Annotated in this window: 34 protein-coding genes, 1 tRNA gene, 1 pseudogene and 1 riboswitch (2 of these 37 only partly in view); of the genes and pseudogenes, 14 read left to right on the forward strand and 22 right to left on the reverse strand. The window is 69.5% G+C overall.

The window, feature by feature from the left end; all coding sequences use genetic code 11:
• Positions 1-1,080 carry the 5' portion of an acyltransferase gene (locus AB0K37_RS00995; RefSeq protein WP_363972801.1) on the reverse strand. It extends 192 nt beyond the left edge of the window, so the window shows 1,080 of its 1,272 coding nt (coding positions 1-1,080); it begins with the start codon at positions 1,078-1,080; its stop codon lies off the left edge, out of view.
• Between the two features lie 131 nt (positions 1,081-1,211).
• On the opposite strand from AB0K37_RS00995, the gene AB0K37_RS01000 reads away from it, so the two are divergent.
• Both AB0K37_RS01000 and AB0K37_RS01005 read left to right on the forward strand, forming a co-directional pair.
• Complete coding sequence (locus AB0K37_RS01000; RefSeq protein WP_363972804.1) at positions 1,212-1,739, forward strand: VOC family protein; 528 nt, start codon at positions 1,212-1,214, stop codon at positions 1,737-1,739.
• A 47-nt stretch (positions 1,740-1,786) separates the two neighbouring features.
• The gene (locus AB0K37_RS01005; RefSeq protein ID WP_363972807.1) at positions 1,787-2,455 is read left to right on the forward strand and encodes a nitroreductase family protein; all 669 of its coding nucleotides are present in this window, start codon (positions 1,787-1,789) and stop codon (positions 2,453-2,455) included.
• Between the two features lie 235 nt (positions 2,456-2,690).
• Here the strand turns inward: AB0K37_RS01005 and AB0K37_RS01010 are convergent, their stop codons facing one another.
• From AB0K37_RS01010 to AB0K37_RS01030, 5 genes are all read right to left on the reverse strand, one after another.
• Positions 2,691-5,252: a glycosyl hydrolase family 18 protein gene (locus AB0K37_RS01010; protein ID WP_363972810.1), complete on the reverse strand. Its 2,562-nt coding sequence runs from the start codon at positions 5,250-5,252 to the stop codon at positions 2,691-2,693.
• A 10-nt stretch (positions 5,253-5,262) separates the two neighbouring features.
• Positions 5,263-5,883: a DUF305 domain-containing protein gene (locus tag AB0K37_RS01015; RefSeq protein WP_363972813.1), complete on the reverse strand. Its 621-nt coding sequence runs from the start codon at positions 5,881-5,883 to the stop codon at positions 5,263-5,265.
• A gap of 13 nt (positions 5,884-5,896) precedes the next feature.
• Positions 5,897-6,778 (reverse strand): lytic polysaccharide monooxygenase, encoded by an 882-nt coding sequence (locus tag AB0K37_RS01020; RefSeq protein ID WP_363972816.1) that lies wholly within the window; start codon positions 6,776-6,778, stop codon positions 5,897-5,899.
• 91 nt (positions 6,779-6,869) lie between these two features.
• Positions 6,870-8,633, reverse strand: coding sequence for a glycoside hydrolase family 18 protein (locus tag AB0K37_RS01025; RefSeq protein ID WP_363972819.1), 1,764 nt, complete (start codon positions 8,631-8,633; stop codon positions 6,870-6,872).
• A 10-nt stretch (positions 8,634-8,643) separates the two neighbouring features.
• Complete coding sequence (locus AB0K37_RS01030) at positions 8,644-10,212, reverse strand: cellulose binding domain-containing protein (protein ID WP_363972822.1); 1,569 nt, start codon at positions 10,210-10,212, stop codon at positions 8,644-8,646.
• Between the two features lie 397 nt (positions 10,213-10,609).
• Between AB0K37_RS01030 and AB0K37_RS01035 the strand changes: the two genes are divergently transcribed.
• Positions 10,610-11,041 (forward strand): Fur family transcriptional regulator, encoded by a 432-nt coding sequence (locus tag AB0K37_RS01035; protein WP_363972825.1) that lies wholly within the window; start codon positions 10,610-10,612, stop codon positions 11,039-11,041.
• Between the two features lie 30 nt (positions 11,042-11,071).
• Complete coding sequence (gene katG / locus AB0K37_RS01040) at positions 11,072-13,288, forward strand: catalase/peroxidase HPI (protein ID WP_363972828.1); 2,217 nt, start codon at positions 11,072-11,074, stop codon at positions 13,286-13,288.
• Positions 13,289-13,375: 87 nt separating this feature from the next.
• Here katG and AB0K37_RS01045 read toward each other — a convergent pair whose 3' ends face one another.
• The 3 genes from AB0K37_RS01045 to AB0K37_RS01055 form a co-directional block, all read right to left on the reverse strand.
• Positions 13,376-13,810: a Fur family transcriptional regulator gene (locus AB0K37_RS01045; protein ID WP_363972831.1), complete on the reverse strand. Its 435-nt coding sequence runs from the start codon at positions 13,808-13,810 to the stop codon at positions 13,376-13,378.
• A 127-nt stretch (positions 13,811-13,937) separates the two neighbouring features.
• Entirely contained in the window at positions 13,938-15,506 is a 1,569-nt protein-coding gene (locus AB0K37_RS01050) for a cellulose binding domain-containing protein (protein WP_363972834.1), read from the reverse strand.
• A 496-nt stretch (positions 15,507-16,002) separates the two neighbouring features.
• Positions 16,003-16,575 carry an isochorismatase family cysteine hydrolase gene (locus AB0K37_RS01055; RefSeq protein WP_363972837.1) on the reverse strand — a complete coding sequence of 191 codons (573 nt, stop codon included), beginning with the start codon at positions 16,573-16,575 and terminating at the stop codon, positions 16,003-16,005.
• Positions 16,576-16,691: 116 nt separating this feature from the next.
• Between AB0K37_RS01055 and AB0K37_RS01060 the strand changes: the two genes are divergently transcribed.
• Complete coding sequence (locus AB0K37_RS01060; protein ID WP_363972840.1) at positions 16,692-17,618, forward strand: NAD(P)-dependent oxidoreductase; 927 nt, start codon at positions 16,692-16,694, stop codon at positions 17,616-17,618.
• A gap of 14 nt (positions 17,619-17,632) precedes the next feature.
• On the opposite strand, the gene AB0K37_RS01065 is transcribed toward AB0K37_RS01060, so the two are convergent.
• Positions 17,633-18,250 carry a TetR/AcrR family transcriptional regulator gene (locus tag AB0K37_RS01065; RefSeq protein WP_363972843.1) on the reverse strand — a complete coding sequence of 206 codons (618 nt, stop codon included), beginning with the start codon at positions 18,248-18,250 and terminating at the stop codon, positions 17,633-17,635.
• An 86-nt stretch (positions 18,251-18,336) separates the two neighbouring features.
• Here AB0K37_RS01065 and AB0K37_RS01070 point away from each other — a divergent pair, with 86 nt between their 5' ends.
• Both AB0K37_RS01070 and AB0K37_RS01075 read left to right on the forward strand, forming a co-directional pair.
• Entirely contained in the window at positions 18,337-19,251 is a 915-nt protein-coding gene (locus AB0K37_RS01070; protein ID WP_363972846.1) for an oxygenase MpaB family protein, read from the forward strand.
• Between the two features lie 24 nt (positions 19,252-19,275).
• Positions 19,276-20,820, forward strand: a complete 1,545-nt coding sequence (locus tag AB0K37_RS01075) for an AMP-binding protein (protein WP_363972849.1) — start codon at positions 19,276-19,278, stop codon at positions 20,818-20,820.
• Between the two features lie 42 nt (positions 20,821-20,862).
• Here AB0K37_RS01075 and AB0K37_RS01080 read toward each other — a convergent pair whose 3' ends face one another.
• The 6 genes from AB0K37_RS01080 to AB0K37_RS01105 all read right to left on the reverse strand — a co-directional run bounded on the left by AB0K37_RS01080 (position 20,863) and on the right by AB0K37_RS01105 (position 30,238).
• Positions 20,863-21,387 carry a hypothetical protein gene (locus AB0K37_RS01080; RefSeq protein ID WP_363972852.1) on the reverse strand — a complete coding sequence of 175 codons (525 nt, stop codon included), beginning with the start codon at positions 21,385-21,387 and terminating at the stop codon, positions 20,863-20,865.
• A 138-nt stretch (positions 21,388-21,525) separates the two neighbouring features.
• Positions 21,526-22,890, reverse strand: a complete 1,365-nt coding sequence (locus tag AB0K37_RS01085; protein ID WP_363972855.1) for a glycosyltransferase — start codon at positions 22,888-22,890, stop codon at positions 21,526-21,528.
• On the reverse strand, positions 22,874-25,765 hold the full coding sequence (locus AB0K37_RS01090; RefSeq protein WP_363972857.1) for a CDP-glycerol glycerophosphotransferase family protein: 2,892 nt from the start codon (positions 25,763-25,765) through the stop codon (positions 22,874-22,876). Before AB0K37_RS01090 ends, AB0K37_RS01085 begins: the two co-directional genes overlap by 17 nt.
• A 205-nt stretch (positions 25,766-25,970) precedes the next feature.
• The gene (locus AB0K37_RS01095) at positions 25,971-26,738 is read right to left on the reverse strand and encodes a CHAP domain-containing protein (protein WP_363972860.1); all 768 of its coding nucleotides are present in this window, start codon (positions 26,736-26,738) and stop codon (positions 25,971-25,973) included.
• Positions 26,739-26,749: 11 nt separating this feature from the next.
• Positions 26,750-26,903: riboswitch (cyclic di-AMP (ydaO/yuaA leader) on the reverse strand.
• Positions 26,904-27,370: 467 nt separating this feature from the next.
• Positions 27,371-29,218 (reverse strand): SpoIIE family protein phosphatase, encoded by a 1,848-nt coding sequence (locus tag AB0K37_RS01100; protein WP_363972863.1) that lies wholly within the window; start codon positions 29,216-29,218, stop codon positions 27,371-27,373.
• 228 nt (positions 29,219-29,446) lie between these two features.
• Positions 29,447-30,238 (reverse strand): hypothetical protein, encoded by a 792-nt coding sequence (locus AB0K37_RS01105; protein ID WP_363972866.1) that lies wholly within the window; start codon positions 30,236-30,238, stop codon positions 29,447-29,449.
• Positions 30,239-30,415: 177 nt separating this feature from the next.
• On the opposite strand from AB0K37_RS01105, the gene AB0K37_RS01110 reads away from it, so the two are divergent.
• Positions 30,416-30,489: transfer RNA gene (locus tag AB0K37_RS01110), tRNA-Pro, on the forward strand.
• A 985-nt stretch (positions 30,490-31,474) separates the two neighbouring features.
• Positions 31,475-31,735 (forward strand): hypothetical protein, encoded by a 261-nt coding sequence (locus AB0K37_RS01115; RefSeq protein ID WP_363972869.1) that lies wholly within the window; start codon positions 31,475-31,477, stop codon positions 31,733-31,735.
• Between the two features lie 16 nt (positions 31,736-31,751).
• Here the strand turns inward: AB0K37_RS01115 and AB0K37_RS01120 are convergent, their stop codons facing one another.
• Positions 31,752-35,222 (reverse strand): NB-ARC domain-containing protein, encoded by a 3,471-nt coding sequence (locus AB0K37_RS01120; protein ID WP_363972872.1) that lies wholly within the window; start codon positions 35,220-35,222, stop codon positions 31,752-31,754.
• A gap of 155 nt (positions 35,223-35,377) precedes the next feature.
• Here AB0K37_RS01120 and AB0K37_RS01125 point away from each other — a divergent pair, with 155 nt between their 5' ends.
• The 5 genes and pseudogenes from AB0K37_RS01125 to AB0K37_RS01145 all read left to right on the forward strand — a co-directional run bounded on the left by AB0K37_RS01125 (position 35,378) and on the right by AB0K37_RS01145 (position 40,335).
• Positions 35,378-35,953 carry a nucleotidyltransferase family protein gene (locus AB0K37_RS01125; RefSeq protein WP_363972875.1) on the forward strand — a complete coding sequence of 192 codons (576 nt, stop codon included), beginning with the start codon at positions 35,378-35,380 and terminating at the stop codon, positions 35,951-35,953.
• The gene (locus AB0K37_RS01130; RefSeq protein ID WP_363972878.1) at positions 35,950-36,576 is read left to right on the forward strand and encodes a hypothetical protein; all 627 of its coding nucleotides are present in this window, start codon (positions 35,950-35,952) and stop codon (positions 36,574-36,576) included. Before AB0K37_RS01125 ends, AB0K37_RS01130 begins: the two co-directional genes overlap by 4 nt.
• Positions 36,577-36,835: 259 nt before the next feature.
• A pseudogene (locus AB0K37_RS01135) lies at positions 36,836-37,398 on the forward strand (hypothetical protein).
• 2 nt (positions 37,399-37,400) lie between these two features.
• Complete coding sequence (locus AB0K37_RS01140) at positions 37,401-38,531, forward strand: hypothetical protein (RefSeq protein ID WP_363972881.1); 1,131 nt, start codon at positions 37,401-37,403, stop codon at positions 38,529-38,531.
• Positions 38,532-40,041: 1,510 nt separating this feature from the next.
• Complete coding sequence (locus AB0K37_RS01145) at positions 40,042-40,335, forward strand: transposase (RefSeq protein ID WP_363972884.1); 294 nt, start codon at positions 40,042-40,044, stop codon at positions 40,333-40,335.
• A 39-nt stretch (positions 40,336-40,374) separates the two neighbouring features.
• On the opposite strand, the gene AB0K37_RS01150 is transcribed toward AB0K37_RS01145, so the two are convergent.
• The 5 genes from AB0K37_RS01150 to AB0K37_RS01170 all read right to left on the reverse strand — a co-directional run.
• Positions 40,375-40,851 carry an Imm26 family immunity protein gene (locus tag AB0K37_RS01150; RefSeq protein ID WP_363972957.1) on the reverse strand — a complete coding sequence of 159 codons (477 nt, stop codon included), beginning with the start codon at positions 40,849-40,851 and terminating at the stop codon, positions 40,375-40,377.
• A 20-nt stretch (positions 40,852-40,871) separates the two neighbouring features.
• Positions 40,872-47,402 carry an RHS repeat-associated core domain-containing protein gene (locus AB0K37_RS01155; protein WP_363972887.1) on the reverse strand — a complete coding sequence of 2,177 codons (6,531 nt, stop codon included), beginning with the start codon at positions 47,400-47,402 and terminating at the stop codon, positions 40,872-40,874.
• A gap of 132 nt (positions 47,403-47,534) precedes the next feature.
• Positions 47,535-48,833 carry a LamG domain-containing protein gene (locus AB0K37_RS01160; protein WP_363972890.1) on the reverse strand — a complete coding sequence of 433 codons (1,299 nt, stop codon included), beginning with the start codon at positions 48,831-48,833 and terminating at the stop codon, positions 47,535-47,537.
• Entirely contained in the window at positions 48,788-52,207 is a 3,420-nt protein-coding gene (locus AB0K37_RS01165) for an RICIN domain-containing protein (protein WP_363972892.1), read from the reverse strand. Before AB0K37_RS01165 ends, AB0K37_RS01160 begins: the two co-directional genes overlap by 46 nt.
• Before the next feature lie 1,908 nt (positions 52,208-54,115).
• On the reverse strand, positions 54,116-57,671 hold the 3' portion of the coding sequence (locus AB0K37_RS01170) for a WD40 repeat domain-containing protein (RefSeq protein WP_363972895.1). It continues 812 nt past the right edge of the window; only the last 3,556 of its 4,368 coding nucleotides appear in the window; its start codon lies beyond the right edge, outside the window; its stop codon occupies positions 54,116-54,118.

Consider the following 57,671-nt stretch of genomic DNA (forward strand, 5'->3'; position numbering starts at 1 on the left):
CATGAGCAGCAGCGGATGCAGCAGGTACACCGAGAAGCTGATGGTGCCGAGACCGGTCGCCCAGGCGGGAAAGCCGCGGTCCCGCAGCCGCCAGCCCGCCGCGAACGTCGCGGCCGCCGCCAGGACCGCGCCGCACCACACGAGCTGGGCGTTGCGCCCGTAGGGGGCCGCGTTCCACGTCCCGGCGGCGAGCGCGCCCGTCAGGACCGCCGCGCCCGTCGCTCCGGCCGCGCGCCGGGAGATCTGGCCGTGCTCGGCGCGGTGCACGGCGGTGCCCATGAACATGGCCGCCAGCATGAGCAGGCCCTCCCACGCGCCGACGCGGCCGTTGACCGTGACCAGCGCGAGGGCGAGCAGCCCGCCGAGCAGCCCGCCCGCGACGCGCGGCGCGGGCCGCCGGGACGACGCCGCCGGGATCGCCACCGCCAGGGCGGCCACCGTCACCGCGACCACCGGGCCCGTCCCCGCGGTGCGCGACAGCAGGGCGGCGGGGGCGTACGCGCCCGTCAGCAGGCCGCAGGCGGTCAGCGCGACCGCGGCCAGCGCGACGACGGTGAGGACGACGGCGGCCGGCGCGGAGCGGCGGTGCCCGCCGACGACGAACAGCGCGACGACCAGCAGGTAGAAGGCCATCTCGTAGGAGAGCGTCCACAGCACGTTCATCGCGTTCGGGACGTTGAGGACGTCCTGCAGCATCGTCATGTGCGCGAGGACGGCGGTCGCGGGGGAGTACTGCTCAAGCCCCGCCCGGAGCCCGAGCACGCCCAGCAGGAAAGGCAGGACGGCGAGGAGGCACGTCACCGCCAGCAGCGGGTAGATGCGGAAGAACCGGCCGACCCAGAACCCGCGCACGCTGCCGCGCCGCTCCAGCGAGGCGGGCACGATGTACCCGCTGACCAGGAAGAACACGAGAACGCCGAACAGGCCGGGGTCGAACCAGTCGGCGAGGCGCACCCGCAGGTCGGGCAGGTACACGTAGCTCGCGTGGTGCAGCGCCACCGCCAGGGCCGCGGCCCCCCGCAGCGCATCGAGCCACCCAAGCCTGGACGATACGGGGGAAACACCCAAAGCGGGAAGCATTCCGACAGACTAGTAGCTCTCGCCTCATCTCCACCATCTAGCTCAGGCCTTCCCTTAATCGCATATCTGCCGTGAAATGGATGAGAAAGGTTTCTCGCCCGCCGCGCGGAATGCGGCGGATCGGAGGGGAAATGCCGGGAATCACGCATCGCTCGACCAGGGAACCCGCGATCAAGTCGCGTTTCCTTTCGCACGGCACACTGAAGATCACTGATGTGGCGGCGACGCGGCGCTTCTACGAGGAGGTGCTCGGTCTGGAGGTCGTCCAGCCGATGACGGCGGTCCTCTACGCCCGTCTCGGCGGCGACCACACGTACGTGTGCGTGGAGTCCAGGCCGGACCGCCCCGACATGCCGCTGCTCTATCACAACGGGATCGACGTGGGCAGCGACGAGGAAGTGGACGAGGCCTACCGCGCGATAGCGGAGGCCGGCGAGGAGTACGGGGTCAGGGAGCTCAACAAGCCCGTGCGCCAGCACGGCGTCTACTCCTTCTACCTCAAGGACCTCGACGGCAACTGGTGGGAGATCGGGCACCTGCCGCCCGGCGGCTACCGGTTCCGGTTCACCGACGCGCGCAACGACCTCACCGGCCGCACCGGCCTCACCCCGCAGGAGGCGAAGGACGTATTCCTCAACCCGGTCGTCGACAGCGACTGACGGCGGTCCTCCCGGGTAACCCGGGGCCGCCTGGGGACGATGGGGGCATGACGACCGACCAGGGTAAGACGACGCTGCCGCTGAGCCCGGACGAGCTGCTCACCACGACGCGCACCGTGCGCAAGCGCCTCGACCTCGATCGCCCCGTCCCCATGGAGCTGGTCCGCGAGTGCCTGGAGATCGCCGTGCAGGCGCCGAGCGGCAGCAACCGGCAGGGCTGGCAGTGGGTCGTCGTCACCGACCCCGGGACCCGCGCGGCGATCGGCGAGCACTACCGGCGGGCGTTCGCCGCCTACGCGCAGGCGGGCGGCGCCGGCGGCGCGCAGTACGAGGGCGACCCGGAGCGGGCGGAGGTGCAGCGCCGCGTCGGGGAGAGCGCCGCCTACCTGGCCGACCGCATGGGCGACGTGCCGGTCCTGCTGATCCCGTGCCTGCGCGTGCCCGGCGGACGGCTGCCGGAGGGCAACCAGGCGGGCCTGTGGGGCTCGCTGCTGCCCGCCGTCTGGAACTACGCCCTCGCGGCGCGCGCCCGCGGGCTCGGCACCGCCTGGACGTCCCTGCACCTGGTCTACGAGCGGGAGGTCGCCGAACTGCTCGGCCTTCCCGAGGACGTCCGCCAGGGCGCGCTCGTCCCGACCGCCTACTACACCGGCGACACCTTCCGCCCGGCCTCGCGGGTCCCGCTGGAGGAGCTCCTGCACCTCGACCGCTGGTGAGCCCTTATTGCCGCAGCGCCAATAAGACTCTAGGGTTCGGGGTGAGCCCCGGCGGCCCCGCGTGATCCCCGTCTACGCGCCAGACGCACGCGGGACCGCCGGCCTCGAACCGGAGAAGACGCCCTGACCCAGGGACGGCCTCCGGGCATGGAACAGGGCCGGCGCCGCGAGCGGGCAGCAACGCCGGCCCTGGGATCGGGGACGGGACAGGCTCAGGCCGTCATCTCGGGGCCGCTCACTTCAGGCCGTCGTCGAGGGCCTTGGTCAGGACGCCCGGGTCGCCGGACATCTCCCAGATCATGGCGCCGAGCAGGTTCTTGCTCCGCAGCCAGGCGGTCTTCTTCTGGATCGACCAGGCGTCGTCGAACGTCCACCACTGACCGTTGTCGCCCGTGTAGCAGGACGTCGCCACCGCCTGCTCGTCGTGGACGACCCTGCAGCCGGGCACGCCGGCGATCAGGTTGCTGTAGCCGCGCGTCCCGGCCTCCTCCTGGAACTGGCCGGGCGCCGCGCCCTTGGCGTCCTGCCATTCGCCGCTCTTGCCGCCGTCGGTCACGTTCTGCCAGCCGCGGCCGTAGTAGGCGAGGCCGAGCGTCAGCTTGCGCGGGTTCACCCCTGCGTCCAGGTACGGCTTGATCGCGTTCTCGACGCTGAAGTGGAACGAGTACGGGTCGTCGGTGTCGGCGTAGAGGTTGCCCTGGTGGCCCGTCCGGTTGGGCTCCCAGGAGTTGTCGCTGCCCGCGCCGTGGAAGTCGTAGCCCTGGACGTTGAAGATGTCCATGGACTTGGCGACCTCCGCCAGCTCCCAGCCGGCGTCGATCTTCGCCGGGTCGGCGGGGGTGAACGCCGACAGCAGGTACCGCTTGCCGGTCGACCTGGTCAGCTCGTCGAGCTGGCGGCGGAACTCGGCGATGAGCAGCGTGTTGTTGTGCTTGTCGTCAGGGCTGACGTGGTTGCCCGCGTGGCCCTCGGCGCCCGGCCACTCCCAGTCGAGGTCGATGCCGTCGAAGATCCCGGCGGCCGTGCCCGGACCGCCCGCGCCGTTGTAGTCGGGCAGGTTGCCCTTGATGTAGGTGTCGATGCAGGACGCGACGAACTTCCTGCGGGACGCGTCGGTCCTGGCGACGTCGGAGAAGTACTTGGAGTACGTCCAGCCGCCGATCGAGATCAGCACCTTCAGCTTCGGGTACTTGGCCTTGAGCTTCTTCAGCTGGTTGTAGTTGCCGCGCAGCTTCTCCCAGCCCGTGTCGGCCACGCCGTCCACCGACTGGGCGGCGCTGAACGGGCGCCCGTAGTCGGCCTCGGCGTCGCCCGCTCCGTCGCCCTGGCTCGGGTCCTGCGGGTCGGCCGTGGTGCCCTTGGTGACGCCCTGGAGGCACGTCAGGTTGACCGGGTCGACGTTCGCGAACGCGTAGTTGATGTGGGTGAGGCGGGCGGCGTTGCCGGTGGTGTCCAGGTTCTTCACGAAGTACTGGCGGCCGTAGATGCCCCACTGGACGAAGTAGCCGACGCGCGCGTAGCCGCCGCTGACCACGTCGTCGGTCTTCACCTTCACCGCCGCGCTCGCCGCCGACACGTTGTCGTACAGGTCGCGCGCCCGGACGGCGAACGCGTACTCGGTGGACGGCGACAGTCCCGCGACCGTGGCGCTCGTGCCTGCCACGGTCGTGGCGACCTTCCCGTCCACCAGCACGTCGTAGTTCGCGACGCCGGTGTTGTCCGTCGAGGCCGTCCACGCGAGCTTCACGCTGGCGGAGTCCTTGCCGGTGCTCTGCAGTCCCGTCGGGACGGACGGCGCCTGCGTGTCGGCGGCCGGGTCGTTGGTCCTGACGGTGACGGGCGCGCCGGCGGGGGACAGGTTCCCCTTCCGGTCGCGGGCCTTCACCGTGAACGTGTACTCGGTGTTCGGGGTGAGGCCGGTGACCGTGGCGTTCGTCTCGGGGACGGTGGTCGCGAGCGCCGACCCGTTGTAGACCTCGTACGCGGTGACCGGCAGGCTGCCCGCCTTCGCCGCGTCCCAGGCCAGGGAGACGGTCTTGGTCGTCCTGACCGTGGACTTCAGGCCGCCCGGCGCGCTCGGCGGCACGTCCGCGGCGCCGTCGCAGTTGACGTCGTTGACGCGGCAGCTCGTCGGCTCGGCCCCGGACCTGCTGACGGTGAACGTCGGGCTGTAGGGCTCGGTCGTCCGCCCGGCCCCGATCGTGGAGTTGTAGTAGACGGGGGTGAGAGTGACCGTGGTGCCGCTCTGGCTGACCGTCCCGTTGTCGGCGCCGCTCGCGGTCACGCCCGCCGGCAGGTCGAACACGACGGACCAGTTGCCGATCGACGCGCTGGTGTGGTTCGCGACGACGAACTTGGCCCGGGTCCCGCTCACCGTGTACTCCGCGGTGATCCCGGCCGGCGCGGGCGGCGGTTCACCCGTCCCGTCGCAGTTCGCGCCGTTCAGCGTGCAGCTCGTCGGCTGGGCGGCGGAGCTGAGCGTGAACGTCGGGCTGTAGGGCTCGGTGCTTCCGCCCGCCTTAACGGTGTTGATGTAGAAAGCCGGGGTCAGCGTCACCTTCGTGCCGTTCTGCGACAGCGCGGCGTTCTGCGGGTTGCTCGCCGTCACCCCGGCGGGCAGCTCGAAGACGAGCTTCCAGCCGCTGACGTCGGCGGTCCCGGGGTTGCCGACCACGTACTTGCCGGTCGTGCCGGACAGGCTGAAGACGGCCGTCAGCCGGTCGGCCGCCTGCGCGGGCGCGGCGGCCAGCGCCGCCACGACCACGAAGGCCACGAGGATTCCGATTAATCTGCGCATGCGCGAACACCTACTTCTGGGGGTGGTTCTTCGGGGTCGGGGAACCGAGGAGCGCCAGCATCTGGTCGATCTCGGCCGAGCGGGAGCTGTCGACGCGCCGCGCGAGCCGCCTCGTCCACGCGTCCTCGCCCCTGCCGGTCTCCAGCCGCGCCAGCTGGACGGCGTCGTCCTGGTGGGCGATCAGCAGGTCGAGGAAGGCGCGCTCGAACCGGTCCGGCGGCGTCCTCGCCAGCGCCCTCAGCTCGGCGTCGGTGGTCTCGGGCATTCCGCCGTGCAGGTCGTGCTCGTGGGAGTGCGGGTCCGCCGTCGGCGGCCGGTGCCAGGCCCGCAGCCGTCCCGCCATGTCCCGGATCTCGGCGAGCTGCGTCGTCTCGATCGCCGCGGCCAGGGTCGCGACCTCGGGGCGGACGGGACGCCCGCGGGCCGTCCGGGCCAGCTTCACGCCCTGGCCCTGATGCGGGACCATCATCTGCAGGAACATGACGTCGGTGGAGTTGAACCCGGTCCCGCCGCGCGCCCGCGCGGGGACCGGCGACGGCGGACCGCCGCCGGCCCCGCACTGGACCGCGAGCAGGACGACGCACGCGGCGACAAGCGCCAGCGAGCCGGACGTCGTCAGGCCGCGCCTCATTGTCGCGGGCTCGTCAGACCGGCTGCCAGAGAGCGGCCGTGGCCGGGGGCTCCCAGCCGGCGATCGCCGTGTGCGCCTGGCGGCACGCGTAGGTCGCGCCGCCGTAGGTCACCCGGTCGCCCGCGGCATAGGCCGTCCCCGCCTTCCACGTGCCGCCCGGCGTCCCGGTCGGCGTGGGAGTCGGCGTGGGCGCCGGAGTCTCGGTGGGCGTGGGTGTCGGTGTCGGGGTCGGCGTGGGGGTCGGCGTCGGGGTGTTCGTCCCGCCGAAGTCGACGTCGGAGCAGGTGTAGAACGCCTCCTGGCTGCCCAGCACCCGCTGCCAGATCGAGTACAGGATGTGGCGGCCCGTCCGCGGCGGGATGTTCAGCGTCCAATTGGTGTACTCGGACGGGTTCTGGTGCGTGAAGCTCGCCAGCGGGACGAGGTCGCCCCAGCGCAGCGGCTGCGTCGGATCCCAGCCCTCTCTGGTGATGGAGAACTCGAAGTTGCTGTCCCCATGCGGCGCGGACGCGCGGTAGGTGATCGTCTGCTGGCCCGCTCTCATCGGCTTGGCGGGCCAGTCCGCGCGCTGGAGGTCCAGGCCCCGGTACTTGGCCCGTCCGGCGCTGCACAGCTGCCCGTCCGGGATGATCTCCCTGTGCCGCCCGCCCGCGTCCAGCAGCGACACCTCGTTCCAGTCGTAGAAGGCCTGCGCGCCGCTGGCCGCCACGGCCGCCTTGCAGGCGTCCGAATCGGGGCTCTCGGGGCCCTCCTGGTTGCACACGTACACGCGGCTGGGCGGATCGGACATCGTGCCGTGCGCGCTCGCGGCCGTCGCCGTGCCGAGCACGGCCAGCGCGGACGCGGCCGGCACGGCGGCCGCCGCCACGGCGGCCTTCCTGCGGGTCGATCGCATGGGTTTCCTTCCGGTGGGGGTGGGGTCCGGTGAAGGAGGCGGGGGCGGATCAGGGGGTGGCCGGGCCGGAAGGCCGGTCAGAGAAGGCGGCTCACGGAAGGCCGTTCAGGAAGGGCTCGTGGCTGTTCATGAACTCCCAGCCGTAGTAGCGGTCCCAGTTGATCGACCACGTCATCAGGCCGCGCAGGTCGGGGGACGTCCCGCCGCGGAGCGTGTAGGAACCGCAGTTCTGTCCCTTGACCAGGCAGTTCACGGCCTGCTGCACCTGGGCGGGCGGCGTGTGCCCGTTGCCTGCGCTGACCGCGGCGGGCAGGCCGACCGCGATCTGGTCGGGGCGCAGCCCGGGGAACGTGCGGCCGGTGTTCGCGACCGGGAACCCGGCCTTCACCATGTCGGTCATCGCGATGTGGAAGTCGGCGCCGCCCATGGTGTGGTACTGGCCGTCCAGGCCCATCACCGGTCCGGAGTTATAGTCCTGGACGTGCAGCACGGTCAGGTCGTCCCGCATCGCGTCGATCACCGGCAGGTACGCGCCCGTCCGGTTGTCGCCGCCGCCCGCGCCGCCGTAGAACTGGTGCCCGACCTGCACGAAGAACGTCTCGGGCGCCATCGTCAGGACGAACTTCGCCCCGTACTTCGCCTTCAGCGACTTCAGCGCCGAGATCAGGTTGACGATGACCGGGGTGGTCGGGTTGCGGAAGTCGGTGTCGCCCGCGTTCAGGTAGAGCGAGTGGCCCTCGAAGTCGACGTCGAGGCCGTCCAGCCCGTACCGGTCGATGATGGCCGAGACCGACCGGACGAACGCGTCCCGCGCGGCCGCCGTCGTGAGCTGCACCTGCCCGTTCTGGCCGCCGATCGAGATCAGCACCTTCTTGCCCTGCGCCTGCTTCGCGCGGATCGCGGCGACGAACTCCTCGTCGCTCTCCACGTTCGCGCACTCGCTCGCCGGGCACCGGGTGAACCGGATGTCGCCGGAGGTGGGCGACGTCGGCTCGCCGAACGCGAGGTCGATGATGTCCCACGCGTCCGGGACGTCCGCCATCCGCACGTAGCCGGAGCCGTTGGCGAAGCTCGCGTGAAGGTAGCCGACGAGCGCGTGCCTGGGGAGCCCGGTGTCGGTGCAGCCGCTGGTCCGCGCGCTGACGGGCCCGGCCTTGGCCGACTCGCCGACGTCGTTGTAGGCGGCGACCGTGAAGGTGTGCGAGCTGCACGCCGCCAGGCCCGAGACGGTGGCGGCCGTCCCGGTGACCGTGGCCTTGACCGTGGCGCCCTCGTAGACGCGGTAGCCGGTGACCGTCCCGGACGACGCCCCCCATTGCAGGGCGATCGAGCTGTCGGTGACCGCGCCGGCCTTCGGGGCCTCGGGCGCGCCCGGCACCCCCGGCTGCGGCGCGCCGCCGGGGCCGTCGAGGGCGACGTCGTCGGCGTAGTACGCGCCGTTGCCGTACCAGCCGTGCAGGTAGATCTGCACGGACGTCTGGTCGGCGCCGGTCGTGAACGTCACCGAGAGCTTGGTGAAGTCGGCGGCGGACGGCGTCCACGTGGACGTCCCGCCCGTCACGCCGAGGTAGACGTAGCTGCCGCGCACCCAGGCCGACAGCGTGTACGCGGTGTTCGCCTTCACGCTCACGGTCTGCGCGCACTGGCCGGTGCTCCCGGCCGACACCCCGCCCGCGAGCGCGTGGCCGCCCGTCCGCGCCGGGCTGGTCACGACCGAGCCGCCGTCGCACGTCCAGGGGCTGAGCGAACCGCTCTCGAATCCCGCGTTGGCCAGGATGTTGTCCGCGTGCGCCGGTGCCGTGACCCCGGCCAGCAGCCCGGCGGCCATGGCCGCCACAACCCAGATCCTCTTCATGGCAGGCTCCCTACGGCAGGGTGTCCAGGTGCGGGCCGACGGTCCCGGCGAAGCCGCCGCCGTTGGTCACGTCCCAGTTGACGGACCACGTCATCGCGCCGCGGATGTCGGGGTAGGTGCGCGACGGCTTGAACGTGCCGCAGCCGGTGCCCTTGGCGAGGCAGTCCAGCGCGTTGTTGACGACCGAGGGGGCCACGACGCCGCCGCCCGCCGCGCCCGGCCCGGCCGGGAGCCCGAGCGACACCTGGTCGGGGCGCAGCCCGTTCTCCAGCTGGATGCAGGCCAGCGCGGTCATGAAGTCGACCGTCCCCTGCCCGTACACCTTCTGGTCGCAGCCGAGCATTGCGCCCGAGTTGTAGTACTGCATGTGGACGACGGTGAGGATGTCCTTGATCTTCAGCGCGAGCTGGAAGTACGACGCGCCGGTCGACTGCATGTCGAGCGTCTGCGGCGCCATCGTGATGATCAGGTCCGGGCCGGCCTTGGCGCGCAGCGCCCGCAGCGCCTGCTCCATGGAGGCCGGGTTGAGGCCGTTCTCCAGGTCGATGTCGACGCCGTCGAACCCGTACCGGGTCATCAGCCCGGACACCGAGTCGGCGAAGAGCTGCGCGGACGCGCCGTCCGCGACCCGGATGGCGCCCTTCTCGCCGCCGACCGACAGGATGACCTTCTTGCCCTTGGCGTGCAGGCCGGCGATGTCGGCCTTGAACTGCGCGTCGGTGTAGCCGCCGAGGGCCGTGGAGAGCTCGGGGTCGACGCGGAACGAGACCTCGCCGGACCGGCCGGTCGCCTCGCCGAAGGCCACCGCGACCAGGTCGTACTGGTCCGGGACCTGGGAGAGCCTGAGCTCCTGCGCCGGGTTGACGAAGTCGTGCCAGTAGCCGGTCAGGAAGTGCTTGGGCAGCGGGCCGGTCGCGCACCCGCCGGTCGTCCCGGTGACGGCCGCGCTGGCGGGCGACTCGCCCTTGTCGTCGTAGGCCTTGACCGTGTAGCTGTGCGTCGAGCACTTGGCGAGCCCGCCGACCGTGGCGGAGGTCCCGGTGACCGTCGCCTTCAGGTCCGAGCCCTCGTAGACGTGGTACCCGGTGGGCGTCCCGCTTCCGGGCCGCCAGGCCAGCGTCAGCGAGGTGTCGGTCCGTCCGGTGACGGCGGGCGTGCCGGGGGCGCCGAGCCCGCCCGGGGGGTCGGTCGGCCCGCCCGCGCAGGGCTGCCCGTTGAACGTGCAGTTCTGCGGGCTCCCGGGACCGTTCCCGAGGAAGCCGAACGTGACGGACCCTCCGGGCGGGACGACGGCGTTGTACTCGCGGTTCTGGAACGTGTTCCGCTGGCCGTTCTTCGTCAGCAGCGCGTCCCAGTAGGACCCGACCGACGTCCCGGACGGCAGGTCGAACTCGACCCGCCAGCCGTTGATCGCGGCGTCGGTGCCGTTGGTGAGGGTGAAGCGTCCCTCCCAGCCCGAGCCCCAGTCGGAGGGCTTGGTGAAGGTCGCGGCGGCGGTGCCGGCGGCGTGCGCGCCGGGCGCGAGGGCGAGGACGAGGAGCAGGGCGGCGAGGACGCCGAGGGCAGAGCGGGGGCGCAAGGGCTCACTCCATCGCTTCAGAAGGCTGGCGGATTCCCCCGAACCCCGAGATCGTTCACGCATTAGACAGGAAGGTTTCCTATCTATTTAGGGTCAAGGTAGCCAGCGTCCGGGGCGTCGGCAAGACCCTGGTGCGGGCGCCGTGCGGGCCCCGTGCCGCCGTCCGGGACCACCCCAGCTCGCGCACCGAACCAGCTCCGGCGATCTTGGAAATCGGCAGATCTCGCCGGAACCGGCGGCGATCGACGGCGAACTTCGCCAGGTGACCGGCCCGGCCGCCCGATCTAGGCTCGCGAGGACCCCCTTCCGCGGCCGGGCGCGGGTAAAGAAACGATCTTCCTGAACATGGTTCATTCAATATCTTGACTGATTCCAGAAAATGGGACAGTCTGGGGTCGTGGCCAGCTCCTTGGACTTCCACGCGATGCTGCGTGCGGCCGCCCTGAGCGTGACCCGCCCGCGGCTGGCGGTGCTGAGCGCCGTCCACGCGCACCCGCACGCCGACACCGATTCGGTCATCGGCGCCGTGCGCGAGGAACTCCCGAAGGTCTCCCACCAGGCCGTCTACGACTCGCTGCGCGCGCTGACGGCGGCGGGCCTGCTGCGGCGCATCCAGCCGTCCGGTTCCGTGGCCCGGTACGAGTCACGGATCGGGGACAACCACCACCACGTCGTCTGCCGTTCGTGCGGGGCCATCGCCGACGTCGACTGCGCCGTGGGCGCGGCGCCCTGCCTGACGGCCTCCGACGACCACGGCTACCTGATCGACGAGGCCGAGGTCGTCTACTGGGGCCTCTGCCCCGACTGCTCAACCGCCCACAGTTCCTGATTCACCCACGGTCGCCCTGGAAGGAATCACATGTCCGAGAAGAACGAAGCCGCCGCCGGCGGCGGCTGCCCGGTCGCGCACGAGCGCGCTCCCCACCCGACCCAGGGTGGCGGCAACCGCGGCTGGTGGCCGGAACGGCTCAACCTGAAGCTGCTCGCCAAGAACCCGCCCATGGCCAACCCGCTGGGCGAGGACTTCAACTACGCCGAGGCGTTCGAGAGCCTCGACCTCGCCGCCGTGAAGCAGGACATCGCGCACGTGCTCACGGACTCCCAGGACTGGTGGCCCGCCGACTTCGGCAACTACGGGCCGCTGATCATCCGCATGGCGTGGCACAGCGCGGGGACCTACCGCGTCAGCGACGGCCGCGGCGGCGCCGGCGCGGGCCAGCAGCGCTTCGCGCCCCTCAACAGCTGGCCGGACAACGCGAGCCTCGACAAGGCCCGCCGCGTGCTGTGGCCGGTCAAGAAGAAGTACGGCCGCAAGATCTCGTGGGCCGACCTGATGATCCTGGCCGGCAACGTCGCCCTGGAGACGATGGGCCTGAAGACCTTCGGCTTCGCCGGCGGCCGCCGCGACGCCTGGGAGGCCGAGGAGGACGTCTTCTGGGGCCCCGAGACCGCCTGGCTCGACGACGAGCGCTACAGCGGTGAGCGCGAGCTGGAGAAGCCCCTGGCCGCGGTCCAGATGGGACTCATCTACGTCAACCCGGAGGGCCCGAACGGCAACCCGGACCCGATCGCCGCGGCGCGCGACATCCGCGAGACGTTCGGCCGCATGGCGATGAACGACGAGGAGACCGTCGCGCTGATCGCCGGCGGCCACACCTTCGGCAAGACGCACGGCGCGGCGCCGGCCGACAGCATCGGCGCCGAGCCCGAGGCCGCCCCGCTGGAGGACATGGGCCTCGGCTGGAAGGGCACGCACGGCACCGGCAAGGGCCGCGACTCCTACACCAGCGGCCTCGAGGTCACCTGGACGCCCACCCCCACCAAGTGGGACAACACCTTCTTCGAGGTCCTCTTCGGGTACGAGTGGGAGCTCACCAAGAGCCCCGCCGGGGCGCACCAGTGGCGGCCGAAGGACGGCGCGGGGGCCAACACGGTTCCCGACCCGGAGGACGGCACGCTGAACCGCCAGCCGATGATGCTGACGACCGACCTGTCGCTGCGCTTCGACCCGATCTACGAGCCGATCTCGCGGCGCTTCATGGAGAACCCGGACGAGTTCGCCGACGCGTTCGCCCGCGCCTGGTTCAAGCTGACCCACCGCGACATGGGCCCCGTCAGCCGCTACCTCGGCCCCGAGATCCCGTCCGAGACGCTGATCTGGCAGGACCCGGTCCCGGCGGTGGACCACGAGCTCGTCGACGCCGAGGACGTCGCCGCGCTCAAGCGCCGCCTGCTGGACTCCGGGCTGTCGGTCGCCCAGCTCGTCACCACCGCCTGGGCGTCGGCCGCGTCGTTCCGCGGTACCGACAAGCGCGGCGGCGCCAACGGCGCCCGGATCCGGCTGGAGCCGCAGCGCAGCTGGGAGGTCAACAACCCCGACGAGCTGCGGAACGTGCTGCGCACCCTGGAGCAGGTCCAGGAGACGTTCAACGCCGAGCAGACCGGCAACAAGCGGATCTCCATCGCGGACCTGATCGTCCTCGGCGGGTGCGCCGGGGTCGAGGAGGCCGCCAAGGCCGCCGGGTACGACGTCGAGGTGCCCTTCACGCCGGGGCGCACCGACGCCTCCCAGGAGGAGACCGACGTCGAGTCCTTCGAGGTGATGGAGCCGACGCACGACGGGTTCCGCAACTTCCTCCAGAAGGGCAACATCCTGCCGGGCGAGTTCCTCCTGGTCGACAGGGCGAACCTGCTCACGCTGACCGCGCCGGAGATGACGGTCCTCGTCGGCGGCCTGCGCGTCATCGGTGCGAACTACGACGGCTCGTCCCTCGGCGTCCTCACCGACAACCCCGGCGCGCTGACCAACGACTTCTTCGTGAACCTGCTCGACATGGGCACGGTGTGGAAGGGGACGGGCGAGGACCCGATGACCTCTGAGACCTTCGAGGGGCGCGACGCCTCGGGGGCGCTCAGGTGGACCGGCAGCCGGGCCGACCTCGTGTTCGGCGCGAACTCCGAGCTGCGCGCCGTCTCGGAGGTCTACGCGAGCGACGACGCGGGCGAGAAGTTCGTCCGCGACTTCGTCGCCGCGTGGGACAAGGTGATGAACCTCGACCGGTACGACCTCACCTGATCGGGAACGTCCGGGACGTCCGGGCCGGTCGCTTCGGCGGCCGGCCCGGACGCCGTCACGGGGTGCGGGAGCCGGTCGCGGCCCGGGTCAGCCGGCGTCCGACCGGCAGGCCGGGCACAGGCCCCAGAACGTGACGTCGGCCTCGTCGATGAGGTAGCCGGCGTCGTCCACCGGGTCCAGGCAGGGCGGGTGCCCCACGGCGCAGTCGACGTCCTTGATCGCGCCGCAGTTCCGGCACACCAGGTGGTGGTGGTTGTCGCCGACGCGCCCCTCGAACCGGGCCGGGCTCCCGGCCGGCTCGATCCGGCGGACGAGCCCCGCCGCGGTGAGCGCGTGGAGCGCCTCGTACACCGCCTGCAGGGAGATGTGGCCCACGCGGTCGCGCACGCCCGAGGCGAGCGCCTCGACGCCGAGGTGGTCCCCGGCCCGGACGGTGTCGAGCAGGGCCACGCGGGCGGCCGTCACCCGCAGTCCGGCGCCGCGCAGCTCCTCGGCGGCGGACGGGGTCTGGGACGCGGTCATGGCGCCGAACCCTCCCTCGCAAACGCGAATCGTTTAAGACAACAAATGAGGCAAGTCTAGCCGGGCGGGCCGGATGCGGGCGCGGCCCGCGTCCCCCGGGCCGGGACGCGGGCCGCCGGCGGGACGGTCAGAAACCGGCCGTGATCTTGGTGAACTCCCAGGGCTGCTGGTCGGTGCCGCTGCAGTTCTCGGCGACGCCGCCGCCCGGGCAGGGCCGGTCCCGGTTGACCGACCAGAACGCCAGCCGGGCCAGGCCCTTGGACTTCGCCCAGTCGCGGATCTTCGTCCAGGTGGCGGTCGAGGTGAGCTCCTGCTGGTCGGACAGGCCGTTCATGCCGGAGATCCCCATGTGCGAGTAGGCGGTGGCGTCCGACCACCCGAACGCCGACTTCAGCGCGGTCTTCAGGCCCTCGGACGCGTTGACGGTGCTGCCGTACATGTCCGCGCCGCCGCCGAAGTCGAACGGCATGATCGTGAAGACGTCCACGTTCGCCTGCAGCGCCGCGGCCTGGTCGATGAGCCGCTTGCCCCAGTAGTTCGGCCCGGTGGTGGTCGTGCCGAACGTCAGGATCGTCTGCAGACCCGGGTTGTTCCGCTTGAGGATCTTCAGGGCGCCGAGGACGCGGTCCTGCACGGCGGCGTTCTCGAACTCGTCGCTGTTCTCGATGTCGATGTCGATGGCCTTGAGCCCGTAGGCGTCGATGACCTTCTGGTACGCGCCGGCCAGCGCCTCGGGCGTGGAGCAGTTCGGGCCGAGCTTGTTGCCCGACCAGCCGCCGACGGAGGGAAGCACGTCGCCGCCGGCAGCGCGGATCTGCGAGATCGCCTGCTCGTCCACGCCGCCCTTGAGCGGGCGCTGCCCGTCCCAGCCGGGGTTGCAGCCGCCGCTGGACAGGATGAACGCCATCGTGAACCACTTGATCCCGGTGGCGCTCATGACGGTGGAGGGGCTCGGCGGGTCGCCCCAGCCCATGTACAGGTAGGGCGCGGCGCGGCGGCTCGCGGGCGGCGGCTCCGTGCAGCCCGTCGTGGTGGCCGTCACCGGGCCGCTCGCCGCCGACTCGCCCGCGGTGTTGTACGCCTTCACCGTGTAGGTGTGGTCCGAGCAGGCGGTCAGCCCGCCGACGGTGGCGCCCGTCCCGGTCGCGGTGGCCTTGACGGCCGTGCCCTCATAGACGCGGTAGCCGGTGACCGTGCCGGACGAGGCCTGCCACGACAGCGTCAGCGAGGTGTCGGTCCTGGCGGTCACGGTCGGCGTCCCGGGGGCGGAGGGCGTGCCGGGTGGAGGCGTGTCGCCGCCCGTGCAGGAGGCTCCGTTGACCGTGCAGTTCTGCGGCGCCCCGGTCCCGTTGACGATGAAGCCGAACGTGACGCTGGCGCCGGCGGCGACGCTCCCGTTGTACTCGCGGTTGGTGAACGCGGCGTGCTGCCCGGACTTGGTGAGCAGCGCGTCCCAGTAGGTCCCGACCGACGAGCCGGACGGCAGGTCGAACTCCACCTTCCAGCCGGTGACGGCGGAGGCGGTGTCGTTCTTGATCGTGTACCTGCCCTCGTACCCCGAGCCCCAGTCGGAGGCCTTGGCGAAGGTCGCCGTCACCGAGGCGGCGGCGCCGGCCTGGACGGGGACGAGCAGGGCGAGCAGGAGGGAGCAGAGGGCGGTGAGCAGGAAACCGGGGAGAAGCCTTCTTCTTCGCAATGTCACTCCCGGGTAGGAGACGTGGACGAGCGGGAATCCCCCGAACCCCGAGTCGGTGCGCGCGCGTTCTGATAGGAAACTTTCCTATAAAACTCGAATGCACCGTAACCACCCGCCCGCCGCCCCGCAAGACCCTGGCGCACACCGATTGAGGGCTCCCCAGACGCCCGTCCGACCACCCCTGCTCCCGCACCGAACCAGCCCACCGGAGCCGAGAAGTCCGTCCGGCCGCGCGCCCTCCGCGAATCCGTTGGTGGGCGGCGGAAGGCCGCGAGGACTACCGGTACGAGAAGATCGACACGGCGATCCAGAGTGACAACGCCGCGCCCGAGCCCGTGCGCAAGGGCCGCCCGATCGCCGTGTCCGGCCGCCTGAAGCGGATCAACTGGCCACCGGATACACCGTGTACCCGGGCAAGACGTCTACTTCGTCGACGTGCGCTGACCGGCCCGGAAACGAGGACGCCCCGCCCGTCCGGCGGGGCGTCCTCCGCTTCTCAGAAGCAGCGGTCGGCGGTGACGATCTCGGCGCGCATGTTCGACTCCATCATGCGCAGCGCGGCGTCGCCGAGCTCGGCGTCGATGTGCGCCACCGCGTCCCGGACCACCCGGAGCTGGAAGTGCCGGACGTAGGCGTCCAGCGCGCTGTAGAGGACGCACTGCTCGGTGACCTGGCCGGTGAGGACGACCTGCTCCACCTTCTCGCGGGACAGCAGGTACTCCAGCGCGGTGCCGTAGAAGGCGCTGTGCCTGACCTTGGACATGAACCCGCAGCCAGGTTCCGGGACGACGGGCTCGACCAGGTCGGGCCGCCGCCCCTTCAGCGCGCGGTCGACGAGGTCTCTCCGGTCGGCCGAGAAGTCGCCGTAGTTGTCGTTGACGTAAAGGACGCGCACGTCGCCGCGCCGTCTGGCGTCGTCCAGCAGGCGCCGCAGCGGGTCGACCATCTCCTGCACGCTCTCGATCAACGCGTCCGCGTCCTCGTGCTCGTACGGGTTCAGCATGTCGATGACGATCAGTGCGCTCGTGCTCACGGACGTGCCCTGCCCGGCGAGGGGGAGCGCAATCATGACCGCCGCCCGCGGTGTTCTCCCAGGCCCGTCGCGGAATGGCGGCGCCGGGATGTCACAGACCCGGAGGGAGGGACGTCATGAGGGGAGAAGCATTCCAGGGAAGGAAGAAGAGAATGCGAGTCTTCGTCACGGGAGCGACGGGAGCACTGGGGCGCCACCTCGTCCCCGGGCTGATCGCGGCGGGCCACCAGGTCACCGCCGCCACCAGGTCGCCCGTCAAGGCGGCGGCCCTGCGCGGGACGGGCGCGGAGCCGGTGGTCCTGGACGGCCTGGACCGCGACGCCGTGGTCGCGGCGGTGCGGGCCGCGGCGCCGGACGTGATCGTCCACCAGATGACGGCGCTCGCGGACATGCGGAGCCTGCGCAGGGTCGACCGGGAGTTCGCCGCGACCAACGAGCTCCGGACGCGGGGCACCGACAACCTGCTGGAGGCCGCGGAGGCCGCGGGCGTCCGCCGGATCGTCGCGCAGGGCCACAACTTCCTCTACGCGCGTTCCGGCGGCCCGGTGAAGACCGAGGACGACCCGGTCGAGACGCGGCCGGTCCCGTCCGCCGAGCGGACGGTGGCGGCGATCAGGTACGTGGACGAGACCGTGCGGCTCAAGGCGCCGGAGGGGATCGTGCTGCGCTACGGCACCTTCTACGGGCCGGGTGCTTCGGACTCCATGGTGGAGCTCGTGCGGAAGCGGCAGATGCCGGTGGTCGGAGGCGGGGCCGGGGTCTGGTCGTTCATCGACTGCGCCGACGCCGCGTCCGCGACGCTCGCGGCGATCGAACGCGGCGAGCCGGGCGCGTACAACGTCGCCGACGACGATCCGGCGCCGGTCGCGGAGTGGCTGCCCCACCTCGCCGAGGTGGCGGGCGCGAAGCCGCCGCTGCGGGTGCCCGAGTGGCTCGGGCGGCTGCTCGCCGGAGAGTTCGTCGTGGCCCAGATGACCAGCGCGCGGGGCGTCTCGAACGAGAAGGCGAAGAAGGAGCTCGGCTGGGAGCCGCGGTACGCGAGCTGGCGGGAGGGGTTCCGCGCCGCGGCCGGCGCGTAGCGGCGGGACCGGCGTCAGCCGCGGATGTAGCCGACGACGAGGCCGGCGAGCTCGTCGACCATCCGCTCGTGCGGGATCGGCGGCCGGTCCAGGACGTACTTGATGGACAGCAGGCCGACGGTCTCGGTGATGATCCACAGCGTGGCGTCGATGTCGAGGTCGTCGCGGAACTGCGCGCGGTTGAGCAGGAGGTAGACGCGCACCAGGTCGGTCAGCCGCCGCTGGAGCGCCGCGAGCTTGTCGAACGGCCCGAGCCGCGGCACCTGCTCGACCACGATGCGCAGGAGGTCGGCGTTCTCCTCGAACAGCCGGATCTGGACGTCCAGCAGGGCGCGGCCGGCCTCCTGCCACGGCAGGCGCATCGTGGCCTCGATCTCCTCGCCGAGCCGGTCGGCGAGGCGGTCGGCGAAGCGGTCCAGCACCGCGATGACGATCGCGTCCTTGTTGGGGAAGTACTGGTACAGCGATCCGTTGCCGACGCCCGCGGCCCTGGCGATCCGGTTGGTGGAGGCGCCGTCGTACCCGCGCTCGGACAGAACGCGAGTGGCGGCCTCCAGGATCCGCTCGACGGTGCGGCGCGAGCGGTCCTGGGAGGGGGTTCTGCGCGGCGAAAGCCCAGGTGAGCGCGCCACCGGCGGTTTCCTCCGAAACGCGACTTGTAAGCGACTCCTTATTCGCGTTTAGCTTACAGGAGTCGTTTCGTCAGGAGGTCGCGCCGATGACGGTGACCGAGGGGACGCCCGCGAGCCCACCGGCCGGGCGGGAGCGCCGCGGCGAACCGGTGCCGTTCGGGCCCGGCTCGCTGCTGTGGGAGCAGATGGGGCTCTACACGTCGGCGGTCGCGGGCAACGGCGTGTTCGTCCTCCAGGTGATGCACCCGGCGATCGGCACCGTGGTCGACCGGCTGTCGAGCTTCCGCACCGACCCCCTCGGCCGCGCCGCGCGCAGCTTCGCCTCGGTGCAGACCTGGGTCTACGGCGGGCGCACCGCCATCGAGGAGGGCCGGCGGCTGCGCGAGATGCACAGGCCGCTCAGCGCCGTCGACGAGGAGGGACGGCGCCACCACGCGCTGTCGGCCGAACCGTGGGCGTGGGTCCACCTCACCGGTTTCTACGCCGCCGTCACCGCGGCGAAGTACTTCGCGCCCGCCCCGCTGACGCCGGAAGAGCAGCAGCAGATCTTCGACGAGTTCCTCCAGCTCGGGAGGATCCTTCAGGTCCCCGAGAGGATGCTGCCCGGAAGCATCCCGGACTACTGGGCCTATTTCGACGACATGGTGGCCAACACCCTCGTTCCCCACAAGGTGGCGCACGAGGTGCTCGCGCAGATGGGGCGCGTGCCGCCGGGCGTGCCGGGGCCGCTGCGCCCGGCCGTGGCCCCCCTGAGCACGGCCGCCGGACGGCTCGGACGGCTGATCACGGTCGGCACCCTTCCGGCGGAGGCGCGCGAGAAGCTCGGCCTGCGGTGGACCGCGGCGGACGAGCGCCGGCTGCGCCTGGCCGGGCAGGTCATCGGGCGCGGCGCGCCGCTGCTGCCCGAACGCGTCCGCTACATGCCCATCGCCTACCGCGCCCGGCAGGCGGCCCGCGCCCAGGAGCGGCTGGAGCGCGCCCTGGCGCACCGGCCCATGTGAACCCCCCGCAGGAGGTCGATCACCATGCCCGCCGAAGACCCGCTGGCGGCGATGGCCGCCGCCGCCCCCTCGAAGATCGCGGTCGTCGAGGACGAGCGGCGCCTGACCTACCCGGAGTTCAACACCCTGGTGAACCGGTACGCCAACCTGCTGGTCGAGCACGGCGTCCGGGCCGGGACCAAGGTCGTGTGGTGCGGCCGCAACAGCACCGAGGTCGTCGCGCTGATCTCGGCCCTGCGCAAGTGCGGGGCCGTCGGCGTCCCGCTCAACTACCGCCTCACGCCGGAGGAGACGACCTACGTCGTCGAGAACGCCGACGCCGCGCTGGTGGTGTTCGACGCCGAGCAGGCCCCCCAGCTCGAAGCGGCCCGCGGCCGGGCGGCCGGCGTCCGCGCCTGGCTCGCCTGGGGCTCCGCGCCGCCGGACTGGGCGTCCTCGCTCGACGCCCTGGCCGACCGGAGCCCGGGCGCCGAGCCCGTCGCCCGCGGCGCCGACCCGGCGGCGGGCACCTCGATGTTCTACACCTCCGGGACGACCGGCAAGCCGAAGGGCGTCGTGCGGGGCGAGCCCGACCCGGCCCTGGTCCTCGGGCTGGTCGGCGAGATCGGCTTCGAGCCCGGCGACGTCTACCTCACGACCGGCCCGCTCTACCACTCGGGCCCGATGAGCTTCATGCTGATCGTGCAGCTCATGGGCGGGACCGTGGTCGTGATGCGCGACTTCGACCCCGAACGCTGGCTGGACCTGGTCGAGCGGCACCGGGTGACCACCACGTTCTCCGCGCCGACCCCGATCCGCCGCGTGGTGGACCTGCCGGAGGAGACGATCCGCCGCAGGGACCTCTCCTCGCTGCGGCGCGTCATCGCCAACGCCGCCCCGTGGCCGTTCGAGCTCAAGCGCCGGTACGTCGACCGGATCGGCGACGGCTCCCTGTTCGAGGTGTACGGCTCCACCGAGCTCGGCGTCGACACTGTCCTGCGCCCCGAGGACCAGATGCGCAAGCCCGGAAGCTGCGGCCGCGCCGCGCCCGGCGTGGAGATCGCGCTCTTCGGCGAGGACGGCCGGCCGATCGAGGAGCCGCACGTGCCAGGCGACCTCTACGTGCGCGGCGCCGGCACCTTCAACGCCTACTACAAGGCGGAGGGCAAGTTCCGGGACGCCGGCCGGGGCGACTGGCTGACCGTCGGCGACATCGCCTACCGCGACGAGGAGGGCTTCTACTACATCTGCGACCGCCGCACCGACATGATCATCTCGGGCGGGATGAACATCTACCCGGCCGAGATCGAGGCCGTCCTCACCGCCCACCCGGCGGTGGCCGACGCGGCCGTGTTCGGCGTCCCGTCCGACGAGTGGGGCGAGTCCGTACACGCCGCCATCGTCCCGGCGCCGGACGCCGCCGCGACGGACGACGAACTCCGCGACTTCTGCCGGGAGCACCTGGCCGCCTACAAGACCCCCAGAGGCTTCGACCGGCTCGCGGAAATTCCGCGCAACCCCTCAGGCAAAACCCTGAAACGCCAACTCCGCGCCCCCTACTGGGAATCCCGCCCCTCCAACCTCACCTGACCCGGCCGCGGCGCGGCGCGGCGGCCGCCGGCTCTCGTCCGGTCAGGGACGGGCGCGTTCGGTGCGGCGGTGGTCTGCCTTTCCTTCGGGTTCCGGAGGGCGGGCCCAGGGGGAGCGCTGGGCGGGGTGGCGGTGGTGGGTTCTGGCCCGCCTCGGGGGGCGTTGTGTCAGGTACTCCGTGGTGTCCTCGGCGTCCCGGGGCAGGCGCGGCGCGGTGCCTCGGTCGGCGAGGCGCGCCGAGGTGATCGTGAGTTCGTAGTGGGCCCACACCATGGCGGCGTTCTCCAGGCGGCCGGGCGTGGCGTGAACCAGGTAGACGTCGGACAGGGCCGTGACGATCAACAGGACGGGCGTGCCGCGGTCCAGGTCGGCCGCGGTGGGGTCGGACGGCCAGACCGCGACGCGCAGGCGCCGGTCGTCGAGGACGCGGAGATCCCCCCAGTCCGGCACGCAGACCCGGGGCCGCCCGTCGGGGGCGCAAGTGATCATGATGACGGGATGCTGGCGGGAGGGGGCGCTGCTGATCGCTTGGACGGCGGCTGGGAGCACGTCGGGGGAGAACGCCATCGGCATGTCCGCCTTACGTCGAAGGTCCGACCGGCCCGGCGGGCGACCCGGGCCGGTCCCTGCGCGTCTCGCTCGCTCGATCATATGTTCGATTTCAGAGCCGGGCGAGCGAAATTTCGACGAGCGAGGGCGCCTGCATCATTCCCAGTCATGGGGGGCCGCCATGCGCCGACCTGTCGCGCAGGAGACATGGTTGGCCCGTTGAGGATGCGTCGAGACCGGCGGTCCGCATCCGGGCGGACGCGCACGGTGAGCCGCCGCGTCCTGTACGTCCGCACCCCGGCCGGGGACGCCCTCGCCGGCGCTCAGCGCAGCGAGGCGAGCGCGTCCAGGCGCGGCGGCCGCGCGCCCGCGGTGGAGCAGGTCGAACAGGCGGTCCCACCTGGCGAGGACGGCGTCCGGGCGGAACCGCGACACCGACGCGCGGGCGCCGGCCCCGAGAGCGCGGCGCAGCTCCGGTTCCTCGATGAGCCGGCCGAGCCCGGCGGCGAACGCGGTGACGTCGCCCGGCGGGGCCAGCAGGCCGTCCCGGCCGTCCTCGACCAGCGCCCGGACGCCCGGCGCGCAGTCGAACGCCACCGTGGGCAGCCCGTACGCCATGGCCTCCAGCATCGACATCGGGAAGCCCTCGGCCCGCGAGGGCAGCGCGAACACCGACGCCTCGACGAGCGCCTCCTCGACGTCGGAGACCACGCCCCGGAACTCGACGGAGCCGGACAGCCCGGCGGCGTCCGCCCGCGCCCGCAGGTCCTCCTCGTCCGGGCCGCCGCCGTAGACGTGCAGCCGCCAGCCCGGATGGCGTCCGGCGACGCGCTCCCACGCCTCCAGGAGCAGGTCCACGCCCTTCTCGTAGGCCAGGCGGCCGACGGAGGCGACGACCGGCAGCTCGAGCGTGGGATGCACGCCGGGCGTGACGTGCAGCGCGTTCGGGATGTGGTCCACGTTGGTCATGCCGTCCCTTGCCCAGGCGTCGGCGTCCTCGGCGGTGAGCACCAGCATCCGGTCCGCGCGGGCGTAGAGCTCCTTGACCCGCCGGTACCGCGACGACGCGCGGGTCGCCTGGTAGGACTCGTGGCTCATGCCCACGACGCGCAGCCCGGAGGTGTCGGCGAGCCGCACCCACTCCATCGCCCACACCTGCGCCACGATGACGACCGCCCCCGGCCGCGCGGCGGCGAACAGCTCCGACAGGCGCGCCGCGCCGCGCCGCTGGGCGGCCGTCCGCCACAGGTCGCGGGCCCGCGCCGCGGGGTCGAGCCGCTGCAGCGCCTTCCGCGGGCGCCAGGCCAGGGCGGGCGGGCCCCACTCCCCGTGCAGCACCTCGACGGCGTAGGAGCCGTCGCGGCCGTGGTGGTACGGCTCCGGCCCCCGCGTGATCCCGACGAGGGTGACGCGGTCGCCGCGCCCGGCCAGCAGCCGCGCCAGGTGGTGCGCCCACCGCTGGAGGCCGCCCATCTCGTCGGCGTTGTTGCACACGATGAAGACGTCACGCGGCACGGCCATGGCGTTTCCCCCTCCTGCTCGGCGCTGCCGGGAAGTAGCGGTCCACCACCGTCCGCGCGGCGGTGCCGCGTTCGTGCTCGCCGAAGCGCGCGGCGAACGCGCGGCGCCGCCCGGCGTGCTCGGCCCCGGCCGCGTCCAGGCCGGCGAGCGCGGCGACGAGCTCGTCCTCGGTCCGGGTGATCGGCCCGGGGGCGTGCCGCTCCAGGTCGAAGTAGCCGGTGGCGAGGTCCCTGCCGTCCGGGAGGTGCAGCACGATCGGCCGGTCGAGCAGGGCGAAGTCGAACATGATCGAGGAGTGGTCGGTGACGAGGGCGTCCGCCAGCATCAGGAGCGGCGTCACGTCGGGCACCGCGCCGACGTCCCGCATGACGGCGCGGGCGCCCGGCGGCACGTTCGCCCGGCACAGGTAGTGGGGCCGCACGAGCAGGACGCACTCCTCCCCCAGTTCTCGCGCGAACACCGCCGGATCCACAGGCGGGTCCTGGAGCCGGACGGGACGCCCCTTCGGCCCGGTGACGTACGTGGGCGCGTACAGGACGGCGCGGCGCCCGTCGTCCAGGCCGAGCGAGTCACGCAGGGCCGCGACCTCGGCGGCCAGCTCCGGGTCGCCGTCCACCCCGTTGACCAGGGGGTCGTTGCGGGGATAGCCCACCGGGAGCAGCTCGGCGCACACGCCGAGGCCGCTGCAGAGCGTCTCGGTGTCGTGCCCGGAACGCACCAGGAAGCAGTCGAAGCGCTCCACCATCCGCCGCAGCCGCGCCTGGTCGCCCGCGGGGCCCGACTTCAGCCGCGGCTGGTCCAGCCCCATCAGCTTGAACGCCGACCCGTGCCAGGTCTGGATGTAGGTGGTCTCGGGACGCTTGCGCAGCCGGTCCGGGAAGCCCTGGTTGTCGATCCAGAACTGGGCCCGCGCGAGCGCCAGGAAGTACGCCCACGATCCGCGCTTGACGAGCCGGGCGTCGTCCGGGAACCCCTTGGGGGACGAGGCGTACGACCACACCGCCGTCACCGGGCGGCCCGACCTGCGCAGTTCCCGGTAGATGTACTTCGGGTTGTCGGAGTAGTGGCGGCCGAGCTGGCTCTCGAAGACCGCCAGGCCGGCCCGGACGGGCAGCCGGCTCAGCACCCGGTTGAACACGATGATCTTGGTGTTCCGGCCGGTCAGGGTCCGGCGCACCGCCCGGTCCAGCCCCCGGGCCCGGTGGCGGGCCAGGCGTGCCGGGCGCGACAGGGCGGCGCGGCGCGCGGCGGCGCGGGTGAGCCGCGCCCACGGGCTCCCCGTCTCCAGGGCGAACGCCAGATGCCCGCCCTCGGTGACGTACGAGCGGAGCCGGTCCCCCGCGAACCGCGTCAGCCGCGGCCGGACGGGCAGCGAGACGCCGCCGAGCGACGGCGACCCGCGCCCCTCGCCGAGCCGGGTGACCACCTCCTCGCCGTCCACCCGGATGCGCAGCCGCACGTCCCAGACGGGGTCGATGAACCCGAAGGGACGGATCCTGCGGACGGGGTCGAACTCGGCGCGCCAGGTGAGCCGGTCGCCCTCGTGCCGGACGGACGCGCGGACCCGCCCCTTCCGCGAGCGGCCGCGCCGGTCGCGGAACTCCAGCGTCCCGGCCAGCTCCGCTCCCCGAGGGATCCGCCCCAGCGGGTTCAGCACGTAGCCGGCCATGAGCACGCGGCCGCCGCGCGTCTCCAGCCGCGTCACGGTGTTCGCCGGGCGCAGCTCCCGGAGGGGCCGCACATGGAAGCCGAAGGACGTGACGTCCCGGACGCGGCGGCCGAGCGTGCCGCGCGGGCGCCCGGCGCCCCAGTAGACGCGCCCGTCCCGCTCCACCAGGCGGGCGCGCAGCTCGGGACGCTTCACGGGGTCGTACTCGGCGGCGGCGAGCGCGCCCGCGTGGTCGCCCTCGCGGATCAGGTGCGCGGCGATCGCGGGCAGCGGGTTGGCCTGCTCGAAGACCCGCGGGTCCAGCTCGGCCAGGTAGGCGGCGGCCAGGTCGAGGAAGCGCGCCTGGTGGGCGGGGTCGCGGTCGCGCAGGTCGCGCAGGTACAGCACCAGGTCGTGGTTGACGAACTTGACGTCCTTGGCCCGCTGCAGGTCGTAGGCGCCGCGCAGCGCGAAGAGCATGTCGATGCGGCGGTGGATCTCCAGCCGGTCGGCGAAGTTGGCCAGGTCGGCGCGCCGGTTGGAGATCGACGGCGCCCGCGTCCGCTCCTTGACCAGCCAGTTGTAGACGCGGTGCGGGATCAGGGCGGTCCGCCCCGCCTCCAGGTAGGCCTCGGCGGTGAACAGCAGGTCCTCGTAGTGCAGCCGCTCGACGAACCGCAGGCCGTGCTCCTCCAGGAAGCCGCGCCGGTAGGCCTTGTTGGTCGAGAGCGTGTCGTAGAGGAGATCGGGGTTCTCGCTGAGCGACCCGTAGACGGCGCTGTGCCGGTAGAGCCACGGGTACCAGGGGCGGATCCGCCCCTTGGCCCCCTCGGGCAGGTCGAGGAAGATTCGGTCGCAGAGCCCCGAGACCATGTCGGCGCCGGTGTCCTCGGCGGCGGCGAGGAGGTTGAGGCAGGCGTGCCGGTCCAGCAGGTCGTCGCTGTCGAGGAACATCACGTAGCGGCCGGTGGACTCCTCGATCCCGGTGTTGCGGGGGCGGCCGCAGCCGCCGGAGTTGGTCGGCAGGTGGACGGTCCGGACCCGCCCCGGATGGGCGGCGGCGAGCCGGTCGGCGGCCTCGCCCGTCCCGTCGGTGCTCGCGTCGTCGACGATCAACGTCTCGACGCCGCCCAGCGACTGCGCCAGCGTCGAGGCCACCGCCCGCGGAAGCCTCCGCGCGTCGTTGTAGGCGATCACCACCACGCTGACATCCGGGCGCACCGCCATGGGCATCCCCCTCCGCAGACTCCGGCGTGCTGGATTCCTTTCCAGGAACTCCGCACTGAGGTCCAAGAGGGATCAAAGGCTGTCAACGCTTAGCATTACCCGCCGTCACCGGAGGCTCTGGGCACAACACCCGGAACGCCAGAAGGCGCCCGGCCTGGAGGCCGGGCGCCTTCGCGAAGCGTGCGCCTTCTCGGGCCGCGTCGGATCAGCGTGCGTAGTCGGGGTAGCCGTAGCCGACGACCTGCGACTTCTCGCGGACCTTCTTCTGCACCGCGTTGTCGGTGTTGCCCTCGATGGTGGTGATGCTGCCGTCGCCGTTGTCCTTGACGACGATGCCGACGTGGTCGATGTCACCGATGCTGGCCTTGGACCCGTCCTGCCAGTCGAAGAACACCACGGCGCCCGGCTTGGCCTTGTGGCCCCAGCGGTCGGTCTGCTTGAACCAGCTGGCGTGCTGGACGGTGTAGGCGTCCCAGCCCATGTTCTTGACGCCGGTCTGGGCGCCGAGCCAGGAGACGAACATGTTGCACCACTGGGCGCCGTTGTACTCCTTGACCGAGAAGCCGCCGTCGCGCTTGGCGGTGGCCTTCGCCTGCGGAGTCGAGACGTACCACTTGTGGTACTTGGTCTGGCCGCCCTTGCCCTCGTGGACGCCGACCTGCTTCTCGGCCAGCTTGATCACTTCGGCGGGCTTGACCGCGTGCGGGGGGACCTTGAAGCCCTCGCGCCGCGCCTCGGCGACGGCCTTGTCGGCCTTCACCGTCTTGGCCTGGGAGGACTGGTGAGCGGCGGTGCCCTGCTGGGCGACCACCGCCGCCTGGGAGGAGGTGTCGGCGACCGCGCGGCCGCCGGCGAGGGGGTTGATAACCGAGAGCCCGACCGCGCCCGCCAGGACCGCGCCGACGGCGACGCCGACGGCCTTGTCCTCGGGGGTGAGGCGGTTGAGCGAAAGTCGATCAAAAAGACCGGACATGCAGGGAATCTCCTTGTCTTCCATGGCGCCTACCGGGTTAGCTGACGGATTCGGGCATGGAAGCAGCCCTACGGCGCGACTCTCGGGCGCGCCGATTCACCCCAGAAACGTGGGTCCCCGGCTCCGCTCCGGTCACCGACCGGACGGACTCGGCCTCGCACCGCGGGAGCGGTGCAGGTATACGGATGTCTCTCTGGCAGATCTTGATGAGGGGGCGCGCGTCGATTGGCGCGCATCGCGTGCGGATACCGCTCCGCGATCCTCGGCCGCGCATGGTGCGGCCGGTGGCAACGCATGGGACGCGCTGCGTGATTCGGGATCGAAGGTACCAACCTTCTCAAGAAAAGCAAACCAGGCATAAAGTAAAGTCTTGCCTGCTCAAAGCCCTCTCAAGAGACTCCCAACACCGGGGCTGCGCCGCCTCTTCCCGATCTTTGTCGAAGCGCGCCCAACCCCTTGCCCGCCGCCCTTACCGGGCCTTCGGGAAAAGGTAAAGAAGATCGAATAGGGGGCGTCCGGCGTTCTCCGTCCGGCCCGCCTGCCACCCGGGCGTCCCGCTGAGTGAGGCGCACGTCACACCAGGCGATCTTCGCTGGTCAGGCGTGCCATTCGTCACCGCGAGGCCCGGGCGGTCACTCCACGTAAAGGGCGAAGAGCGTGGTGTCGTCCGCCGCCCGGTCGTGCTCCATCCGCGCCAGCACCTCGTCCAGCACCCGGTCGGGACGCGTGGAGGAGTCGCGCAGGATGCGGGTCAGGCGGACGATCCGCTCGTCCAGGTCCGCGTCCCGGCGCTCCACCAGGCCGTCGGTGTAGAGGAAGAGCATGTCGCCCGGCTCGAGCCCGGTGGTGATCGTCGTGTACTCCCACCCGGGCATGGCGCCGAGCATCGGGTCGCGGACGACCTCCATCGGGGTCGCCCGCCCGTCCCGGACCAGGATCGGCGGCGGATGGCCCGCGCACGTCCACTCCAGGACGTGCCGGGACGGGTCGTAGTGGGCGACGATGGCGGTGCCCGTCGCCGGCGGGTCCATGCCGCCGATCAGCTCGTTCAGCCAGCCGACCAGCCGCCCCGGGCGCTCCCCCGTGCAGGCGAGGCCCAGCAGGCCGTTCCGGGCCCGTGCCATCGCCGCCGCCGCCGGCAGCCCATGCCCGGCCGCGTCCCCGATCGCGAACATCGCCCGCCCGTTCTGAAGGGCTTTGGTCGCGAACCAGTCGCCGCCGATGCGAGCCGTGCTCTCCGCCGCCATGCTGCGGATCGAGGTGCACAGGCCCGGCAGCTGCTCGATCTCGTCCTCGTCCGGAAGGATGGCCCGCCGCAGGGTCACCGCCACGCGCCGCTCCTGTGCCGTCCGCGCCTGCTGGCGCAGCATCTGCCGCCGGGTCTCGGCCAGCGCGCGCTCCACCCCGCGCCGCCGGGTGATGTCCTGCGAGACGATGTTGATCGAGACGGGCAGCCCGGACTCGCCGAGCACGGGCTCGGCGAACACCCACAGATGGCGGGGCGCCCCGTCGATGCCGATCACGCGGTGCTCCGCCTCGACCGGTTCGCGCCGCGAGAACATGGTCTGGACGGCCTCCTCGACCAGCGGCAGGTCGTCGTCGGCCACGACCTTCGGCAGGTCGTGCGGCATCGGCGGCACCTCGTCGGGAGACAGGCCGTAGTTGGCCAGCATCTGCGGCGTCCAGTCCGCCTCCCCGGTGGCGAGGTCCCACTCCCCGAACCCGATCAGGGCGAGCCGCTCGACCCGCTCCAGCCGCCGCGCGATGCGGTCCTCGGCCAGGTGGTACCGCCACGTCACGCAGACACCGGTGGGAACCCGCACGCACCGCACACTCATCCGCGACGAGCGGGACAGGCCCCGCTGAGCCGTCGAGTACTGGATCGAGGAACGTTCCAAGGGCGTCCCGGACTCCAGCACCCCGACATAGTCGTCGAACAGGCCGCTGAGCACCGCCCCCGGGTCCGTCCGCAGCAGCCGCAGTCCGGTCAGCTCCTCCCGGCCCCGCCCGAACATGTCCTTGGCGACGCCGTTGAGCTCCGCGAACAGGAAGTCGACCACGGCGCCGTCCGGCCCCCGCACCGGGACCAGGTGGGCCGCCGAGTCGAGCGCCCCCTCCAGCACCGCCGTCGCCGCCGGATCGTCGGACACCCTCGCGAGGACCTCCGCGTCCCCCGCGGCGTCCTCGGCCGTCACCCGGCGCAGCACGTCCTCGGCCTCCGACAGGACCGCCTGGCGCTCCGCGGGCACCTCCTCGGCGCGCGGCGCCCTGCGCCCCGCCAGCACGGCCCCCACGGGCCCGCCGCCCCCGTCCTTGACGAGCAGCGACGCCGCCTCGGCCATCTCGATGTCCAGATCGCGCGCGAGCCAGATCAGGTGCTGCAGGGCCTCGCCCGGCGGGACGCCGAGACGCCGGGCCAGCACGACCCGCGCCTCCGCCATCACGGCCCGGTCGCGCGCCGCGCCCCGGAGGTCTTCCACGTCCGCACCGTGCACCCCGGGCTGCGTGCCTTCCGCTTCCGCCAACCCCGTCCCCCGTTCGGCGTCACTGCCCCTGGGAGAAAAAAGCTACATACGTCAGCGAGGGACTATTCGCCCATGTCCCTGCAAAGAGGCTAGATCTTTGCCCGGGTTTTCCGTTCACGCCCGAAGCCGACCGCTTCCGGTGACCGTCTCAAAACGGACCCCTTCCCAACCATGTGACCCACGTCACACCCGCGCCACCTGCCGCGTCAGCGAGGTGATCCGCGCCGCCGCCGTCCCGAACGGCGTCCCCGCCGGATGCAGCGTCAGCACCACCACGATCTTGTCTCCCACGACCCCCGTCGTGTGCAGCACGGGCCGCCCCAGCCCCAGGTCGGGCCGCCACGCCGCCGGCCGCACATGACACGGCTCCGACGGCGTCTCCCCGAACCCCGACCACCCCTGCTTGACGGCCCACGGCCGCTTCACCGCCCGCGGAATCCCGAACGTCTGGTCGAACCCGTCCGTCCCGCAGGGCGTCGACGCCCGCAACTGCCGGAGCACGAACTCCCGCTGCCCCTCCGGCGCCCGTTCCAGCAGATACCGGTACATCCGAACCACGTCCCGCGCACTGAGCGCCGTGTACCCCCAGAACCCGGGCTTCTCCGCGGGCGGCGGCGCGGTGTCCTCCAGCCCCAGCTTCCGCACCATCCGCTCGATGATCTGCTTCCGCCCGCCCCGCCGCCAGAACTCCGTGGCGGCCCCGTCGTCACTCGACCGCAGCATCGGCACCAGCAACCGCCGATCGGCCGCCGACACCTCATGCCGGTCCATGTAGTCCAGCGCGATGAGGATCTTCACCACCGAGGCCGACCGGAACGTCCGCCGCGTCGCCCGCGCGACCACCACCCGCCCAGCGGCCCGGTCGAACACCTCGTACGAGGCCCGCACCCCGACCGGCACCCGCACCACCGGCGCCCTGGACGGCGCCTCCGGAACCCGCGGCACGGCCCTCTTCGGCTCAGGACTCCCGCTCACCGTCCGAGCCCCTCCACCGTCCCCGCACCCGCACACCAGCCCCAGGCCCAAGACCCCGGCCAGCAACGCCCGCAAACCCACCATCAGGCCTGCCTACCAGAGATCCGCGCCCCCGTATCTCGGTACGCACGACCCCGCAGACTGCGCTACAGTAATCACGCCCGCTCAAACGGGCACCGGGACGTAGCGCAGTTTGGCAGCGCACTTGACTGGGGGTCAAGGGGTCGTGGGTTCAAATCCCGCCGTCCCGACAGAGTTTATACAGGTCAGAGGGCTAAAGCGGAGTCGCTTCGTGGCTCCCCCGATGTCGGTGGGGAGCCACAGGGGGAGCCAAGGCTCGTAGGCCCGGGCCCAGAAAGCGGCTTTCGTCACAGTGGATAGATCGCGCTAGCCGGAAATGCCCGCCGAGCACATGACACCGGTCAACAAGTCCTCGCTGTGGGCTCAGGTGAACATCCACAGAGCCTGGCGCACCACAGCGACGCGGGACCGCCACACATGCCTTACCGGTTCACCACGCACCCGGTTGACGCCTGGATCAACGCCTCCACACGGCACCGTCACGGGACGCGCTCGACAACGCATTGATGGAGTCGCCGATCGGCTTGTACAAGACCGAGCTGATCAAACCGCGTGGGCCGTCAAAGAACCTGACCGGAAGCCGAACCCGTAAGGCGCATCCATCCCGTACCGCGCGCCAGACATCCCCGCACTCTGCCACGAACCGCCCACTCGGGGGCTGGCTACGACGCACTGGTCAACCGCCGCCCAGCGGGCCACCGAGTACCCGGCGCCGTGGTGCCGCCGACCCGGTCTTCCTCCGCCACAGCGACGTGTGAACGGGCACCGGGCTGAGCGTGTGCCTGGACCGGGCGCTCGCGCCGGTCGCCGACGACCACGGGCAGGACGTCGCGTTGCACATGGCACGGCGGCTGATGATTTACCTGAAACGGCCCGGTGGGCATAGCTGGTTCAACGTTTCGCTCGATCCGGTCTCCACAGTCATGGGACAAGCTGGAGTCCGCAACCGCGCCAGCGACGGCGTTCTCCGCCCGCGCCCTCGCCGCGCCCAGTCTGGCGTGGTCGCTGCCGGCCATCTTCTTCTTGTACGGAGACTAGTTCGGCTGGTGGAACGCAGTCGCGCTGGGGCTCGTGGGGGCGGCGGTCATCGTGCTCTGGCGATCCAGATCCGGAGCGCCGGTGTCGCGACGACGGCGCGGCGAGCCATGGCCACCGATGATCCTCATCGACACGGCCTCGCCGACGCCGCCGTTCGAGCAACTCCGGGCCCAGCTGGCCCGGCAATTCCCGGACCGCTCGCTCGCCGTCGGCACGAGGCTGCCGCCGATCCGCCGGTTCGCAGCCGACCTCGGCCTCGCCGTGAACTCGAGCGTCGCCTACGACGGATCGGCGATTCCCAGCCTGCGCGCCAACGCCGGAAGGCCAGATCGGGCCGCTCCACGGACTGCGCTCCAGCCTGCCCGGGATCCGGTCTGACCGGCGCCAAGGGTCGTCAGTCGCTCGACTCCTGGTCATTGTCCAAACGGCTGGCGTCCCGCACACCTTCGAGCCGCAGAATGGTGACCTTCGGGCCGTCTCCGGCGACCAAGATCTCGTCGGACGTGCCAGCGCGGAACCTGCAGTCGCGGATCGGCCTGTCGCTGGACCACCGGCACATCTCGTGCCCGCTGTCGGCGTCCCAGACTACGATCACGCCGTCGCGGCCGACGGTGAGTGCGCGGGTGCCGTCGGGGCTGAAGGTAGACGCGGTCACCTGGTCGGTGTGACGGAGGATGACGATCTCTCGACCGGCCTGCGCATCCCGAATCTGCGCGGTTATTCCGTCGCAGGTGAGGATGCGGGTGCCGTCGGGACTGAACTCCACCGAGTGCACCCAAAGGAGATGAGTGAGGATGGTGATCACCCGGCCGGTGCTGGAGTCCCAGACCTGCGCCGGATCCTTCAAGCCTCCGGTGAGGAAGCGGCTACCGTCCGGGGTGAAGGCGATGGCGGTCACCGGGTCCTTGTCATGGTCCTCGGCCCTGGCGAGGCATTGACCCGTATTGGTATCCCAGATCTGCGCCAATCCGCCCGCGCCGCTGGTGAGGATGCGAGTGCCATCCTGGCTGAAGGCTGCCGCGCTCACTTCGCCGTAGAAACTGGTAAGGGTGGAGAGTTCCCGACCGCTAGTGGCGTCGGAGATTCGCACTGAATCCCAGCCGATGCTGACGACGCGGGTGCCGTTCGGACTGAAGCCGACCATTTTCACTGAGCTGTCGTGTTTGTTGAGCGTGATGACTTCGCGGCCGCTGCCAGCGTCCCAGATCCGCACCGTACCGTCCCGGTCGCCGGTGAGCGTACGGGTGCCATCGGGGCTGATGGCGATCGCCTCTACGGAGTCGGTGTTGTCGATTGTCCGGGTGGAGTGTCGGTTGGCATCAACGGTCCAAATCCGTACGGTGCCGTCCTGGCTGCCGGTGAGCGCGCGACTGCCACCGGGCCCTAAGGCGACCGCAGTCACTTCGGCGGCATGGCCGATGAGCGTGGTGATGTTTTGGCCGGTGTTCGCATCCCAGACCCGCGCCTCGCCGTCGTCATAGCACACGAGGATACGAGTGCGGTCGGGACTGAAGGTGGCCGCGGTCACCCCGTTGGCGGGACCGGTGAGGGTGGTAACTTCTTGGCCGGTGCTCGCGTCCCAGACCCGAATCTTGCCATCGATGCCGATCGTAAGTGCGCGGGTCCGGTCGGAGCTGAAAGCGACTGCGGTTACCCAGCTGCGGCCGATGAGGGTTGAGATCTCGCGGCCGGTGTTCGCGTCCCAGATGCGTGCGGTGCCGTCCCAGCTGCCGGTGAGTACCCGCGTGCCGTTGGGGGTAAAGGCCACCGCGCCCACTGCGTGGGTGTGGCCGGCGAGGGTGGTGATTTTCCGGCCGGTGCTCGCGTCCCAGATGCGTGCGGTGCCGTCCCAGCTGCCGGTCAGTACGCGGGTGCCGTCAGGGCTGAACGTGGCCGCGGCCACCCAGTCGGTGTGACCGGTGAAAGTGGTGAGGCCTTGCCCATTTCGGGCGTTCCAGATCCGCGCCGTTCGGCCTGGGCCCCCTACGAGAATGAGAGCGCCGTCCGGGCTGAAGGCCAGCGCGTTCACCGAGTCGTGATAGCCGTCGCTGAATGTTGAGAGTTCTCTACCGCTGTGGGCGTCCCAAACGTGTGTCGTGCCGATCGAGCTGCCGGTGACGATGCGGGTGCCGTCGGGACTGAAGGCGAGCGCTGTCACCGAACCAGCGGGGCCGGCGATGATCAATTCGAGCGGATCAGTGATCGGGTTGAGCGCGGCCGGGGTCAGCGGGCGGAGCCAGGCCGTCCGCAGGTGCGGGGTCAATGCAGCGGCCCACGTCGCGATCGCGTCGTCGGGGTGGGCCATCAGCCGTCCGGCAAGCTGGCCGGCCAGTTGTCCGGCGAGCACGTCACCCTCCGCCTGCTCGGTGAGCGCGAGGACGGACTGCATGAGCGCGCGACGGATGGCCTGGCCGCGCAGCCCTGTGGCGTGGGTGTAGTCGCCGAGGAGATCGGGCAGGCTGGCGGTGGTGATACGGGTGTGCATCCAGGAAACCTCACTCAGGAGGTCGTCCAGCTCGTTCTCGCGTCCCGCCCGGTGCAGGTGCCAGGCCAGGTTGCCGGGCAGATACGGGTCTTGGACCGCGATCTCGACCCATGGGCCGGGGCGTCGGGCCTGGTAGCCGTCCAGGAGGGCGGCGTGCGCGTCCCGCACCCGATCGGGGCCTAGCCGCTGGGTGATGGCGTCGCACTGCAGGTCGTGCGCGATGTAGCGGCCGTTACCTGCGGTGGTGAGCAGTGAGTGGCCGACCAGAGTCTCCAGCAGCTCGTCGACCTCGGGGCCTGGGAACGGGTGCCAGAGTGCCGCCGCGGCCTCGCGGGGGAATGGGCCACGTCCGGTGAAGACCGCCAGCCGCAGATACTGGTCACGCTGGTCTTGCGGGAGGATGTCGATGCCGACGTCGATGGCCGCTCGCAGGGTAGGGTACTCGTACTCGGGGTCGAAGTCGCCCTTAACCTTACGCAGGTCATCTTCGATGAGCGCCAAAACGTTCTCGAACGAGCGCCCGCGTGCGGCCATGGCCCCGGCCATCGCCACACCGAGCGCCAGGTTCCGTAGCCGGGTGCACAGCTTCCGCGCCGCCGTGGGCAGTTCGTCGACCGGCTGGCCGGTCCAGTTGGCCAGTACCGCGAGGGCTTGGTCCTGGGTCATCTCGTCCACCGGCACCGGGAGGGCTGCGATCGTGGTGGCAAGGTCCTGGCTTCGGGTCGTGAACAGCACCGGGCAGCCCGGCGACAGGCCCAGCACCGCGTCCAGTGGGCCGCGCGTCCACACGTTGTCCAGCACGATCAGCAACCGCCGGCCGGCGAGTTCTTTGGCCAGTGCATCCCGGGCGTGCTCGACGGTCGCGTAGGACGGATCGGTGATGCCCAGTCGGCGGGCCAGGTCGGTGAGCAGCGCGACCGGATCCGCACCGGGTTCGGTCTTGATCCAGGTCGCCTGCTTGTATTTCCGCCGCAGCCGCCGATCCCGGCACACCGCCGTGGCCAGCGTCGACTTGCCCGCACCCCCGAGCCCCACGAACGCCACCGCGCGCCGCCCGTGCCGCAGCGCCCGGACGGCCTGGGTGGTCAGATCGGTTCGCGGGACGAACCGTGGCTCGGCCCGGGGGGCGGCTCCCAGGAACCCCTCGGCCTCGACCAGCGACCGCTCTTGCCGCCCGGTCTGCCACAACCACGCCCACCGGGCCAGCCCAGCGACCACCACGGCGGCCGCGATGAGTCCGCCGGTGACCCAGCTGGCCCGCTCCAGCCGCTCGTCGAGGTCACCGTCTGACCACCCCACCGTCCACGCGACCGCCAGGACGATGACCAGGCTCCCCCCGACCGCCGCAGCCCACCGGCGCCTCACACCCCGTACCGCCATGACCCTATGCTGCCCGGAAACTCCCACCCTGCGAAGCGATACCAGCGGCCCCGTCCGGCCAGGGCGGTCTTGAGACATTTCGAGGTGAGCGGCCTGGCAGAGGAGGGCCACAGACACCCACCCGGTCAGACCTCTCCGAAGGTGCGGGCTGTGGCATGCTTGACAACAAGTCGGTGCTGGTGATTACTGCGAGATGGGCAGGCTTTCGGAGGGACAACCTGATGGATCCGGCGGAAATCGTCGACATCGCGCTGCGGGACCCGTGGCGGGCGGCCGTCCTGGCGCAAGTGCGCGAACACCGACTGAAAGACTGCTGGGTGGCCGGAGTCGTCCGGAACATCGTATGGGACCACCTGCACGGCTATGCCGAGCCCAACCCGCTGAACGATATCGATGTCACTTATTTTAATGCAGGGAACATCGACCGGAATCGCGAGCCTGCGGCTCAAAGAAAAGCTTGCACGAATATTTCCCGATTAGAAGTTCTCGATAAAGAGCCAGGCGCGGATTTATGTCCGCGACGCGATGCGGCGATGGCCGGAGACATTCACGACCATCAGGATATCATCCTCCGCCGCCCCCGAACTCAGTGCTCCGTTCGGGGTGTGCGACCTGGCCGCCGACCTTGTCGTGCGGCCGACAGCCCCGGACATGCTCGATCTGGTGAAACAACGAGCGGCCCAGAAGGACTTGCCGGGCGGCCGCGTCTGCGGGTGGAGTCATCACTGTGAATAGGACCGTCGTCGTCACCGGGCCGCCCGCCTCCGGAAAGACGATCATCAGAAGATCCGTCGAGTCGTTCTTCCCGCTACAGGGCGAGCCGTTCCTTAATATCGGCATCGACGAGGTTCTCCGGGAGATGGTGCGAACCGGGAAAGCGGGCGGTGAGGCGTGGATCGACGACAATGACGCGGTCCTACTCAAACCCGGGACGGCCATGTTGCGCAGCGCGTTCGACGAGATACTCGACCGGGTCAGTGCACATTCAGGATCGGCATTGATAGAAGTGCCGGTGAATGCTCGATGGTTCCGCGCCTTCACCGAGTTGGACAGATCGGCGCGAGCGCTCGTCATATTCTTGACCGCACCGCTTCGGGTGCGGCGGCAACGAAACGTGGGCCGCGGGCGCGATCGCATTTCCGACGCGGGCCTGGTACAGATGCCAGCGACCCTGCCACCCGCCGAGATGCAGGCCATCATGGATAATGTCGAAACGCTTCTCGTGACGTCGACGGTCAGGCCGCTGGTCGAGACGATACGGCTGTGCCAAGGCTGCTGCCGCCTCCATCTGGGCGATCATGGGGATGCGGCCGGAACCGTGGTCGCCGACCGCGCCACACCGACGGGAAAGTAGACCGGTTTGCCGTTACTGCTGACCATTGCCGTGACCGGCTCCCTGGTCACGGGCTTCATCAACCGTGGCACACCGTTCGTCGTACCCGTGTCCATGCTCGCCGGATACTGCTTCACCGACCTCGCGGAGCGGGTCTCGGCGATCCAGTCGGGGCTTCGTCTGGCCGATCCTGCTGGCCAACATCGTCTACCGGAGATCTCCCGTACGGGTCTCCATCGCCTACTTGGTCGCCATCCCCGTCGACGGCGACCAACTGCTCGTGCAAGGAAGCCGCATCATCACTCAGTTCCAGCCGGTCGGCGGCGTGTACAAGATCCACCTGTCGGACACCGAGCTCGCGCGGCGGTTCCACACCAGGCCAGACGGCCGTTCACCATCGACCGCAGAAGCCAGAGCGATCTTCGGTTGCACCTTCCCGGTAAGGATCCCCACCGGTCGCTCAAAGGGTTCGCGACCCGCGAGGACCGGGAGTTCTTCCCGCTGCGGGATTTCCATGAGGAGCTCGTTGCGACCGGCATCCTGGATAAGGACTTCTTCGCGGCCTTCGACTGCTCCTCCCTGGGCACCCGGCATCTGCCGCTCAAGTACGGCAGCTATTCGCAGTGTCAGCAACTGATCGTCGCCGATGTCTACCTGCTGCGGCCCACGGACGAGCAGCGGGAGGCACTCCGCGAGCTGCGGGAGAAGACGAGGGCCAAGAGCGGTTCGACGGAACGCCACGTCTATCTCCAGTCCGCAGGAGACAGCACGGGCGGAGTCGGCGGCACGGCTCAGAGGGACTTCGATGTCGCACCGACCTCGAGATGGCTGCTGGGAGACTAGTAATGGCCGGATTTGCCGAGGACCTGATATCCCAGGGCTGGGCGCGGCTGCCGTTGGACCCGGCGACGCCGCCGCATCGGAAGGTACTCGAGCGTCGCGCGAGATGCGCCGAGCTGTTCACCCGGATGATGCTGGCCGAGGATCCGCACGAGCTACAGGTCACGCCGACCGGACAGTACGGTTTCACTGCGGACGGGAATGAGAGCACTGTCGGGCTCAGCGAGCTTCGCAGCCATTTCGTCTTCAACCAGTCGCTGCCGTTCGACCACCCCATGGCCTCCCTGGCCCCGCTTTTCTACGGAAATCCCGATGCCACCGCATCGCTGGGCCTCGATGATAAGTTCGCGGCCACCGTTTTGGCTCTCCAAGAGGATCTGGACGTCCTTACGATGGCCCATCTCGAGGAACTGGAGACGACTCTCGGTCTTGCCTTCGGCGAGATCACGGGCAGGCTCGCCCTGGGCGAGCGCCTCTTGCGGCTACAATGGTATCCGGCGGTGACGGGAGACTCTCTCAAAACATACATTGTGGAGGTCGATGGCCGTAATACCAGCATTGTTGGTTGGCAGATGCGAACTGCGGGCGCCACCGAGACACCAACGGTTCGAGTCAGCCCGCACAAAGACATCGGACACTGGACCTGGCAGGTCTACGCCGCCGACTCGAAACTGAGATTCCTGGGTGCGGGCTCGGACGGCGCGACACCGGCGCCCAGCGGCGACTGGCTGTACGGGAACGTCTGCGAGTTCCTGGCGGACGACGTCAAGGGCCTGCAAGCGCCCATTCATTGGGTCGACGTGGACGCCGACAGCCTAGCAAAAAATCGAGTTTCTATTTCATATTTCGCGCATGCGCGCCCTGGGGTCTTCTCCAGAACTGAGTGCGCCGGCCTAAAACTGTACGATCGCCTTGTCGGGCTCGGCTACGCGGCGCAGGACGAGAGAGCACAGGCGGCGCGTATGCTACCGCCGCTCGGGCCATCGGACCAAGAAGTGTTATCCACAATGCTCGACTGGGAGAAGGCGAACCGTGTACCCAGCGGCTTCTCAGTAGGCGTCTCGCGTTATTATTACAAGAGCCACGGTGGGCATATAAGGCGCAGGCCCCGGGATGACGTAGATCCACTCTTGTAGCGCGCTGCGCGAGCTGGCCGCCACAACCACACCCACCGCACGAGCGCGGACCGCGACGACCATCGCCCCGATGATGGGGGCAATCCACCTCGCGCGCTCCAGCCGCACGTCGTTACCGCCCGGCGACAGCGCCATCCACCTTATCGCCGCAACGATCGCAAAGCCCCGACCACCGCCGAAGTCGGCTATGTGGGTCGCGGTGGGTTCGAGCGGCTGGGAGTTCCGGCCTGTTTGATCAGGCGCCCGAACCGCTCCACGACTCCTTCCTCGTGGGAAGCTCATCGCCCGCAGTTGCCTCGGACCGTAATCTTGTTCACAGTAGAAGCCCCTTGGCGGGGGCCTCTGGGGAGCCAATCAGGGAGCCACCGTGGTCGGCCCCAACTGGACCCGCCACGACTCCCCCGGACGTTTTTGCAGGTGAGAGGCTCCCCGATCGACTTCCATCGACCTTAATCGACTGGTCTGCTGTGCCTGGGGGTCAAGGGGTCGTGGGTTCAAATCCCGCCGTCCCGACAGAGTTTATGCAGGTCAAAGGGCCGAGCTGGAGTCGCTCCGTGGCTTCCCCCACGGCGGTGGGGAGCCACAGGGGGAGCCAACGCCCGCAGACTCGGGCCCAGAAAGCGGCTTTCGTCTCAGTGGATAGATCACGTTAGCCGGAAATGCGTGTCAAGCACATGACACCGGTCAAGAAGTCCTCGCTGGGCGCTCAGGTGAATATCCACAGACCCTTCGCTCGTCGTCGCGGACGGGTTCGCCTACGGTGACGCCGTGCAGGACGAGGGCAAGGATCTCTGCCCCGCGCACCATCCTGGGGCCGGGGCGGTTGAAGTAGGCAGGGTCGTCCAGGATCCACACCTGTCCGGCCCGCCCCCGCCCAGTCCCTCGGGTCTAGCCTCGGCCTTGGTGCGTTCCGGGTTGAAGCCGCAGGGCATTAAAGGATGACGTCGGGACGGGCGGCGGCGAGCGCGTCGCTCGCCCCGGTGTACTCGCCTGGCGACGCCCGCGTCGATGGCGGTCGGCAGGCGGGTGTGTTCGCCGAGCGGCTGGCTGACCAGATGCGTGTTGACGGGCGCCGCTGTGTCCGGCCCCTTGCTGGCGGCGGGGTGAGCGAACGGAACCCGCAAAGGGTCATGCTGGCCGTCGGGAGTGGGTGGCATGCCCGTCCCCCGGCAAGTGGTTTGGAGGTCGCCGTCCGGCTGCGCACTCACCGGGGCAGCGGCGATGAGGACAACGCGGACATCGTGGGCGACCCGTACGACCTGTCGTGGCCGGTGATACGCCATGTCGCACCGCACCGGGCTGGGCGCGGGGAACTGGTTCATCGCGGAGAGCCGGGAGTTCCTCGGCCCCGCGCGGCGACCTGGGACGCCGAATTCGGCGACGACATGCCCGCCTACGCCGCCGCGGTCGCCATCCCGGCTGGCTCAAACGTTGTCGACGTCGGCTGCGGCACCGGACGCGCACTGCCCGTCACGCGCAGGTCTACCGGACCCGCGAGGGAGCGTGGTAGGTGGTCGGCGGCCTGATCGTCATCGTTTGGGACAACCTGGGCACCCACCGCTCGGCCCGGATGCGTCGCCACCTGCCCGCCCGGGACTGGCTCACCGTCTTCTACCTGCCGCCCTACACTCCCGAACTCAACCCCGTCGAAAGCGTCTGGTCACACCTGAAGCGATCCCTGGCCAACCTCGCCAAGCACACCATCGACCAGCTCATGAGGCTGATCAAGACCAGCTTGAAACGCATCCAGCACCGGCATGCCCTACTGAACGGCCTCCTCGCCCACACCCACCGACCACTCTGATAACTCCCACTATTGAAGACCCTCTGGAAAAACCGGTGTTCAGTCGCTCGCGAGAGCCACACCCAAGGCCTCGCTGATGGCGTCGTCGAGCGTCAGATAGCTGTCCAAAGCGAAGAAACCGCAAGGCTCGATGCGCTCGGGGAGCACATCGCCCCGGTCGTTTACATAAACTTCTTTTAGCGGCTTGCGGAAGCAATGCCGGGCGAGCACGTCACTGTCTTCGAGCGGCGCGTGCACGACGTTCTCAAAGAAGCCCTTGAGCCAGGGCTGCCGGTTGATGAACTTCGGTGGGACCAGCAGGTCGTCCACCGTCAGCGCTCCCAACTCGGGGACCTTCTCCTTCGAACGATGGCCGTAGAGGTAGATGAGATTGGCCCCGGGCATGGGAGAATCTCCCATCGGCATGTCGACCCTGATCACCCGGCCGAACATGAAATGCTCGCCGGCCTGGGGAACACGGAAGGCGAAGACGTCGCCTTCCCGCAACTTCCGCCGGGACGGTTTCAATATCTCCATGTTCGGCACTTCGAACCCACCTAGTAGCCATTAGACTTGAGCCACGCCTCTCCCCATGTTACAGCACGCTTGTAGTACTCGCCACGCCGCGGACTGATGCTGTTGATCTTATTAACGTACTGTGGATTCCGGTTGATCATGGCTTGCTCGATCGCGCGCGCCTCGCCTCGAGTTACTCCCGAACCGGACGTGATCGCCGAAATCGTGAATCTCGCGCCGTGTTTCGATTGCCGCTTCCTTAGGTTGTTCGTGATGCCGACGTATACGTCCGTTCCACTTTTGTCAACGCCCAGGTACACCTGATAGTTCTTCCGCGCGTTATAACCGCTGCGGAGCCCGGCGGGAAGCCCCTTGGCCAGGATCCTGGCGAGTGCGGAGCCGGTCCCCCCCTCCTTGATCGGCGGCATGCCGGGCGCCTTGCCGCACCAGTCGGGATTCGCCGTGCAGATTCCCGCGTGGACCGCGTACTCAAGACCTTCATTACCGTGGCCTATCTGGTTGTCGCATTCGGCGGTGCCCATCCCGCACGCCTTCTCCTGGGCCTCCATGAGAGCCGTCCAAGACGGGGCGAGGATGAGGTCGCCGGCGACGTGCAACTGCGGGATCTCGAAGAGCGGCGGCGGCGTCTTGACGACCGGCTTGTTACCGTCCCCTCCACCCCCGCCTCCGGCGCCCGGCACGTAGCCCGAGCCGTAACTGTCGCCGCTTCTAGCTACTCTTCGACCGCTGGGGTTGTAAACGTCGTAGCCGCCCCGATTGTTGGGGCGGCGGTCCACGCCATCGCCGTTGGAGCATTCCATGCCGTCGGAAGTTCTGCGGCACATGTTGCCGTCAGGGTCGGCGTTGGTGACGGGGTTGTTGTTGGCGTAGCTGTAGCCGTTCAGTTGCTGAGGGTCGGCCGGGTCCATGAGGGGGTCGACGGAGATGAAGCGGCCTGTTGCCGGGTCGTATTCGCGAGCGCCCAGATGGGTGAGGCCGGTGTTGTCGTTGGTGCCACCGACAAAGCCCTTGTCCATAGCGGTAGGCCAGATGCCGGTGGAACCGCCGCGGTCATCTCCGAAGGGCGTGTACCGGCGTTGGCTGAGGTTGGTCAGGTTAGCGGCGGGGACGGTGAGCTGGGCGGTGTTCTGATGGTCGGCCGCCAAGAGGGTGATGCCGGCGGCGGTGCGCATGGCGACGGTCTGGCCGCCGTGGGAGTAGTAGCGCGTGGCGGTGACGCTACCGCCGCTGAGGCGGAGTTCCATGCCCGGCAGGTACAGGACGGTGCCCGACTTGTCGCGGCGGACGAGCCGGTTGCCGTCAGCGTCGTAGACGAAGCTGGTGTCGCCTTGAGCAGTGTCGGTGACCTTGGAAATTTCGTTCTGGTGGTCCCAGGCGAATTGGAGAGTGGTCGTGCCGTCCGTGCGTTGGGTGGTGTTGCCGACAGGGTCGTAGGTATAGGTGAGGTTCTTTTGCTGGACGCCGCCGGGCCCGCTGGTTCGCTGGGTATAGCTGGCGAGTTGGTATCCCTTGTAGGTGGGGTCGACGCCGGTGTCTCCCGCGTAGCGGTAGCCGTGATCTCCTTGCCAGGCACCGCCGCCGGTTCCAGCTCCCCAGCTCTCCTCTTTAGTGCGGTTCCCGTCCGGGTTGTAGCTGTACTTCTTGCGGTACGGAGCGGGGCCTGCGACTTCGGCGGTGGAGGGGGTGGCAGCGCAGGTGGTGGTGTTCTGCGTCCAGGCATCGGTGAGGCGGCGCTGGAAGTCGTACCGGAAGCACTGGGTGTCGGTGGTGACACCGCCGGTGGATGCGTGCCCGGTGATATCGGTGATCTGCCGGACGTTGCCGGCGTCGTCGTAGGTGTAGGTGGCGTCGCGGGCATAGCCGTCGATGCCCTCGCGGCTGACGGTGGAGTGGGTCAGGCGGCGGGTGGCGAGGTCGTAGTCGTAGCCGACGTTGACGTTCTTGCCTCCGGCTGACAGCACGTAGCCGCGGAGCTGCCCGAGGTCGGTGTAGCTGGTGCCGGTGACGTATCGGGAGTTTCCGGTCAGCGTGAGCGGCCGCTTCAGGTTCTCGTCGTCGTAGGTGTAGGTGAGGACTTCGGCCGGCAGGTCACCGGCTGCGGGCTGGCTGGTGGACTGGACGGTCCCGTCCGGGTTGTAGGTGGTGTTGAACTGGTAGCTGTTGTCCAGCCCCGTTCCCTCGGCACCGGCCGGGATGGTGATCGTTGTACGTTTGGGCCGGTTGAGGTTGTCGTAGTCGTCGGTGCGGATTTTGTATTCGTAGGTCTGGCCGTCGACGCCGGCGGCTTTGCGCGAGGCGAAGGTGAGCTGGCCTGGGCGTACGGTGTCATAACCCCACAGGGAGATCAGGTCGCCCTTGTCGCCGTCGCTGTTGGCAGCGTAGGTGCGGAGTTTGCGGCCGAGTTCGTCGTACTCGTGGAACACCTTGCCCGCGGAGCCACGGGAGTCGGTGGTGGAGACGACCTGGTCCAGGTCGTCATAGGCGGTCGTGGTGGTGCCGCGATCAGGGTCGATGGCGCTCGTCTGCCGACCGCGGACGTCGTAGCGGTACTCCCAGGTCTTGCCGCCCGGCCCCAGGATCTTGGTGACCCGGTCAGCGGGATCGTACTGGTAGCTGGTGGTGATGTAGTCGCTGCCGGCCGGCGAGGCGGCGTTGTGCTGCCGCAGCTCGATGGTGCGGCCGAGCGCGTCGGTGTAGGCGGTGGTGGGTGTACCCCCGTCCGGCGGGGTCTTCTTGACCCAGTCGCCGACCGTGTCGCTTCCATAGCTGTAGGCGGTGGCGTACACCTCGGGGTTGTCGCCCGCGCCTCCCAGTAGCGCCTCGCGGGTTTTGCGGCCGGCGCCGTCGTAGCTGTATCGGGTCTGGCTATGAACCAGGCCCTGCATGTCGGGACCAAACAGGCTCGGGGTCGGGCCGGCCTGGTCGTTGTAGTAGCCGTTGTAGGTGAAGGCGACCAGGCCCCGGCCGTCGTAGAGCATGTCGGTGATGACACGGCCGCCGTTCTGGCCTGGCACCTGAGTCTGGCGGGCCCTCAGGAACCCGTCATAGATCTCATAGGTCGGTCGGCTGAGAGCGCCGGTGTTGGTGACGGTGCGGGTACCCACGACGACGGGCGCGTTCTCGGCTACCTGGTAGGTGAACTCCGCGCTGGCGGTCTCGCCGCCGGTTCGGTTGCGGTTGGGCTCCCATACCTTGATGGTGCGGCCGAGCGCGTCGTAGTAGACGTCGGTCTTGCCGCCTGCTTCGTCGAGCTCGACGATCGGCAGGCCCCACGCCGGGTCCAGCGTCGTGGTGGTGGACAGCTTCAGGCTGCTGCCGTCGTCCTTGGTCACCGTCGGAAGCGTGGTCGTGACCTTGGTCGTCAGTCCGGGCGCTGTCCCCGCGGGGGTCTGGGTGAAGCTGGTGGTGGTGACGTGCCCCTGGACGTCTGACGTCGTCGTGGGCCGGCCGTACCCGTCGAAGCCGGTGACGGCCGACATTTTCTGGTAGGTCGGGCTGGAGCCGTCGGCGGCGGCGTGAGACACCAGGCGCTCGGTGTAGGTGACCCGCCCCTTGCTGATCGACTTGAAGGCGCTCTTGGGGGTCGATGAGGTGCCGTCGTAATAGGTGCGAGTGTCCGACAGCACATGGACCCTGCGGTCCAATCCACTCCACAGGCAACTGCCCTGGGTGACCTCCTTCTCCGCAACGTGGCTGCGAATCCAGGCGGTGGCGTTGTCGGCGTAGGTGTAGCGGGTGCAGCGGTCGTCGCTGCTCACCGCCAGGTCCCCGTTGTCGGACGTCCAGTTGACCCGCCCGGTGTCGTGGTCGTAGTCGGTGCGGACCTCGGCTTTGCGCCACAAGCCAGGCCCTAGCGGGGTGAACGTCCGGGCGTACTCGATGCCCACGATATTGGCGGTGACGGTACCCCAGGACCGGGTCTTGGAGGCGGTCTGGTAGCGGACCGGCAGATTCTGCGTCCACTCCAGGGTCTGGCCGCCGGGCTTGTCCAACTGCACGGTGCGCAGTTCCTGACCGGCGAAGGCGTCGTGGTCGGTGACGGTGCCGCCGTCGCCGTTGTCGACGGTGACCGTGCGCTTCTGGTCAGGATCGGTCGTTGAGGTGCGGTCGCCGTGCATGCCGCGCAGGAAGTAATGGTCGGTCTGGGCGACCATGCCGTCGACAAGGTCGGAACCGGTCAGCACGCTGACCTTGTCGTAGCCGCGCCACTGGCTCCAGGTCTTGTACTTCTCCCGTGTCAGGCCGTCGTCATCGTCGTAATGCCAGGCGCCGCCCTTGGATTCGTCGTAGACATACTTTGTGACCATGTCGGCGCTGTGGCCGGTTCGGTCACGCGCGATCACGTGGGTGACGACGTACTTGTGGAACCAGTCCAGGCTGGGGTCGAGGTCTCCGTCGTGGGCCCAGTAGACCGGGAAGCAGCGCTTGGTGTTGGTCTGCGGGGTCGGCAGGTCGTCGGTCGTGCATTGGGCGGTGCTGTAGGCGACGGACAGCTCACTGCCGGATTCGTCGGCGACGTAGTCCAGGCGATAGCGCATGAGCCCGCCGGTATCACCGGTTCGGACGCGGTTGTAGCGCTCCTCGTAGTCGAGCGTCACCTTGGGCAGCGTGATCGCGGTGGTGGCTGCGTGCCCGGTGTGCTGGATGGAGGTGGCCAGCAGTGCCCGCGCGTAGTCGGCGGTGCCCCACTTGTGGGTCAGCGTCCAGGAGTCGACGTCCCGCCAGGTGCCGTCCGCCTTGATCACCTGGGTCTTGACCGACTCCAGCCGCTTGCGCGTCCAGAAGGTCGGCGAGACCGTGCCCCTGAAGTCCTTGCACTCGGTGCCGGACTTGCAGTTGAGGTCGTAGGGGACGTCCGGCCACAGGTTCGGATTGGTCTCGATCTTGGAGGGGTCGCAGTTGGTGTCGGTGTCCAGGCACCGTTCCTTGCTGTTGAACACCACACGGGCCGGCGCCTTGGCCCACAGGTTGTCCGACCGCAGCCCGTACTCGATCCGGTTCAGCACACCGCCGCGGACATACGGCGTCTCGTCCTCGGGCTTGAGGTTGCGGCCGTAGTAATTGATCTCCTTGTCGTAGTAGTAGGTGACAGCGTTGCCGTCAGGATCGACCGCGTAGTCCAGGTTCCATCGCCACGCCTGCTGGCACGACGAATCCTTGAACGCGTCCTCGTGGCACGGCTCGTTCGCATCGTTCCCGAACACCGGGACGGTCCAGGTGGAATTGGTCTCCGGGTTGCCGCTTGCCCAGTTGTCCAGCCGGTGCTTGCCGAAGTAATAGACGGTCCCGTCGGTGACGGTGACCTTCCAGTATTCATTGTTGTTGTCGCCGTTGCCGGTTGTGGCGTCGGTACCGGTCAGCTGCTCGATGCGGGTGCCGTCGTCGTTCTTCAGCCGCCATTTTCCTGCGCCGTCGGGGACCAGCTCACCGCCGTGTCCGTTCAGCTGCATCGTGGCGTTGTCGTAACCCCAGCACTGGTCACCGGGGGAGTTTCCCCACTCGTCCTTCGGCGCATCGTCGTCTTCGCAGGCTTTGTAACGGCGCTCAATGAACCCTGGCCACAGGTCGAATCCATCCCCTACCCAGGAGGACTGAGCGTTGGTGTTCGAGGTCAGGCCGTCGATGTTGCCCGAGGAATAGCTGATGCTCACCTGGGGGGTCATGGTGCCGGGCACCGGCGGCACTCGCATGGGGTAGGACCAGGTGAAGTCGCCGGTGTTGAGGTTCATGTTCCAGGTTGACGAGGCCGTCAGCTTGGTGGCCTTGAAGTCGCCCTGCTCGCCGGCGGTTCCGGCGGCCGTGGCCAGGACCGTCGGCCCCGCCGTGGTCGTCGGCTGTTGCAGTGCCGCCTGCCGGGTGGCTGGATCCGATGCGGCCTGTACCTGCGCGATCAGCGTTCGGTTCTTGGTGTCGTGGGTCGTCGCCACCGGAGTGGCCGTCCGGCATTCGGCCCGCTCCGGCACCGTCAGGACGCACGCCGGGTACTGCACGAGCTTGAGCCGATCGGCGTATGCGCCACCGAACGCCGACGCGAAGGAGGCGTAGTTCAGCCCGACACCGACTTGCCCCGGTGTCGCGTCGTCAGTGCGGGCAACCGAGATCATGACGCCTCGGACGCCGGCGCGTTGGCTCACACTGCGGTCGACGACCTGGACCCGGACCTGCTCGGCCGCCGGTAGACCTCGTGACCCCGGACGTGAATCGAGGCGCGCCGCATCGCTCGGAGCGGTGACCCAGACGGGGAGATCACCGGCGCGGGCCCAGCGGCCCTTGCCGGGGACCTTGCTGGTCACCGTGCCGGCCTTCGGCCAGCTCGGCGCAGGGGCCGCCTTGGTGGTCAGGTGCTTGTTCCCGGCCTTGCGCGGCCGCGTCTTCAGCGCCCGGCCCTTGACCGGCTTGGCGTCCTTGAACTGGCGACTCGCCACCGGCTCGGCCCGCGCGGGCAGCGGCGACGCCAGTCCGACCGCCAGCACGGCGGCCATGCCCAGCGCGATCTTCGACCGCATCCGGCGGTGGCCGCCCAGCAGCATCCGGGTACCGCGCTTACTCACAACGTCCTCCGGGGCAACGCACGTCCCTTGATGAAGGGGACGCTCATGATTCTCAACAGGGGAGAGCGACAGCAGTCGGTCGCCGTGCGCGGCCCGTGACGACGAGCCGATCCTGACACCACCCCGGGCGGGCTAGTCGTCGGGGCATTCGAGGGTGGCTTCGTCATAGGTGCAGGGCAGTGGGGAGTTGCCGTTCGGTGTGTCCATCTCCTGAGCGTTAGCAAACCTTGCGACCTCTTTGTCGGTGAGGGCGCCGCTGAGGATCCAGACATCGTCGATCAGGCCGGAGAAGTACTCGCGGTTGGCGTGGTCATCGGCGGATTGGCCGTCGGCCAACCGGCGGCCGACCTGCACCGGGCCGATCGCGTTGAAAGCGATCACATCGCTCTTGGCCGAGCTGTTATTGGCACTGGCGTCAACGGTGCCGTTGACGTAGAGCGTCATGGTGCCGGTGGCAGCCTCGTAGGTCAGCGCCAGATGGTCGGGGCCGGAGTTGGTGCAGATGTTGCAGGACTGCCCGTGAAAAGCCGTGAGCCGGACTGGGTCGTCGCCGTCCTTGTCGGGCATCTCGATCTCCCACCTGCTGATGTACTCATCGGCGGGATCGTCGCGGTCGGGATCCCAGTCAGGGTTCTTGGCTGCACGGGGGTTGAACCGGACGGTGAAGGCGCTCTGCTTGGTCCCGGCGGCGGAGAACACAGTCATGGGGACGGTCGGCTTTGCCGCATCGACCCAGCCGGCGATGGTGAAGCTGCCGTCGGTGCGGACGACCGGGTCGGCCTGCGCCCATTCGCCGCCGCTGGTGCGTGCGCCGTCCAGGGCCAGACATTGCCCGGTCAGCTGGACGCAGGTTTCCTCGTCGGTTTTGATCTCGGCGCCGCCGTTCAGGGTGAGGGTGTGGCCTGCGCCCGAGTCGTCGGGAACCGCGACGTCGGTGCCTGCGGGGCTGTTGAGCCGCCACCGTGCATGGACGGTGGGCCGGTACCATCCGGCCACGCTGGACGGTGTCACGGCTCGGTCGAACACGCGGACGTCGTCGATCTCGCCGTTGAAGTACTCCCCTGGGCTGCCTGCGGTCAGGGTTCGGCCTATGGCGAATTTGCCGCGGCTGGTGGTCCAGGTGCTCATGTCCGCCGCAGCGGGAGTGTCCTGGGCTTTGCCGTTGACGTACAGGGTTAGGTTCTTGGCGGTGGCATCGTGGATGGCGACCAGATGCACCCATTGGCCGACTCGGGCCTGATCGTTCGACAGCGCGGTGGCCACGGTGGCGTCGTTGCCGTCTTTGGTGCGCACGACAGCGGCCCATTTGTTGGTCCAGCCAGCCTGGCCGCGAGAACCGCCCACGTATTTGAGCTGGAAGGCGGACCCGCTCAGACCGTCCTGGCTCAGGACGGTCTGGTAGCCCTCGTCCTTGGTGTGAGCTTGGCCCACACCGACACCGAGAAGCTCTTGGCAGGATTGATTAGTGGCACGCCCATCTCGGCGTAGCCGAGACTGTTGGGATCGTTGTCAAAGTTGAGCTTCAGGGAGGCCGAGTCGGCACGGGCGGGGGTACCGGTGGTGTAGTCGGTGCCGACTAGCTTGGCGGTGTTCACCGAGGTGAACTTCCAGAGCTGGCGGTCAGTGCCGTCACAGCTCCACTGGACGATGGTGGCGTTATTGTCCATGGACCCGCCGAGCACATCGATACAACGACCGCTCCGCTTGGACACCAACTCGAAGCCGTCGCCGCGCGCCTTCTTGGTCCAGATCTGGTTGGTGGTGTCGTAACAACCCCACTGCCATACCTGCGCACCATCACCGTCGGCACCGACATCGGCGCACTTGTTGCTGTTGACGTTGACGAGCTTATAGTCGTCCCCGCCCATGGGATCTAGCCGCCATCGCTGACTCAGCCCGCCATCGCACTCGTACTGAACCGTCTTCCCGGTCGGCCCGTTCTCTACCGACCGGCCATTCACATCGAAGCACTTGCCGGAATGGGCGGCGACGAGACTGTAGGTGTTGTTGACCGAGGTGATCTTCCATAGTTGGTGCTCGCTGCCGTCGCAGCCCCACTGGACGATGGTGGCGTTATTGTCCATGGACCCGCCGAGCACATCGATACAACGACCGCTCCGCTTGGACACCAACTCGAAGCCGCCGTCACGCTTCTTCTTGGTCCAGATCTGGTTGGTGGTGTCGTAACAACCCCACTGCCATACCTGCGCACCATCACCGTCGGCACCGACATCGGCGCACTTGTTGCTGTTGACGTTGACGACCTTATAGTCGTCCCCGCCTATCGGGTTCAACCGCCACCGCTGACTCAACCCATCGTCGCACTCGTACTGGACCGTCTTACCGGTCGGCCCGTTCTCCAGACTGCGCCCGCTGACGTCGAAGCACTTGCCGGAGAGTGCCGAGACGATCTGGAAGGTGTCGCTGCCGGTGATCTCGTTGAGCAGGACGTGGGAGCCGGCGGGGTCATCGAGTTTCCAGTGCGCCTCTTCGGCCGCCATGTTGCGAATGCGGAACTGGTAGGTGGGGGCGCTGCCTTGCCTGCCAGCCCGATCGACCGCCCACACGTCCATCTTCCAGTCGCCCTTGACGTCGGGGATCTTGGAGAAGGTGCATTGTGTCGCGGTGCAGCCCGCCGACGGTGAGGTGCCCAGGTTCTTCCACTGGATCGGCTCGGCGGCGCGGCCAGGCGGAGTGAACTGCATGCCGAACTTGGCCAGTGGTTCGCTATCGGCAGCCGCAGTGACGGTGAAGTCACCGGACTGGCCAACACCGTCATGTTCGGCGCCGTCGTTGGGGTACTTAGTGGAGGTGATGGTCGGTGGCTTGGGGTTGGCGTCGTCGTAGACGAACCAGCACTTGTGTCCCTGCCCGCCAGCGGTGGTGGCGACATCGGTCCACACGCCGACACCCTGCCAATGCTGCCAGTTATCGTCTTCCAAGCCGTCCTTGAAGTCGTGCCCACGCACCATCCAGGCGATCGGAACGTTCTTGGGGATACCGCGGGAGGTCGCCAGATTGGACAGCGACTTGGTGAAGGTGGTGCCGGAGTTCCCTCCACCGGAAGTCAGGGGGGCGGAGTCGGGGCCGAGCCCGCCGGCGCCGATGCGCCACTGGAAGTTGGCGCCGTTGGCGTCGCCCCAGCCGACCAGCCACTCGGCCTGGACGCGGTCGCTGCTCTGCGGGTCGGTGATCTTTGCCGACAGGGTCGGCCAGACCCGCACGTACGGCTTACTGGCGTCGTTGGCGCCGCACGGGTAGTAGCCGCCCTCGGCCTGCAACTGCACGTTCGTCGGGGCCTTGGGCGGAAGGTTGTACAGCACGCGCAGCACCGCGTCGTTGTTGAACCGTTTCCAATAAGCGGTCGAGCTCTCGCTGCCGGCCTTCATCCCCAACCACAGGGTGCCATTGCCACTGGCGGCGCCCTGTACCTCCTCCTTCAACCGGGCATCCTGGAAGACCACGGTGTTGTTGGCGCAACCGACGCCCTCGTTGCCGTAGTTGAAGCTCTTCTCCGCTACCTTGCGCTGCCAGAAACCCGAAGCGTTCTGGGTCCCCCAACTGGTCGAGCCGCTGACAGCCTTGGTCTTCCACAGTTCGGCTTCGGCCGGAGTGCAGTTGTAGGCACCGGTCTGATACGGCTTGAACTCCACTGCGAGGACGTTGGTCTTCAGAACCGCCGACGGCAGCGTGAACTTGTAGAACAGCCGCTTGGTGATGGTCCCGCCGCACTGACCGCCCATGTAGGGGTCACTGTCGGAGCAGTACCCCATCCCCTCGTCCTCCCAGGAGGAGTCGCTGTACTTGGTCGACACCATGACCGCGGCCGACTCCCCCGGTCCTTGCCAATCGGGATCGATATAGACCGGGAACTTGGTGGTCGCGCCGGTCAGCAGCGCCTGATCCGGTGTCAGCTTCAGCATTCCGCTGCTGACCTCGGTCTTCACCACCGCTCGCTGTACTCCCTCCGCCGGCTCCTCGCTGGGCTCGGCCTGCGCCGACGACCGCCTGGGCACTGAAGAGGACGACGAGGGGGATGTCGAAGGCGTGGGCGAGGCCGTTGTGCTGGACGACGGAGCGGGCGTCGGCAGTGGCTCCCCGTTCTCGGCGGGCTGCCCGGAGGAGTCCCACATGAAGGGCTCAGCGGCCCGAAAGACGGTTCCGCCGGCCGCCTCGTCGATGGCGGTCAGACCACCGGCTCCATCTTGCTGTACCTTCAGGCGGTCCGCCGTCAGCTTGAGCTGTAGTTCCTTCAACTCTGGTCGCTGGGCGGCCGCGGCGGTCTTCACCACCAGCACATGGCGGAACCCGTCCCCGACCGCCCGGAGCACCAGGTCTACATCCGGCAATACATTCTGATAAGTCGCCGTATCACCATCGATGAGCGGGACCGGCAAGCGTCCATAAGGCCACGTCAAGGCCAGTTCCCGGCCCGCGCGGGTCATCCGTGCGAACGGGCCGTCCCCGCCTCCCGAGAACGTCAGGCCCACGGTCGTTGCTCCAGGCACCAATTCGCCGTTACTCCGGCGAGTCAGTTTAGTGTCGACCGGCACCCACCTGCCCTCCCTCAGGGTGCGAACAGGCCGGGAACTCATCGTGGCCTCAAGACCGCCATCGGGCAGCGCACGCACTTCCCGCTGCGCACCGGTGAGCGACGAAACTACAACCGGCTGGTCCCATTTTTTCGCGGCGGCTACGGCCTCATCCTGGGACACCACCGACACGGGAGCCTCGTCCGCCTGCGCCATGGGCCCGAAACTGAACGGCACTGCTTGCAGCAGCGAGAACGCAAGCGCAACGGCCAACGCACCCGCACCTCGGCGAAAACGAGTCGAGAAGACGTATCTACCCTTACGGGCACTGTCAAGGCCAAGACAGGACCAAAGGCCCACACATGCCCCCGGGGGATATAAGTCCACCATAAAGTCGCCTTAATTTAACCCGGCGGATGATCTACGGGAAGAGACGCACGCAAGGGTGGATTGTGATTCAGATCACAGCGAGAGAGGGTACTCCAGCGGGCCTCGATGAGCGTCTTGACTCCATTTATCAATGAATGCCACTTCAAGCAATCAAAGAAGCACTGAGAGTGCTATCGATGCTTCGCGCTCACCGGAGGGCGCCTCGCAAGGCTGAGGGGTCACGGCAGGTCACAGCCGCGAGGTAGCGGCCACCGCCGCTCCAGGCACCTTGCTGGCAAGGGCACCTGATACCTGGCCACCAACCCGCCTCGCCCAGACGAACGACCCGACGCCGCCTTCGAGAGGCGACAGCCCCGTCTAGCTACCAAACCGGCTACGGCGAGAACACTCCGGACCGTCACCCATCCGGCCGACTCGATCACAGATCGTGCGCCAGAGTCAGAGTTCGCGTCGTTGACAGAGCAGGCGCTGACGGGACCATCCCCGCGCGGGGATGGTCCCGACCGGTGGAGTCTGGCGTTGTTGAGCCGGACTTGCTCCACGTGCACGCGGGGTTGGTCCACCGTACAGCTGGTGTTGGCGCGCGGGAGGTGTTCTTCCCGCGCGAGCGGGGATGGCCCGTTCCGCGTCCGGATCCGACTTGCCGCGATACTTTCTCCGCGCGAGCGGAGGTGGTCCGTCCTCGTCGATCTCGCCGTTCCAGTCCCACAGGTTCTCTCGGCGGGAGTGGAGGTGGTCTGGTGCACTTCAACACCTCTGGCAACACGAAAACCGGGCTCCATGCGTCGGCACAGAGTGACACGGAGAGCGCCGCTCTGATACGCGAACTCCGGACCTCTAATCCGCATGGTGTCGACCTGCCGGGAGCCCGCTCGCCGGCATCCGTGTCCGTCCGGTACTCAACTCCATCGACACATTCCAAGAGCGACTGGCGCTGCAGCGGTCCGGCCACCGACTATGATCTCGTTCGTCGTCGAGCACCATCGCCCAGATTGTGGGGAGCCGCAGGGGAGCCAATTGGGGAGCCACCGTAGGTGAACTCCCCCGGACCCGCCGCGACTCCCCCAGGGAAATTTCGCAGGTGAGGGGCTCCCCGATCGACTTCCACCGACCTTGATCGACAGGCCTTCCGTGCCACCGGTCAAGAAGTCACTAGCAGGCCTGTGGATGTCCTGGTCGGCCGCACCGCCGCCCCTTCCTGGTCGGATTGGCTGCGTGCCTCCATCCTGGCCTCGAGATCGTGCGGTGAGACCGCGCCGGCGCCTACGCCGAAGGCATTTCAAGGAGCGCAGCCTCAATGCGTGTTTGAGAAGGGTCTCGTTATCCGTGGACGCAACCGCGCATGCGGGATAATTTTCCGCTCTGGCGACTGGTCGCTCGCTGAAACACCCCGCAAAGCTCACGTGCCTGTAGACAAGCCCAGCCCGGAGGAACGTCTCCTGCACGGTGTTCTCGGCGTCCTCGATCGAACCGAGCATCCTGTAGGAGTGCACGTGAAATTCCCGCCAGTGCCACTCCGCCTCACGGACGCCGGCTCGTCGACCTCGCTCAGCCCGGTCACGCGCCCAGCTCCTCCAACCGCTTGTCCGCACTCATTACGTTGTCCTTCCGCCCCGCGTGTCCTGTCATAGGTGGGACGGTCGCGGGGCGAAAACTCATCACCAGGGCCGGTCGGCACGGCTGAGCGTTTTCCGGGGGACCGCAGGGCGGGACGCGGGGCGGCGCTCACCGCGTCGGAAGACCGTGATCCGGCGAAAGAAATCGCGCTCGTCGCGGCTCCATCGGCGTGAGTCAGGGCTGGGAGTACCTCGCGCAGGCATCAGGCATCGGCTCGTTGGGCACGAATCTCTTCCACGAGCTGGCGGGAAGCGGACCGAATCTCGTACAGATGCTGCGGACCGGGTCGACGTGCAGGGCGGGGTCCCAGAACCGCACCGTGTGGTCATCACTGGAACTGGCGAGCGTCCTCGCGTCCGGGCTGAACGCCAGCGCGTCGATTCGGCCGGTGTGGCCGGTGAGTGGCGCACCGAGCCGGTGGACGGTCCGCGGGTCCCACAGCCGGATCGCGTTGTCGGGGTCGGCGCCGGCGCTGGCCAGGAGCCGCCCGTCCGGGCTGAAGGCCAGCGCTCGCACGCCCCCGTCGGACGCGCGAACCGGCGCGGCGACTGGGCGGCGGGTATGCAGGTCCCAGAACTGCAGGGTGCCGTCGTCCGCGCCGATGACGAGTAACCGACCGTCCGGGCTGAACACAGCCGTGCGAGCCCTACTGCGCTTTCCGGCCGTCAGTGTGGTCATGGGACGACCGGTGCGCGGATCCCACAGCCGAACGGTGCCGTTTCCTTCGGTGCTGACGAGCAGGCGGCCGTCCGGGCTGAGACCTCCCCATGTCGGAACGTACTTGTGACCGCGTGGAGGCACCCCGAGCAGGTACTTCGGCGGGTCTACGCTCCACACCCTCGTCTGCCAACCGTTCGCGACGCCCAGGAACCGGCTGTCAGGGCTGAAGGTCAACTGGGTGACCATATCCTCCCAACCGCCCCATGCACGGATCCGGCGTCCGGTCCCGCGGTCCCACAGGATGGTCTTACTGTCGTAGTCGCCGCTGGCGATCTTGGCGCCGTCAGGGCTGACGGCCAACGCTGTGACCATGACCTTGTGGCCGGTCAGCGGTTTTCCGGCACGGTAGCCGGTCCGGGTGTCCCACAGATTCACGGTGCCGTCGCTGGCGCCAGTGACGAGAGTCCTGCCGTCCGCGGCGAAGGTCAGCCCTCCGACGACGGCGCGGTAGCTGGTGAGCGTCGTGTCCGACGAGCGCCGAGACAGGGCGTCCATGAACCGGATCGTCGTGTCGACGCCACCAGTCGCCAGTCGCCTGCCGTCCGGGCTGAACGCCACCGCCTGGACGAGACCCGGGTAGTAGGACTCGGTGTACCGGTCACCTGTGTGGCCGGTCTGCGAAGTTCCGGTCATGCGGCCGCTGCCCGGGTCCCACAGGCGCACCGTGCCGTTGCCGTCGGTGGTGGCGAGGCGGCGGCCGTCCGGGCTGAACGCGACCGCAGTCACCTCGTCGATATGGCCCGTGAGCGGCCTTCCGACCGCGCGGCCGCTCCCCGGATCCCAGAGCCGGACAACGCCGTCATAGCCCGCGGTGGCCAGCCAGCGGCCGTCCGGGCTGAACGCGATCGCCCTGACGGCGGAACCGTGCTTGACTCTTCGGAGGAAGCGACCGGTGCCGGGATCCCACAGCCGTGCCGTGCCGTCGTTCCCGCTGGCCGCGACCATTCGGCCGTCCGGGCTGAAGGCCACCGAGCTCAACCCCTCCGGGAAGCTGTAGGCGAACAGGCCCTGGGGGCGGACGGCGGGATCCCGCAACGGTGCGCCGACCACACGGCCGGTCTTCGGATCCCAGAGCTCGACCTTGCCTTCCTGGCTCGCGGTGGCCACGCGCCGGCCGTCAGGGCTGAAGGCCACTCCGGTGACCCATGCGCCGGCCCTGGCCGTCGGCCGACCGGTCGAGCTGCCGGTCTTCGGATCCCAGAAACGGACCGCGTTCCCCGCTCCCCCAGTGGCGACGACCCGGCCGTCCGGACTGAACGCGACTCCGTAGATCTGGCCGCCAACGCTCATCGGCCGGCCGACGGGGCCGCCGGTCACCGGGTCCCACAGCCGCAGTGTCGTGTCGGTGCCCGCGCTGGCGAGCAGTCGGCTGTCCGGGCTGAACGCCAGCGCGTGCACCGGTCCGGTGTGGCCCACCAGGGTCGTACGCTGCTGGTCTAGAAGGGACGTGATGGCCCTGCCGGCCTCGGGCGTGGGGGACACGCGCCAGGCGGCGGCTGCGAGTTGCCGCGCCACGACGGGCTCGGCGGCGAGGCTCTGGGCAGCGAGCTGGCGGGACAGGGCAATGGAGTGCTGGCGTTCGGCGTTGCGGGCGTTCCGGCCGGCCATGCCGGCCGCCCCGATGGCCGCGGCGGCGAGGAGTACGAGGCCGACGGCGGTGCCGCGGCGGAGCCTGGCCGACCACCGCGCCGCCCGGCCGCTGCTTGCGAGGAACTCCGCGGCCACGGCGGGGAGCGGCGGGTAGCGCTCCTGGTCCTCGGCCCAGCGAGACGCCGCCTGCCGGGCCGTCGCCAGTTGGAGGCCGCGGTACAGGTACGACCCGTTGTCCTCATGGTCACGCCAGACTCTGGCGTCGTCGAGGAGCTGGCCGCGCAGGGCGTGATCGGCGATGTCCGCGTCCAGCCAATGGCGCAGCCGCGGCCACGCGCGGAGCAGGGCGTCATGGGAGATCTGGACGTTCTCGCTGTCGACGACGACGAGCCGCCGGCGGGCGAAGACCTCCAGTATCCGGTCGATGCCGGCGTCTTCTGATCCGCCCTGCGCGCTCCGGAGGGCGGTTCGCGCCAGGGGGCGGCGACTCAGGTGGCCGTCGGAGGAGACGGCGGTCAGGTTCTGGAACACCTGGCGGGCGAGCTTCTGCTGCTCGCGGGTGAGCTCCGCGAAGGCGGTCTCGGCGCTGGTGGCCACGGCCCGGGACACGCCTCCCGTGCGGGCATGGCCGCGGCTGGTGAGCCGATCGCCCTCGCGGTTCTCCCAAATCGTGAGCATGGTCTGCGAGAGCAGCGGCAGGACGCCCGGGCCGAAGCGCCCCGCGGGCGTGCTCAGTTCGCCGAGGATGGTGTCGACCAGTCCGGGCTCGATGCTCAGACCGGCGGCGTCGGCGGGGCCGTTGATGGCGTGCCGCAGTTCGGCGGCCGACATCGGGCCAACGACGAAAAGACCGGCTTGGATCGCGGCGGCCAGCCGGGAGTCTTCGGAGCACCGATCGATGAAGTCGCCTCGGACCGCGATCACGACCATGGCGGCGGGGACGCCGCCGGGGCCCGCCGGCGCGGTCGCGGCCGTGTGCAGGGCCGTGATGAACGCCGCCCGTTCCGCCTCGGCCTGCTCGCGTCCGCCGTCCCCGGTGTCGAGGCGGAAGAGCTCTTCGAACTGGTCGATGATCAGAATGAGCTTGCGGCCGGCCGCCGCGGGACCGGGCAGGTCGCGGCGGAGGGCGTCGGCCTCAACGGCCTGGCCGATCAGCAGGTGGGCCTGGTCGGGGTGGTCGGTGAGGCTGCGCAGCACCGCGGGAGCACCAAGACCTGCCAGTCCGGCCAGGGTGGTGGCGAGTCTCTCCAATGGGGGGCCGGCCAGCCCGTCGACGAGGCGCTGGGGCCAGTCGCGGGCCGCTTCCGACAGCTCGCCCTCGCTGATCGCCGGAAGCAGTCCCGCGCGCAGCAAGGATGACTTGCCCGCGCCGGACGCGCCCGTCACCACCAGCGGCCCGGCGGCGACCGGCCGCCGCGCC

The sequence above is a fragment of the Actinomadura sp. NPDC049753 genome (assembly GCF_040674655.1).
Classification (GTDB): Bacteria; Actinomycetota; Actinomycetes; order Streptosporangiales; family Streptosporangiaceae; genus Spirillospora; species Spirillospora verrucosospora.

Coding starts and splice junctions, on each gene's coding strand:
- AB0K37_RS01000 (WP_363972804.1), top strand. CDS start 1,212: ATGCCGGGAATCACGCATCGCTCGACCAGGGAACCCGCGATCAAGTCG.
- AB0K37_RS01005 (WP_363972807.1), top strand. CDS start 1,787: ATGACGACCGACCAGGGTAAGACGACGCTGCCGCTGAGCCCGGACGAG.
- AB0K37_RS01010 (WP_363972810.1), bottom strand. CDS start 5,252: ATGCGCAGATTAATCGGAATCCTCGTGGCCTTCGTGGTCGTGGCGGCG.
- AB0K37_RS01015 (WP_363972813.1), bottom strand. CDS start 5,883: ATGAGGCGCGGCCTGACGACGTCCGGCTCGCTGGCGCTTGTCGCCGCG.
- AB0K37_RS01020 (WP_363972816.1), bottom strand. CDS start 6,778: ATGCGATCGACCCGCAGGAAGGCCGCCGTGGCGGCGGCCGCCGTGCCG.
- AB0K37_RS01025 (WP_363972819.1), bottom strand. CDS start 8,633: ATGAAGAGGATCTGGGTTGTGGCGGCCATGGCCGCCGGGCTGCTGGCC.
- katG (WP_363972828.1), top strand. CDS start 11,072: ATGTCCGAGAAGAACGAAGCCGCCGCCGGCGGCGGCTGCCCGGTCGCG.
- AB0K37_RS01045 (WP_363972831.1), bottom strand. CDS start 13,810: ATGACCGCGTCCCAGACCCCGTCCGCCGCCGAGGAGCTGCGCGGCGCC.
- AB0K37_RS01055 (WP_363972837.1), bottom strand. CDS start 16,575: ATGATTGCGCTCCCCCTCGCCGGGCAGGGCACGTCCGTGAGCACGAGC.
- AB0K37_RS01060 (WP_363972840.1), top strand. CDS start 16,692: ATGCGAGTCTTCGTCACGGGAGCGACGGGAGCACTGGGGCGCCACCTC.
- AB0K37_RS01070 (WP_363972846.1), top strand. CDS start 18,337: ATGACGGTGACCGAGGGGACGCCCGCGAGCCCACCGGCCGGGCGGGAG.
- AB0K37_RS01075 (WP_363972849.1), top strand. CDS start 19,276: ATGCCCGCCGAAGACCCGCTGGCGGCGATGGCCGCCGCCGCCCCCTCG.
- AB0K37_RS01080 (WP_363972852.1), bottom strand. CDS start 21,387: ATGGCGTTCTCCCCCGACGTGCTCCCAGCCGCCGTCCAAGCGATCAGC.
- AB0K37_RS01085 (WP_363972855.1), bottom strand. CDS start 22,890: ATGGCCGTGCCGCGTGACGTCTTCATCGTGTGCAACAACGCCGACGAG.
- AB0K37_RS01090 (WP_363972857.1), bottom strand. CDS start 25,765: ATGGCGGTGCGCCCGGATGTCAGCGTGGTGGTGATCGCCTACAACGAC.
- AB0K37_RS01095 (WP_363972860.1), bottom strand. CDS start 26,738: ATGTCCGGTCTTTTTGATCGACTTTCGCTCAACCGCCTCACCCCCGAG.
- AB0K37_RS01115 (WP_363972869.1), top strand. CDS start 31,475: ATGATCCTCATCGACACGGCCTCGCCGACGCCGCCGTTCGAGCAACTC.
- AB0K37_RS01120 (WP_363972872.1), bottom strand. CDS start 35,222: ATGGCGGTACGGGGTGTGAGGCGCCGGTGGGCTGCGGCGGTCGGGGGG.
- AB0K37_RS01125 (WP_363972875.1), top strand. CDS start 35,378: ATGCTTGACAACAAGTCGGTGCTGGTGATTACTGCGAGATGGGCAGGC.
- AB0K37_RS01140 (WP_363972881.1), top strand. CDS start 37,401: ATGGCCGGATTTGCCGAGGACCTGATATCCCAGGGCTGGGCGCGGCTG.
- AB0K37_RS01150 (WP_363972957.1), bottom strand. CDS start 40,851: ATGGAGATATTGAAACCGTCCCGGCGGAAGTTGCGGGAAGGCGACGTC.